The sequence below is a fragment of the Gardnerella sp. DNF00550 genome (assembly GCF_049262685.1).
GTDB lineage: Bacteria > Actinomycetota > Actinomycetes > Actinomycetales > Bifidobacteriaceae > Bifidobacterium > Bifidobacterium leopoldii.
Genome location: NZ_CP058397.1, coordinates 288,358 through 346,028, shown reverse-complemented (window position 1 = coordinate 346,028; position 57,671 = coordinate 288,358). Strand labels below are relative to the sequence as shown.

Annotated in this window: 44 protein-coding genes, 4 tRNA genes and 1 riboswitch (2 of these 49 only partly in view); of the genes, 15 read left to right on the top strand and 33 right to left on the bottom strand. The window is 41.5% G+C overall.

Annotated elements, in window-relative coordinates:
* From tsaD to leuS, 8 genes are all read right to left on the bottom strand, one after another.
* Positions 1 to 893: the 5' portion of a tRNA (adenosine(37)-N6)-threonylcarbamoyltransferase complex transferase subunit TsaD gene (gene tsaD, locus HXT29_RS01175; protein ID WP_004106430.1), read on the bottom strand. 151 nt of this gene lie to the left of the window's left edge; 893 of the gene's 1,044 nt are visible here — the first part of the coding sequence; it begins with the start codon at positions 891 to 893; its stop codon lies beyond the left edge, outside the window.
* An 11-nt stretch (positions 894 to 904) separates the two neighbouring features.
* Entirely contained in the window at positions 905 to 1,435 is a 531-nt protein-coding gene (gene rimI / locus HXT29_RS01170; RefSeq protein WP_004119018.1) for a ribosomal protein S18-alanine N-acetyltransferase, read from the bottom strand.
* Positions 1,436 to 1,460: 25 nt separating this feature from the next.
* The gene (tsaB, locus tag HXT29_RS01165) at positions 1,461 to 2,288 is read right to left on the bottom strand and encodes a tRNA (adenosine(37)-N6)-threonylcarbamoyltransferase complex dimerization subunit type 1 TsaB (protein ID WP_422118399.1); all 828 of its coding nucleotides are present in this window, start codon (positions 2,286 to 2,288) and stop codon (positions 1,461 to 1,463) included.
* Between the two features lie 89 nt (positions 2,289 to 2,377).
* The gene (gene tsaE / locus HXT29_RS01160) at positions 2,378 to 2,950 is read right to left on the bottom strand and encodes a tRNA (adenosine(37)-N6)-threonylcarbamoyltransferase complex ATPase subunit type 1 TsaE (RefSeq protein ID WP_422118398.1); all 573 of its coding nucleotides are present in this window, start codon (positions 2,948 to 2,950) and stop codon (positions 2,378 to 2,380) included.
* A 71-nt stretch (positions 2,951 to 3,021) separates the two neighbouring features.
* Complete coding sequence (gene holA / locus HXT29_RS01155; protein WP_422118397.1) at positions 3,022 to 4,029, bottom strand: DNA polymerase III subunit delta; 1,008 nt, start codon at positions 4,027 to 4,029, stop codon at positions 3,022 to 3,024.
* 66 nt (positions 4,030 to 4,095) lie between these two features.
* Positions 4,096 to 5,787 (bottom strand): ComEC/Rec2 family competence protein, encoded by a 1,692-nt coding sequence (locus HXT29_RS01150; RefSeq protein ID WP_422112051.1) that lies wholly within the window; start codon positions 5,785 to 5,787, stop codon positions 4,096 to 4,098.
* Between the two features lie 7 nt (positions 5,788 to 5,794).
* A complete protein-coding gene (locus HXT29_RS01145) occupies positions 5,795 to 6,634 on the bottom strand; it encodes a helix-hairpin-helix domain-containing protein (protein ID WP_422112050.1) in 840 nt (279 codons plus the stop codon).
* 650 nt (positions 6,635 to 7,284) lie between these two features.
* A complete protein-coding gene (gene leuS / locus HXT29_RS01140) occupies positions 7,285 to 10,269 on the bottom strand; it encodes a leucine--tRNA ligase (RefSeq protein WP_422118396.1) in 2,985 nt (994 codons plus the stop codon).
* A gap of 240 nt (positions 10,270 to 10,509) precedes the next feature.
* On the opposite strand from leuS, the gene HXT29_RS01135 reads away from it, so the two are divergent.
* From HXT29_RS01135 to HXT29_RS01120, 4 genes are all read left to right on the top strand, one after another.
* Positions 10,510 to 10,950, top strand: a complete 441-nt coding sequence (locus HXT29_RS01135; RefSeq protein WP_012914287.1) for a hypothetical protein — start codon at positions 10,510 to 10,512, stop codon at positions 10,948 to 10,950.
* Between the two features lie 74 nt (positions 10,951 to 11,024).
* Positions 11,025 to 11,468 carry a DUF2871 domain-containing protein gene (locus HXT29_RS01130; RefSeq protein WP_004106454.1) on the top strand — a complete coding sequence of 148 codons (444 nt, stop codon included), beginning with the start codon at positions 11,025 to 11,027 and terminating at the stop codon, positions 11,466 to 11,468.
* A 54-nt stretch (positions 11,469 to 11,522) separates the two neighbouring features.
* Entirely contained in the window at positions 11,523 to 12,374 is an 852-nt protein-coding gene (locus HXT29_RS01125; protein WP_325047851.1) for a fructosamine kinase family protein, read from the top strand.
* A 123-nt stretch (positions 12,375 to 12,497) separates the two neighbouring features.
* Positions 12,498 to 14,207 (top strand): hypothetical protein, encoded by a 1,710-nt coding sequence (locus tag HXT29_RS01120; protein ID WP_422118395.1) that lies wholly within the window; start codon positions 12,498 to 12,500, stop codon positions 14,205 to 14,207.
* A 97-nt stretch (positions 14,208 to 14,304) separates the two neighbouring features.
* On the opposite strand, the gene HXT29_RS01115 is transcribed toward HXT29_RS01120, so the two are convergent.
* On the bottom strand, positions 14,305 to 16,116 hold the full coding sequence (locus HXT29_RS01115) for an AMP-dependent synthetase/ligase (RefSeq protein WP_101886076.1): 1,812 nt from the start codon (positions 16,114 to 16,116) through the stop codon (positions 14,305 to 14,307).
* 142 nt (positions 16,117 to 16,258) lie between these two features.
* Positions 16,259 to 16,876 carry a M23 family metallopeptidase gene (locus tag HXT29_RS01110; RefSeq protein ID WP_422118394.1) on the bottom strand — a complete coding sequence of 206 codons (618 nt, stop codon included), beginning with the start codon at positions 16,874 to 16,876 and terminating at the stop codon, positions 16,259 to 16,261.
* 206 nt (positions 16,877 to 17,082) lie between these two features.
* Between HXT29_RS01110 and HXT29_RS01105 the strand changes: the two genes are divergently transcribed.
* Positions 17,083 to 17,158: transfer RNA gene (locus HXT29_RS01105), tRNA-Asn, on the top strand.
* Between the two features lie 181 nt (positions 17,159 to 17,339).
* Positions 17,340 to 18,191, top strand: a complete 852-nt coding sequence (locus HXT29_RS01100; RefSeq protein ID WP_422118393.1) for an ATPase — start codon at positions 17,340 to 17,342, stop codon at positions 18,189 to 18,191.
* A 105-nt stretch (positions 18,192 to 18,296) separates the two neighbouring features.
* On the opposite strand, the gene HXT29_RS01095 is transcribed toward HXT29_RS01100, so the two are convergent.
* The 4 genes from HXT29_RS01095 to HXT29_RS01080 form a co-directional block, all read right to left on the bottom strand.
* Positions 18,297 to 19,697 (bottom strand): amino acid permease, encoded by a 1,401-nt coding sequence (locus HXT29_RS01095; protein WP_422118456.1) that lies wholly within the window; start codon positions 19,695 to 19,697, stop codon positions 18,297 to 18,299.
* Positions 19,698 to 19,846: 149 nt separating this feature from the next.
* A riboswitch (Lysine riboswitch) is annotated at positions 19,847 to 20,033 on the bottom strand.
* 113 nt (positions 20,034 to 20,146) lie between these two features.
* A tRNA-Ala gene (locus HXT29_RS01090) sits at positions 20,147 to 20,219 on the bottom strand.
* A gap of 166 nt (positions 20,220 to 20,385) precedes the next feature.
* The gene (locus HXT29_RS01085) at positions 20,386 to 21,462 is read right to left on the bottom strand and encodes an ATPase (protein WP_116442769.1); all 1,077 of its coding nucleotides are present in this window, start codon (positions 21,460 to 21,462) and stop codon (positions 20,386 to 20,388) included.
* 190 nt (positions 21,463 to 21,652) lie between these two features.
* A complete protein-coding gene (locus HXT29_RS01080; protein WP_410295069.1) occupies positions 21,653 to 22,660 on the bottom strand; it encodes a DMT family transporter in 1,008 nt (335 codons plus the stop codon).
* Positions 22,661 to 23,005: 345 nt separating this feature from the next.
* Here HXT29_RS01080 and HXT29_RS01075 point away from each other — a divergent pair, with 345 nt between their 5' ends.
* On the top strand, positions 23,006 to 23,410 hold the full coding sequence (locus tag HXT29_RS01075; protein WP_004106472.1) for a pyridoxamine 5'-phosphate oxidase family protein: 405 nt from the start codon (positions 23,006 to 23,008) through the stop codon (positions 23,408 to 23,410).
* 318 nt (positions 23,411 to 23,728) lie between these two features.
* Here the strand turns inward: HXT29_RS01075 and HXT29_RS01070 are convergent, their stop codons facing one another.
* The 10 genes from HXT29_RS01070 to HXT29_RS01025 form a co-directional block, all read right to left on the bottom strand.
* A complete protein-coding gene (locus HXT29_RS01070) occupies positions 23,729 to 24,178 on the bottom strand; it encodes a DUF3021 family protein (RefSeq protein ID WP_064340249.1) in 450 nt (149 codons plus the stop codon).
* Positions 24,179 to 24,290: 112 nt separating this feature from the next.
* Complete coding sequence (locus HXT29_RS01065) at positions 24,291 to 24,800, bottom strand: LytTR family DNA-binding domain-containing protein (protein WP_064340409.1); 510 nt, start codon at positions 24,798 to 24,800, stop codon at positions 24,291 to 24,293.
* A gap of 138 nt (positions 24,801 to 24,938) precedes the next feature.
* The gene (locus HXT29_RS01060) at positions 24,939 to 25,757 is read right to left on the bottom strand and encodes a histidine phosphatase family protein (RefSeq protein WP_117008708.1); all 819 of its coding nucleotides are present in this window, start codon (positions 25,755 to 25,757) and stop codon (positions 24,939 to 24,941) included.
* A gap of 24 nt (positions 25,758 to 25,781) precedes the next feature.
* Complete coding sequence (rsfS, locus tag HXT29_RS01055; protein ID WP_004106482.1) at positions 25,782 to 26,186, bottom strand: ribosome silencing factor; 405 nt, start codon at positions 26,184 to 26,186, stop codon at positions 25,782 to 25,784.
* A gap of 36 nt (positions 26,187 to 26,222) precedes the next feature.
* The gene (gene glmU / locus HXT29_RS01050; protein ID WP_422118392.1) at positions 26,223 to 27,632 is read right to left on the bottom strand and encodes a bifunctional UDP-N-acetylglucosamine diphosphorylase/glucosamine-1-phosphate N-acetyltransferase GlmU; all 1,410 of its coding nucleotides are present in this window, start codon (positions 27,630 to 27,632) and stop codon (positions 26,223 to 26,225) included.
* A gap of 114 nt (positions 27,633 to 27,746) precedes the next feature.
* Positions 27,747 to 27,817, bottom strand: a tRNA-Gln gene (locus HXT29_RS01045).
* A 91-nt stretch (positions 27,818 to 27,908) separates the two neighbouring features.
* Positions 27,909 to 28,931: a ribose-phosphate diphosphokinase gene (locus HXT29_RS01040; RefSeq protein ID WP_032835511.1), complete on the bottom strand. Its 1,023-nt coding sequence runs from the start codon at positions 28,929 to 28,931 to the stop codon at positions 27,909 to 27,911.
* 96 nt (positions 28,932 to 29,027) lie between these two features.
* Positions 29,028 to 29,840: a nicotinate-nucleotide adenylyltransferase gene (nadD, locus tag HXT29_RS01035; RefSeq protein ID WP_004106489.1), complete on the bottom strand. Its 813-nt coding sequence runs from the start codon at positions 29,838 to 29,840 to the stop codon at positions 29,028 to 29,030.
* Positions 29,830 to 30,348 carry a phosphoribosylglycinamide synthetase gene (locus tag HXT29_RS01030; protein WP_112928724.1) on the bottom strand — a complete coding sequence of 173 codons (519 nt, stop codon included), beginning with the start codon at positions 30,346 to 30,348 and terminating at the stop codon, positions 29,830 to 29,832. The genes nadD and HXT29_RS01030 overlap by 11 nt, the downstream gene beginning before the upstream one ends.
* Positions 30,349 to 30,739: 391 nt before the next feature.
* Positions 30,740 to 32,017, bottom strand: a complete 1,278-nt coding sequence (locus tag HXT29_RS01025) for a glutamate-5-semialdehyde dehydrogenase (protein ID WP_422118391.1) — start codon at positions 32,015 to 32,017, stop codon at positions 30,740 to 30,742.
* A 199-nt stretch (positions 32,018 to 32,216) separates the two neighbouring features.
* Here HXT29_RS01025 and thrC point away from each other — a divergent pair, with 199 nt between their 5' ends.
* Positions 32,217 to 33,743 (top strand): threonine synthase, encoded by a 1,527-nt coding sequence (gene thrC / locus HXT29_RS01020; protein ID WP_422118390.1) that lies wholly within the window; start codon positions 32,217 to 32,219, stop codon positions 33,741 to 33,743.
* A gap of 59 nt (positions 33,744 to 33,802) precedes the next feature.
* Here thrC and HXT29_RS01015 read toward each other — a convergent pair whose 3' ends face one another.
* The 8 genes from HXT29_RS01015 to HXT29_RS00980 all read right to left on the bottom strand — a co-directional run bounded on the left by HXT29_RS01015 (position 33,803) and on the right by HXT29_RS00980 (position 47,074).
* The gene (locus HXT29_RS01015; RefSeq protein ID WP_004118976.1) at positions 33,803 to 34,471 is read right to left on the bottom strand and encodes a regulatory protein RecX; all 669 of its coding nucleotides are present in this window, start codon (positions 34,469 to 34,471) and stop codon (positions 33,803 to 33,805) included.
* A 31-nt stretch (positions 34,472 to 34,502) separates the two neighbouring features.
* On the bottom strand, positions 34,503 to 35,642 hold the full coding sequence (recA, locus tag HXT29_RS01010; RefSeq protein WP_004118965.1) for a recombinase RecA: 1,140 nt from the start codon (positions 35,640 to 35,642) through the stop codon (positions 34,503 to 34,505).
* Positions 35,643 to 35,846: 204 nt separating this feature from the next.
* Positions 35,847 to 36,536, bottom strand: a complete 690-nt coding sequence (locus HXT29_RS01005; RefSeq protein WP_174143313.1) for a CinA family protein — start codon at positions 36,534 to 36,536, stop codon at positions 35,847 to 35,849.
* Between the two features lie 109 nt (positions 36,537 to 36,645).
* On the bottom strand, positions 36,646 to 37,326 hold the full coding sequence (gene pgsA / locus HXT29_RS01000) for a CDP-diacylglycerol--glycerol-3-phosphate 3-phosphatidyltransferase (protein WP_032835516.1): 681 nt from the start codon (positions 37,324 to 37,326) through the stop codon (positions 36,646 to 36,648).
* A gap of 78 nt (positions 37,327 to 37,404) precedes the next feature.
* The gene (locus tag HXT29_RS00995; protein ID WP_174143312.1) at positions 37,405 to 40,104 is read right to left on the bottom strand and encodes a DNA translocase FtsK 4TM domain-containing protein; all 2,700 of its coding nucleotides are present in this window, start codon (positions 40,102 to 40,104) and stop codon (positions 37,405 to 37,407) included.
* A 216-nt stretch (positions 40,105 to 40,320) separates the two neighbouring features.
* Positions 40,321 to 41,334: a class C sortase gene (locus HXT29_RS00990; RefSeq protein ID WP_410294611.1), complete on the bottom strand. Its 1,014-nt coding sequence runs from the start codon at positions 41,332 to 41,334 to the stop codon at positions 40,321 to 40,323.
* An 89-nt stretch (positions 41,335 to 41,423) separates the two neighbouring features.
* Entirely contained in the window at positions 41,424 to 43,067 is a 1,644-nt protein-coding gene (locus HXT29_RS00985; RefSeq protein WP_288231389.1) for a SpaH/EbpB family LPXTG-anchored major pilin, read from the bottom strand.
* Between the two features lie 233 nt (positions 43,068 to 43,300).
* Complete coding sequence (locus tag HXT29_RS00980) at positions 43,301 to 47,074, bottom strand: Rib/alpha-like domain-containing protein (protein WP_422118389.1); 3,774 nt, start codon at positions 47,072 to 47,074, stop codon at positions 43,301 to 43,303.
* 46 nt (positions 47,075 to 47,120) lie between these two features.
* Here HXT29_RS00980 and HXT29_RS00975 point away from each other — a divergent pair, with 46 nt between their 5' ends.
* Complete coding sequence (locus tag HXT29_RS00975) at positions 47,121 to 47,306, top strand: hypothetical protein (RefSeq protein ID WP_174143309.1); 186 nt, start codon at positions 47,121 to 47,123, stop codon at positions 47,304 to 47,306.
* A 177-nt stretch (positions 47,307 to 47,483) separates the two neighbouring features.
* Here the strand turns inward: HXT29_RS00975 and HXT29_RS00970 are convergent.
* A tRNA-His gene (locus tag HXT29_RS00970) sits at positions 47,484 to 47,559 on the bottom strand.
* 139 nt (positions 47,560 to 47,698) lie between these two features.
* On the opposite strand from HXT29_RS00970, the gene purT reads away from it, so the two are divergent.
* The 6 genes from purT to purD form a co-directional block, all read left to right on the top strand.
* A complete protein-coding gene (purT, locus tag HXT29_RS00965) occupies positions 47,699 to 48,982 on the top strand; it encodes a formate-dependent phosphoribosylglycinamide formyltransferase (protein ID WP_004105966.1) in 1,284 nt (427 codons plus the stop codon).
* Positions 48,983 to 49,157: 175 nt separating this feature from the next.
* A complete protein-coding gene (gene purC, locus HXT29_RS00960) occupies positions 49,158 to 49,940 on the top strand; it encodes a phosphoribosylaminoimidazolesuccinocarboxamide synthase (RefSeq protein WP_004105967.1) in 783 nt (260 codons plus the stop codon).
* Between the two features lie 142 nt (positions 49,941 to 50,082).
* Positions 50,083 to 53,838: a phosphoribosylformylglycinamidine synthase gene (locus tag HXT29_RS00955; protein ID WP_415688387.1), complete on the top strand. Its 3,756-nt coding sequence runs from the start codon at positions 50,083 to 50,085 to the stop codon at positions 53,836 to 53,838.
* Positions 53,839 to 53,919: 81 nt separating this feature from the next.
* A complete protein-coding gene (purF, locus tag HXT29_RS00950; protein ID WP_004105975.1) occupies positions 53,920 to 55,407 on the top strand; it encodes an amidophosphoribosyltransferase in 1,488 nt (495 codons plus the stop codon).
* A gap of 80 nt (positions 55,408 to 55,487) precedes the next feature.
* Positions 55,488 to 56,522, top strand: coding sequence for a phosphoribosylformylglycinamidine cyclo-ligase (gene purM / locus HXT29_RS00945; RefSeq protein ID WP_004105986.1), 1,035 nt, complete (start codon positions 55,488 to 55,490; stop codon positions 56,520 to 56,522).
* Between the two features lie 79 nt (positions 56,523 to 56,601).
* Positions 56,602 to 57,671, top strand: partial view of a phosphoribosylamine--glycine ligase gene (gene purD, locus HXT29_RS00940; protein ID WP_415696150.1) — the 5' portion only. It continues 202 nt past the right edge of the window; only the first 1,070 of its 1,272 coding nucleotides appear in the window; the start codon lies at positions 56,602 to 56,604; the stop codon falls past the right edge of the window.

Here is a 57,671-nt window from a genome sequence, read left to right as displayed (position 1 = left end):
ATTCCATGCTCCTTGCCGCAAGCCAGCAAATGCTCACGAAGCTGCGAATTAGCAGAGAATCCGCCGCCAATCATCAACGTTTTAGAACCGTACTGCTCGCAGCCCATCATAGCTTTGCGTGAAAGCACTTCCGCCACAGAATTAGCCAAAGAAGCACACACGTCGTCAACTGGAATTTCAAGCCCTTGAGCCTCACGCGCTTCAACCCAGCGCGCAACAGCAGTTTTTACGCCCGAGAAGCTGAAATCGTACGGATGCTCTTTGCCGGAACGACCTTGCGTCAAGCCTTGCGGAACTTTCAAAGTATCCGGATTTCCAAGCCTTCCATGCCTATCAATATGAGGGCCACCCGGGTATGGGAACCCAAGCAAACGCGCAACTTTGTCAAAGCACTCGCCTGCAGCATCGTCCAAAGTTGTGCCAACAACGTCAATACTTCTAGCAATATCGTTCACGTGAAGAAGCGAAGTGTGACCGCCGGAAACAATTAAAGCCAGCACATCTTCCGGCACGTCGCCGAATTGCAATTGTGTTACTGCAATATGCCCAATTACGTGATTAATACCATAAATCGGCTTATTTGCAGCCCAAGCTAGTGCTTTAGCTCCCGAAACTCCCACAGCTAAGCAGCCAGCAAGACCAGGACCTGCGCTTACTGCAATCGCGTCAACATCGCTTAAATCCATGTTTGCGTCTGCCAATGCTTTAGAAACAACCGGCACGAAAGCTTCAGCGTGCGCACGAGAAGCAATTTCTGGAATTACGCCACCGTAGCGTGCATGCTCCTGCATTGAAGATGCCACCACATTCGACACCAGAGTACGTCCGCGCACAATAGCTGCGGCAGTTTCGTCACAAGTTGATTCAATCCCCAATACGATTGCTTCGCTCATTTTATTCCTCGTTATTCCTCAGTTCCGTTATTTTTTGCGGTTAGATCAGCGCACATTGTGTACGCATCCACGCCTTCCGGCTGATAGTAACGTTTCCGCAAACCCATTTTCTTAAAACCAAAACGTTCATACAACACGAGCGCAGGAACATTGTCAACTCGCACTTCTAGCAACATGCGCTTAGCACCAATTTTTTCTGCGGTTTTGATCATAGTTGATAAAAGTTCCGACGCTAGGCCTTTTCTTTGATATTGTTTTGCAATGCCAATTGTCATTATTTGCGCGTCATCGCCGTCAAACCAGTAGCCGGCATACCCGCATAACGTATGCGTATTTTCGTCGATTTGAGCGTAATACGCGCGCATAGGAGCTTGCAATTCTTGCGAAATCATGCTCTCATTCCATGAGCCTTTGCCAAACAAGTCGGCTTCAATAGGAGCTATTTTTTGCGCTAACTCATTGCAAGTAAAATCGCACTTTGGAACTATATTGCAATTCTCGACTACTGCTGGAAATTTAGAACGCGTTATATCAACAATCATAATTACTCAAATCGTTAAAACGCTTCTATTTTTCTTTTGCCTTATTCGCTTCGCCAGAGCCAAGCACATGCTTAAGCGGATTTGGCACAGACACGTCCGGACGGCGCAAATAAAGCGGTTCAACAGCTTTTACGCGCTCATCTTTATCGACGCAATTCTCAGCGCACTGCTCGAAAATTTGCAAGCCTTGCACACCCAAGTCAAGCGCAGAAACTTCAGCAATAACGCCAATATTGGCAATATTTCGCCAATCTTCAACGTATTTTTTAGCACCGTGTCCGAGCACATCCACGCAATAATTTTCGTTAGTTTTGCTTGCTAAATACTCATTCACACGAGCAACAACATTTTGCGGATAGTCAATATCCATATCTATTAGCGCATTTCCTTCGTTGTCGTATAAGGACATGTACACTTGGCGACGACGCGCATCATTTAGTGAAAGCACGTAGTGACGAATATTAGAGTCGCAAGAATCCACAGAATTCGGAATATTTAGTAGCAAATCCTTGCAAATAACGCCATTTTTGCGAGCTTCTTCGAACGCGCCGGAACGCATCATCAAACTTTGAGGAAGAAGACTATCACACCCCAAAATTTCAGCATTATTTGCAAATGCAATCGCTTTTGCTGCAACTAATCCTGCGCGAAGTCCTGTAAAAGGAGCAGGACCTACTCCCACAACCACGCGTTTAATATCGGAAGACTTAAGCCCAGCGTCCTCCACAACTTTTGCAATATTTACTTGTAAACGCTCCACGTGAGTGCGAGAGTCGGTTTCAACAATCGGCTCATGGCCCACAATTCCAACAGTAGAACCAAATGATGTGTCAATAATCAGCGTATTACTCATGTTCATTCCTCGAAATCACGTACCAGACTAGCTTACTCGCTTAGCACAACTTGATTTATTTGTTGCGATATTTACTCGCGTATTTCTAATTACAATTTTGCAAGTCGATTAAGCCAATCCTTGCCAACAGCTTTCAAAGTTAAGATTCGCTCGCCATCGCTAGCAAAATCGTCTACTTGCGAAGAGTCAATAGGTCTTGCAATATGAACTTCTAAGCGCTCAGCAGCAAGCACTCCTGCCATTTGCTCACCCCACTCCATAAGCACAACAGTGCCGTCTCCTGGCTCTTCCAAAGCTTCGTCAAGCCCCAAAGATTCAAGCTCGTCAAGCAAACGCGAAACAGTATCTTGCCCCGGAGCAAAATCTTCGCCACCCAAACGATAAGCATCAACGTGAATTAGCGTCGCCGGCTTACCATCCGCAAAAGTGCCATGCAATTCGCGCGCAATCGTAAAAGTTGGAGACACAATCGGCTCACTAATTGAAAGCCCTGCACCAAAACCTTGAGCGAACGTTGTTTTACCAGCTCCAAGAGGACCAGAAAGCAGCAAAACGTCGCCTTCTTTAACTAGTTTTGCCACAGCTTTACCAAGCTCGCGCATATCAGTATCCGTAGGCACAGTACACACTTTTTGCTGTTCTGACACCGTTTCTTCTTTCATACTTAACACAATCTTTCTAATTTGCAGTTCTTAATTTACGTTTCTTATTTACGATTCTTAATTTACGCTTTCTAATTTCCTCGAGACGCAATGAGCATAATACATTTTTCAAGCGCATAATTCGCATCACTAGATCCGCCTTTGCACTGCTCATCCGCCCAAGCTAAAGATTGCAAACATTTAGAAACACCTGCACTATTCCATCCAGCAAGCTGACGCATTGCCATTTTAAGAGCCCACGGGTTTACTTTCGCTTCAGCACTAGAAATCGTGCCGTTGCGAATTGCCATTGCGAGCGCAATTACGCGTACTTTTGCAGCCAAAGCACCTATTAATGCTATGGCGTCAACTCCTTGAGCAATTGCAGTTCTTGCTGCAAGCACAGCAGAACCTGCATGACCTGCAACAGCTTTATCTGCAACAAAAAAGCCGGTAACTTGCGGATCTGCAATCAAGTATCGGTCGACAATATCAAGCGTTATTGGATTATCGTCATAGTCGAAGCATAATTGCGAGCATAATGCTGCAAGCTCCCCTGTTTTACTTCCCAAAACTGACACAAGACGTTGTGCTGCTTGAGGCTCAACGCTTCGATTGTGACGCTCAAATATGCTCATAACGAAGTTGAGCTTGGCATCGTCTTTTTTAAGATCCGGCACTGTAATTGTGTTTGCGCCAGCTTTCGTAAGGCGCGTAATAATAGACTTTCCTTTAAGCCCACCTTCGTGACGCGCAATAACCCAAGTTGCAGAAGAGTCTACAAAATTATTTTCGCTATTTTCACTATTTTGCGTTTGTTTGCAGAAATTTTCGATTGCGTCCACTAAAGACTCGTCTGCTTGTTGCAAATTATTTATTATTACAATCGTTCCGTCACCGAAAAGCGAAGGACCTACAGCTTCGTCAAATGCGTACTGATCCGCAGTTGACGCATCAAGTTCAATAATTTCAGCATCCGGAGCACTTTTTTGAACTTTTTCACGCACATTTCGAACATTGAGCTCGTTTAAGTAAGCGTCACCTCCAACTACCAGCGTAACTGGCATAACGCGTTGCGCGCGCTTATTATTTGCTGCCATAATGCTCCTTAAACCAACCAACTCTTAACCATCATAATATTGCATTCGAATATGCGTGCGTGTTTGCTACTCTTCGAAAATTTTCTCTGCTTCTCGTAACGTTCGCTTTGCCGAAGCAGACCACAGTTGACCAATTATGCTAGCTCTTTGAACATAATACTTATTGCGAAAAGCTCGCAAAGCTAGCATAAACAAAGCCAATATCACAAATTCTGCACACAACATTGCCCACGCTCCTGCAGCACCTTTTATCCATGGAAACACGCCAAAAGATACTTCATCGCACCAACACGCGCACTTTTGCATAAAGCTTGTTCCAATTGATGAAGCTCTCGCAAAAATAAGCGATAATCCACCGTTAAAGCTCGCACAAACTAGTGAAATTAAGCCGCACACTGTTGCCCAATCCATAAGAGGCGCAACTATTAGATTAGCTGGCACAGACATAAATGACACTTCCGGTTGCATAAGAATTTGCACTGGCATAGTCCAAAATTGTGCAGAAAGCGTTATAGCTAGCGCAGAAGCAACACAAGATGGCATATATTTTGCAAGCGTTTTAGAAATCGGCACTCCCATAACAACAATTCCCAAAGTTGCTGCAGAAGAAAGAGCAAAAGCATAATCCCAAGCATACGAAGGGTTTACTAGTAACACTCCAATAACAGTCCAACTTAAAGCACTAACTGACTGGTATGGACGTTTGCAACACCACGCAACAGCGGATATTATTCCCATAATTAACGCTCGAAGCACAGATGCAGAAGGGTAAACTATCGCAGCCAAAGCAATTTGCAACGTAATTTGTATTAAAGATGTAGCCCAACGAGCCAACAGTAATCGTGCGCAAAACTTGCGAATAATCATACTAAGTAGCAAAAAGTGTCCGCCTGAAACTGCCATAACGTGCATGATTCCAGCATGTTGAAAATGTTGACGTGTCATATTCGCATAAGTTTCGTCGACAGGCTCAAGTGAACTTGCATCCTCTACTGGCACATATTCTTGCCCAAGCATGCCAACAGTTACTCCAGGAACCAACATTCTGCCTTGCATATCGAGCTTATTTGTTACGTCATAAAACGATTTCCACAAATTACTAACGGCTTTGTGCCAAAAGTCTGAGTCTTGTACAACATGCAAATTTCGTTGAGTTTTTTCTACATGCAATTCAGGCTTACTACTATCAAATCTCGAAGCTTTCACGCTAACAGGAACGCTTAGGCTAGAACCATAGCTAAGTTGCTTGCATATTGGCGAATACGCATACAGTCGCGCTTGAACGTAACTTTTTTGCGCATCAAACTTATGCACTTGAACATTAGCTTGGCAATCTCCTTTAAAACTTCTAGACGAGCGCACAGGAGTAACTACTGTAAATTCTGCAAAATGTGCGCGCCCGGCATTATTTCCTCGAGAATACAGTGCTTTAATAGGATTATTGCCGCGTATTTCTCGCATAATAACGTCACCAGATATCACATATTGAGTTATGTACGAAAGCATGAACGCAGCTACAAAAGCGTTTATTATCACTAAAACTGTTCTACGCCATATAAAAAACTTAAATTTTTTGCAAAATATAAAAATCGAAACTATAGTTGCATTGAATAAAACTATTGAAATGCAATAAATTATAGTAAAATCGCATAAGAATTTTCCAATTAAGCATCCAGCCCAGCACGCTGCAGCAACAGGAATCATACGAAAGTCACGACTTCCAGAAACGTTTTCTACTTTTTCTACGTTTTCTCGCATAATTCACCTATTTGACGTCAACATTCCCACGGAATTTATTCAAGGTTTTAGGCCCAATTCCTTTAATTTGCATCAAATCTTCTAAACTGCGAAAATAACCAACTCTTTTACGCTGAGCGATAATGCGCGCAGCAGTTTTGGGACCGATTCCTTTTAAGGTTTCTAGTTGATCAAGCGTCGCAGTGTTTATATTGATTCTGCCAGTGTTACTTTGATTAGAAGCAGTATTTTTGTCGCTTCTGTCACTTTTATTACTTCTGTCACTTTTATTACTTCTGTCGCTTTTGTTGCTCACGTCGCTTTTGTTGCTCACGTCGCTTTTGTTGCTCACGTCGCTTTTGTCGTTACTATCACCTTTACTTCCTCTGTTGCCTTTACTTCCGTCACCTCCGCTGTTTTCGTCGAGTTCATTACTTACACTTTTTTCTTCATCATCATTTTTATTGTTACCTTTTAAATCGCTAAAAGAATGCTTTTCGCGACTAGTATCGTCGTTTTCTATTGCAAACGCGCCTGCTTTTTCGTTCTGAACTCGTTGATATGTTAAGGATTGAGAAATAAGCATTGTCAAGCTTGCACAAAGAGCCGCAACTAGTATCAGCATTAAAGCAAGCGTATGTACAGGCTTCATGTGAAATCTAGGATGAGTTTTTCTACTTATAATTTCTTCATCAAAAGAATTACAAGCTTTTTCGCAATAGTCGTCACTAAAATTTTTATCAACATTGCTGTTAGAAAATTCTTCTAAAGACGTTGCAATTCGTCTCCTAGGCAAATCAGACGCAGGCTTATTAAGCCTAAAATTATGCTCATGATTCTGCCCAAAATTCTGCTCAAAGTCTTCCATAAATCCCCCAACTCTTAAAGTTCTTAACTTAACTATTGGGCAACTTATAACACTTCGCAACAAAAATATGCGCCTGTGGTTAAAACCTTTAACATTCTCTACTGTTCAAAGAACACTAAAATTAAAGCTCTGCTGACACCACACCAAACACACTCACCCACAAACTACCCCGCAGCTTAATTAAGCGACTTTAGTGTACGAATACCAACGTGGTGAGATTTGAGATTTTTCGCACTGAGCGAGGCGAACGTCAGAGCCGCAGGCTGCTGATTCGCCAAGCGAAGAAGAAAAATCGAAAAATCTCTGCGATGAGCACGGTTATTAACGATTATCACGCAGAGTTTGGGGGATTTCTCTACGAGCACTAAAAGAGGACTGATGGAGCAACATTCTTTAAAGAAAGGCAAACACAATAAACGCCTTTAACAGCCAAAGCGACTGAAGGACGGGACGTGCGAGGAGAGAAATCCCCCAAAACTCGCGCCACATAAAGCAAGTATTTGCGCAAACACAAATTTTCTAGCCTCGTCAAAACCAAAAAACTAAATCAGTTACAAAACTCATAGACGAAACCCAAGAATAACAAAAAATGCTGTAAAGCACGAAAAATCGCGCAATACAGCATTAATTAAGCAGATTTTAGCTTCGACTCAGCTCTCGTCAGGCACAATAGACACAATCTTAGGAGCCTTCACAATCACCTTGCGCGGAGCCTTACCGCCCAAGCGATCAGCTACAGCTTCTAGCGCGAGCTTTTCAAGCTCAGAAGCGTCAATATTTGGGTCAACTTCAAGCTTTGCTCGAACCTTGCCCTTTATTTGCACAACGGCAGTAACAGTATCCTCACCAACGTAGCGAGAATCCGCAACAGGCCAATCTGCGTGAGCAATCGACTTTGCGTGTCCAAGCTTGCTCCACATTTCTTCGCAAATATGCGGCGCAATTGGAGCCAGCATAAGAACCAGCGGCTCGACAGCTGCTCGCGGCACGTGAGGAAGCGAAGTCAAGTGGTTGTTAAGCACAATCAGCTTAGCAATTGCAGTATTTGGACGCATTGCTTCCATTTCCACAGTCACTTCTGCAATTGTGTTGTTAAGAACCTTCAACGTCTTCTCGTCGAGTGCGTCGTCGGTTACCACGCAAGCTCCGGTTTCTTCGTTCACAACGTTACGCCACAAGCGCTGCAAGAATCGCATGCCACCAACAACGTTACGCGTATTCCACGGGCGAGATTCAGAAAGCGGACCCATGCTCATTTCGTACAAGCGGAACGTATCTGCACCGTAGTTCTCGTACATGTAGTCTGGAGTCACAATATTCTTTAAGCTCTTGCCCATTTTGCCGAACTCGCGGTTCACGGTTTCGCCGTGCCATGTAAAGGTTGGCTCACCAGCGCTGTTTGAAGCACCTTCTTCAACCTCGTCAGCAGGAACGTACTGTCCGCGCTCATCCGTGTAAGCGTAAGCCTGAATCATACCCTGGTTAAACAAGCGGTGGAATGGTTCAGCAGAATCCACGTAACCCAAGTCGTAAAGCGCCTTATGCCAGAAGCGCGAGTAAAGCAAGTGCAAAACTGCATGCTCTACACCACCAACGTAAAGGTCAACGCCTCCAGATACGTGCTCTTTGCCTGGACGGTTTGTGCCCATCCAGTAGTCGTATTCATCGCTGTCAACCATATGCTCAGCATCGTTTGGATCCAAGTAGCGCATGTAATACCAGCAAGAACCAGCCCAGTTCGGCATAGTGTTGGTGTCACGATAGTAGGTTTTTACGCCATCGCCAAGGTCGAGCTGAACTTTTACCCAATCTTCGTTTCGGCTCAAAGGTGCTTCAGGCTCCGAATTTGCATCGTCTGGAGCGTAAGTTTTTGGCTGATAGTCAGGAACGTCCGGCAATGCAATTGGAAGCTCGCTATCTGGCACTAAGTGAGCAACACCATCTTCGTCATAAACGATTGGGAATGGCTCACCCCAGTAGCGCTGGCGAGAGAACAGCCAGTCGCGAAGTCGGTAAGAAACCCTACCTTTTCCTACGCCTGCAGCTTCAAGCCAAGTAGTCACCTTTTTAATAGCTTCGTCTACGCGCAAACCGTTAATAGACAAAGCGTCACCAAGCTTGTGCGTATGTTCTACTGCTGAATTAATAACAATTCCGTCGTGAGAAACAAACGGAGCTTTACCTTCGTAATCTGCCAACTTTTCTTCGGAATCAGGCAAAGGCTCAACAGTGTAAATTACTGGCAAACCGAATGCTTTTGCGAAATCATAATCGCGCTGGTCGCCGCCAGGAACCGCCATAATTGCGCCTGTACCGTAACCCATAAGCACGTAGTCAGCAGCAAACAGCGGAAGTTTTGCTCCAGTTACAGGATTAATTGCGTAAAGACCAGTAAACAAGCCGGTTTTTGCTCCTGCATCTTCCGTGCGATCTTTAGCAGTCTTCGCGCGAGCTTGAGCTTGATACTCTGCCAAGCTTTCTTTAAGACTTGCGTAACCGCCCTTCCAGCTTTCTGGAACGTCCGCACCCCAAGCTTCTGGAACATGCTCAAGAATTGGGTGATCTACGGAAACAACCGCAAACGTTGTACCAAAAAGCGTGTCTGGACGAGTAGTGTACACTTCCAAATCGCGCGTTTCGCCGTCCGCACATGGCACTTCAAAGTGCACAGATGCACCGTGAGATTCGCCGATCCAGTTTCGCTGCATAAGCTTAACTTTTTCTGGCCAATCAATAGTGTTCAAATCTTCCACCAAGCGGTGTCCATAAGCGGTAATTCGCATGGACCACTGGCGAAGGTTGCGCTGGAATACTGGGAAGTTTCCGCGTTCAGACTTACCTTCTGCAGTAACTTCCTCGTTTGCAAGCACAGTTCCCAAGCCTGGGCACCAATTTACAGGAGATTTAGAAATATAAGCAATGCGGAAATTGTTTAATACATCCGCTTGCTCTACTTTATTAAGCTCTTCCCACTTTTTGCCTGCAAAACCAGGAATTTCGCGCTTGCCGCTCTTAAACTCATCAACGAGTTCAGCAATCGGACGAGCAGAACCCTTTCCGCCGTCTTTGCGCACAAAATCAGTGTCATACCAAGCGTCATAAAGCTTCGAGAAAATCCATTGCGTCCAACGCACATAATTTGTGTCAATCGTTGCAAAAGACCTACGATCGTCAAAACTCAAGCCCATACGATGCAACTGCCTGCGCATATTAGCAATATTTGCCTCAGTGGTGATGCGCGGATGCTGACCAGTTTGAACAGCATACTGTTCTGCTGGCAAACCAAAAGCGTCGTAACCCATTGCATGAAGAACATTCTCACCCTTCATGCGATGGTAACGGCTTACAACATCCGTTGCCAAATATCCAAGAGGATGTCCAACGTGTAAGCCTTTGCCGGAAGGATACGGGAACATGTCCATTGCAAAGAAAGAAGGACGACCGTCAGCAAGCTTGCCTTCGCCATCCTTCAAATCGCCTTTAACATTAGCAGCCCAGAACGTGCCTTGTTCATCCCAGGTTTTTTGCCAGCGCTGCTCAATATCTTGTGCGAGCTGCGCGTTGTAACGAAAAGCTGGCTCAGCAATAGTAGCTTTATTGTCAGCTGTTGCATACTGTTGATCGTTGTCGTTCATACCCTAGGACTATAGCGTCTAATATCGTCATTACGCAACACTTTTTACAAGTTTTATTGATATTTTATTAAGAAAATATGTAGTTTTAACGTAAGTTTTCCTAATATGCGCACAAGATTAAGATTTTATGATTATTTCGCAAAATAAATCATTACAATAGTAAATAAACTTTTTGAGCAAATAAAGATTAGAAAATTAGGTAAAATTCAATAAAACTATAAATATTAAAGAGGTTGTGAATTGAAAGTACAAAAAAATACGTTGCTTCTTATTGCTTGCTTAGTTTGGGGAGCTGCTGGTTTTAATATTCTTAAGATTGGCTTATTGGCATACCCAAATTATTTGCAGCCACTAAATTACGCTTTATCGTTATTAGTTTTTGCAATATTCCAATTCCTTATTTTTGGAAAACTCGTTAAAAAACATACTCAAAGAATTAACGGCTATGTGGAAGAAAAGCAGTTTTTCCTTAAATTCTTTGACGTTAAATCTTTTATAATCATGGCTTTTATGATGACTTTTGGAATTGTTCTTCGTGCAACAAATATCGCTCCAGAACGCTTTATTGCCGTGTTTTATACGGGATTAGGCTCCGCATTAGCCTTAGCAGGATTACTTTTTGGATATCAATTTGTTAAAACTGTATGTCCGCATTACAAAAACACTCATACTATGCAATAGTGCTTACAAACACTTGTAACACCAGCAACATTACTAAGGAATATTTGACTATCACTCTACGTAAGGAAGTTACTATGAATCATGTTATGAAACGTTATATTAATACGTCTTTGTTGTATGCTGTCCTCGCCATGATTGGCGGCGTCTTTTATCGCGAATTTACAAAATTTAATGCTTTCCATGCAAAAAGTATGCTTGCTGTAGTTCACACACACTACTTTATGCTTGGCATGGTTGTTTTTCTGTTACTTATACTAGTTGAGAAAAACTTCAGTTTTAGTAACGAAAAAACTACGAGAATCTTAATAACTTATCATATTGGACTCAACCTAACAGCAGTAATGATGATTACTCGTGGAATTGCACAAGTACTACGTCTACATCTCAGTCCATCTATAGATTTTGCCATAACTGGTTTAGCAGGAATCGGACACATCCTACTTGGCGTAAGTATTGTACTCATCTTATTGCAAATTAAACGCAGCATCGCTCATTGTGCTAATACTTCAGTAAAATAGTGAGCTTGGGAATAATTTAATTTATTAATAAATATTTTATTAAGTATGTAGCGCATGTTTCGTATGCGCTACTACGTTAAGAAGGCTTCTATGAACAACGCTGTATATAAGAAAAGTAGATTATACGCGCCTGAGCGTTTCTTTGAATGCGAAGGTAAAGGCTTAAAATGGCTTTCTGAAGCTCACAAATACGGCGGCCCTAGAGTGGCTGAAGTATTTGATTGGGGAAACGGTTACCTTAATATTGAGCGCATTGACACTCACTCAGCAACACCACTTGCTGCATTTGAGTTTGGTGCAGCGCTCGCTCATATGCACGATTACGGTGCAAAATATTTTGGTGAAGCACCAGCAGATTACGATGGCACATGCTATTTTGGACCTTTAAGTGATCCAGTTGAAATGCCAACTGGCACTTGGAGTAATGTTATTGACTACCTTGCGGACGGACGATTGCGCCCTATGGTTGAGCTTGGGATTGCTCGCGGAGAGCTTACTAAAAGCGACTTAGATCTTACAAACGAAGTTATTGATGCGCTGCCTGATTTATTAGGAAAAGCTGCAGAAGATAAGCCTGCTCGAGTTCACGGAGACTTGTGGAGCGGAAACGTGTTATGGACTAAAAGTTCAGACGGCGAACACACTGAAGCTGTTCTAATCGACCCTGCAGCACATGGTGGGCACCGCGAAGAAGATTTAGCGATGCTTCATTTATTTGGAATCAGCTATTTTAAGCAGATTTTAGACGGCTATCAGTCTGTTCATCCACTTAAAGCAGGTTTTGAGCAGCGCATGATTATTTGGCAGCTCTACCCTATTGCAGGACATTGCGTGTTCTTTGGTGGAGGCTACGTGAGCGAATACCGTAATATGTGCGAAAGTCTTATAAAAAGTTCTATAAGATAATTTTGCTCACTAAAACAGCAACGTAAGTATTTAGCACACAGCTATATACAATGTTAGAAGATAGTTACAAGTAGAACACATATAGACAGCAACAGATAGACCACGAAACGAGAGGTCACTACTATGATTCGTTTGTGCAACAGAACTATGCATCGTTCTTTAGTTATGCTGACAGCATTAGTTACGATGCTTTTTGTTGTTAGCTCGTGCGCAAGTTCAACAAAAACTTCTTTAAAATCTGAAAGTAAAGAACAAGCGAATCACGGTAACGTTATTGTTTTTACTCCATCAGACGGATTGGCAATAACACGCAATAAGCCTCTAAGCACGTGGGATGTACTGGTTCCAGAATTAATAAAATCGTTAAAAGATAAGGGATTTGACGATAATTCTATTACTACTAAAACTTCTTCTAGCCTTTCAGAACAAAGCCGCGATGTGCAAGATTATGTAGTAAATTTGCTAAGCTCATTGAACAATGCAAAACAGAATAATTCAGAAAAGCACAATTCTGTTTCCGAAAATTCAAAAGTCAAAAAACAATTAAGCAAAACGACAATTGTTATAGCTCCATGGACTAACAAAAACGGCAATAATAACTATGGAGATTATGCAACATTACCTGCGTCTAATTCTGAAAATACGCAAAAATCAAATACTCAGGACTTAAATTTACAAAATGCCGATAACTCTCAATCATCCAAAGATGAGCTTAATGCAGAAAAACGATTGGCATCATCACTTAGCCTAGCAAAAAAGGCAGGAATACACGTTGTTATGCTCTCACGACGTGTTAGCGGTTTCAAACCTGATGTGATGTTCCATTTATCTGACGCAAGAACCATTGGCGAAATTCAAGCAACAACTCTGGTACAAAAAATCGCTCTAGATCGTGCAACTAAAGAAAATCCACGCTACATTGAAGTTCTTTTGCCATGTCACAATCAAAAAAATATTAATGCAAACAATAATAATCAACAAAATAACAGCGACGAAGCAAACGAGGATGATGATTCTAACAACAATACGCATGCAAATAGCGAAACAGCATTCCATGATGATTTTGCTGAAGAAGCATTCGCTGGCATTTGGAAAGTTTTGAGACCATATTTTGCTTCGGGGACATTAATAAGCACTTCTGGAAGACTGAATGTGAATAGTAGCGAAAAAGACTGGACCAATGTTGCTTTCGACGCAGATGTAGCTGACTCTGTGAAAAATGAGTTAACAAAACGAATTACGAGAAGTACAAGTCTTTTTTCACACTCAAGGCATCGCGTTGATGGAATTATTGCACTCGATGATCAAATTGCTTTACAAGCCGTACAAGCACTAAACGATCTCGGTTATGAAGGAAGCGCAGCAGATATAAACCCATCTTTCAATTTGCCGGACGTTATCGGAAACTTCATAGGGAAACGAGATCTTAATAAAAGACCAGTTCCTGCTCCAAAAGATTCTGCGAAGAAAACCGAAAAAGAGTTACAACAACAGCAGAAAAAAGATGAGGAAGAAGAATCAGAAGCAAAGAAATGGCCAGTAATAACTGGTTATGGCGCGTACAAAAATATTATGCCAAACATTGTGAGCGGAAAGCAATGGATGACAACTATAGAAAATCATAAGCAGATTGTTCAAGATCTTACTGCTACTTGTTATTCTTTGAACAGAAACGGTAAACTTGACAAAAAAATCGCTACAGTGCAAACAAAAATTGAACACGGGGAAACTGTCCCTACTGTTAACGAGCGACTAGTGGCAGTAAGCGCAACAAATCTAAAGTCACGTTTAATTGACCCAGGCTACGTATCATTAGCAGACGCAGGCTTGTAAATACAATTTTTGGATGCAAGTTGTGAAATATAATTTGTGGAACGCAATCTGTAGCTTCAGGCTAACTTCAAGTTATATTCCACGAATTTACACGCAGCTAACGTTTGCGTGGAGCATAAATAACATGTTCGATAAGGTCGTTATAACGCTCTACAACAACTTGACGACGCGCCTTTAAACTTGGCGTAATCAAACCGTTTGCCTGAGTAAACTCATCTGGAACTATTTCGAACTTGCGAATAGACTCAGCTCTAGAAACTAGCTCATTTGCTTTGCTAACAGCACGCTCAACTTCTGCTCGCACAATACCGTTACGTGAAGCCTCTTTTAAAGACCGTACAGGGCATGCGCCACGCGAAGAAAGCCAAGTATTTACTTCTGATAAATCGAGCGCAATAATTGCTGAAACAAACGGCTTCCTGTCTCCAATAACAACAGCTTGAGAAATAATAGGTGAAGACATTAATGAAGCTTCTAACGCATTTGGAGATAAGTTCTTACCGCCAGCAGTAATAATAAGATCTTTCTTTCTGCCTGTAATACGCACAAAACCGTCATCGTCTAAAGACCCAAAATCTCCCGTATGCAACCAGCCATTTACAATCTGCTGTTTGGTAAGCTCAGGATTATTATGGTAGCCTTTGCATACTGCAGGACTCTTAATGCACAATTCACCATCGTCAGCAATAGCAACAGATACACCCTTTACAGGCAAACCAACGGTACCAATGCGATAACCTGTCGTAGGATTCACCATAGAAGGAGCACAAGTTTCTGTCATTCCATAGCCTTCTAGAAGAGGTAAACCAATGCCATTAAAGAAATGCGCAATCGACAAATCTAAAGGAGCGCCGCCCGAAATAGCGTATGAAACAGAGCCTCCAAAGACGTGCAACAGTGGAGCATACACCAATTTTTTACATATTGAATGGCTAAGAGCAAGCATTGGAGGAACCATTGAACTAGACTGCTGAGCGCGAGACCATTCGCGAGCAATCTTAGACGCATAAGCAAAAATAAAACCTTTTACTCCCCTGCCTGCTTTTTGAGAAGCAGCATTGTAAATCTTCTCAAAAATGCGTGGAACACCAAGAATAAATGTTGGTTTAAAAGTTTGAAAATCAGACAATACAGTTTTCAAATTACTCGTCAAACCAAGAGTTATATTTCCAGCAAAGCAGAACAATTGCATAAACCTAGCAAAAACGTGCGCAAGAGGCAAGAACAGCAAAAGACGCGGGCTGTCTTTTAACGCAATATCTGGCATAGAAATAACACCTGATTTAGCAATAAAAACAAAATTGCTATGAGTAAGCTCAATTCCTTTTGGCTCACCAGTTGAACCTGAAGTGTATACAATTGTTGCTATGTCACTTCCATTAACAGCGTGCACTCGCTCATAAAATTCAGCATCAGTTACTGCTTTACCGTATTCAATGCACGCGTCGATAGCACCACGATTCATTACATATACGTCGTGAAGAGTAGGACATTCTTCCTGAACAGCCTCTACTTTTGGCAACATTTCAGGAGACTCCACAAATATTGAACATACTTGAGAATCTTGAACAATATGTTGTATTTGCAGCGAAGAGCTTGTTTCATAAATTGGCACTGTCAATGCGCCTATAGACATAATAGCCATATCAAGAACTGTCCATTGCCATGAAGTGTGAGCAATAATTGACACAGCGTCACCAGGCATTACTCCTCTAGCAATAAAGCCTTTAGCAACAGCTATTACCTTATCTCTAAATTCTTCAGCAGTATATGACTTCCAAACGCCGTCAGCTCCAACGTATTCAACCAAAGAACCATTAGGATTGCGCTCTGCTCGCTCTTCTAGCAGTGAGAAAACATTAACATCTGTATTAATAGACTCATCAAGTGGACGAGAATATTCTTGCATATTAGCTCCTCTATCTGCTGAATTGACGTACATCTTTACTATACGCGATTTGCAAGCCTTCGCATATGCGAATATCTACAAGATTGTAATCAATTTTGTTCATTTATCTACAAATATCTACGATATAAATATATTATTTTGCTCATTCCACAGGCTTAAGCACAATGCGACGCTTAACAGTCATTCTTTCAGGATTAACATATGTGCGATTTTTACGCTTTAAACCCCACTGCACACAAGTTGTGCCGCAATGGTCCGAATCTCCTTCGACATGTGCAAAATTCTGGCCTCTTTTCACAAAAACCCCAACGCTAAACTTTGTTACAGCAGGCTCAAAAGTGGATGTCAGTTCACCATGCCTAATAGTCACAACTGATTTACCAGCGACTTTACCAGCAAAACTAATAACGCCATCTGCAGGCGCAAATAAAGGAGTCCCTGTGCTTGCAGCTAAATCTACGCCACGATGCCCAGCCATCCAAGGTTTAGGCGGAGGATTAAAAGCTTTTACTATTTGTGCAGGTTTCACAGGCCATTGCATAGCTGACTTGCATGTTTTTTCACTATAATCACCTTTAGAAAGAGCACACTTGTGGCAATATGTCACAGCAGATTCTACAACATAATATTTAAGATGATGATTATTTTGCGAAATTTCGGGTTGTAAAAACAGCGCATCTAATAAAATAACTGAGATTATAAAAATCCCCAAACAGGCAGATATTTTGTAATATAATCCATAATTTTTGCGAATACACATATATTCCCCATCCATATTTTTATAAAACGACTTTTATAAAAGTTTTGCAGCTAATTTGCGAAAATCATAAGCTTTTAAAGCATTGTGGATAAAACATATGCTTATAATCACTATTTCGACACGCCAAAACACGCCATATTTGCATCTTTGAAAATTCCGTGTAATATAAATGTCTTGTGCACAGCGCTTAGTTGAGCACAAGATATTCCTGCGTAGCTCAGTTGGCAGAGCGTTCGACTGTTAATCGAATGGTCGCTGGTTCAAGCCCAGCCGCAGGAGCCATAAAGCCACTGGTTTTCCAGTGGCTTTTTGCGTTAAATATTACGACTTGCATCCACAAGCAAAATCTTAATTGTTTAGCGCTCATGAGCGTGGCTAACATAAACATTTTGGCGTATTATATAAACAAGTTGCGTATTCAAATGCGCTAATGTTGAGCAGCAATAGATAACAGAGGACAAATATGAATCAACATAGCTCCGATAATGTTGAAACGAACCAAAAGAAAAAGCTCATTATTCTCATAGCAGGAATTGTTGTGCTAGCTTTAGCTCTTGGCACAGTTGGCACACTTTGGTACATGAAGCAAACTGAACGCACTAAAGCAGCTCGCAGACAGTGCGAAATAAAAGTTGCGCAAGTTTCTAAAGCCAATGCCGTATGGAAAAGTTTAGTACACAACAGCGTAATAACAGATCTCACAAAAGGTGACTCTGATAACGCAAAAGAACTTGCTAAAATCATGAGCGAAAAGGTTCCTGATGCAGTATCTTGCACAGCAAACTCTCCTGAAGAACTTGGTTCCCAAAGCGCAGAAGCTTTAGCTGCTTCTGAATGGTATGCAGTCAAAGCAAAAAAAGTGCGCGAGTTGGCTGTTACATTAATCGATGAAAATAACAAAAAAGATAAAGATAAAGACAAAGACAAAGACAAACAAGACGAAGAAACAAAGAAGCAAGAGATAAATGAATCGACTGGAATTGTAATTCAGCGTTCAAATGTTGTCCCACCAAAGCCAAAGCCAACACCAGCGCCGACGACAAATACTCAAGACACTAAGAAACAGAAGACTGAGGAAAAGAAAGACAACAAAGAAAAGAAGGAAAACAAAGAAAACAAAGAAAACAAAGAAAAAGAACAAGAAAAAGATAAGAACAAAAAAGGCAGCGGAGACGGAGCTGGTGCTGAAAAACCTAAAGGAAATGATGGTCAAAAAGATCCGGATGGTAAAGCAAAAAAGGGCAACCAAGATTCCTCTGTTAAAGTGGACCTAACAGGACCTCCACCATCTTCAGAATCTCCCCAAAAACCATAAAACATATTGCTCTGTTATCTGATTCAATGTAAAAGCTCCCAGTGATATACGCTGGGAGCTTTTACATTATCTAAATCTACATCGTAAACGACGGTGAACTTTATACTATTCGTTCACTTTGCTTACTCGAACATGAGTTAAATCGACTTCTTCAAGAGGAATTACTCGAGTATGATTTTTAATCTTGTAGCCAATGTATAGAACGATGAATAGCGGCACAGACATGTACGTGATTCCAATAGCCTGCCAGTTAAGCGTTGCAAATGAATGCAAATCCTGACCAACAATAACAAGAATGCATAAGAAGAACGCAACAATAGAACCAAACGGATACCACTTTGCTCGGTAAACTAATTCATCTAAGGAATGACCTTGAGCCAAGTATGCCTTACGGAAGCGATAATGAGCTGCAGCAATACCAGCCCAAGCAATAAAACCAGTCAAACCACTTGCAGCAACCAGGAACATGTATATTTGATCGCCAAAAATACTCATAAAGAAAGTAAATAAAGCAACTACAAATGTAGCAATCAACGCAGGAACAGGAATACCACGAAGACTTACCTTGCCAAATACTTTTGGAGCATTATCTTCTTTTGCGAGCGAATAAAGCATTCTTGTTGAAGCATACATGCCGGAATTTGCTGCAGAAATAACAGAAGTCAAAATAACAGCATTCATAACTGCTGCAGCAGCTGCAAGACCTGCACGCTGGAACACGAGCGTGAATGGGCTAATAGCAATATCAGTTACATCAGAACCAAGTAAGTTCTTGTCAGTATAAGGAATAATGCAAGCAATAACGAAAATAGCAAGAATGTAGAAGAGAAGAATACGCCAGAACACTTGCTTTACAGCCTTTGGAATACTCTTTTCAGGAGTTGCAGACTCGCCTGCAGTAATACCAATAAGCTCAGTTCCTTGGAAAGAGAAGCCTGCAATAGCGAAAGCACACAACACTGCAGGAACACCGCCTGCAAATGGAGCGTCCTTATGAGTGAAGTTTTGCAAGAATGGCGCTTTGCCGCCAACAATGCCAACAATCGTAAGCGAACCGATAACAAGGAATACGATTACTGCCAACACTTTAATAATAGAAAGCCAGTATTCGGTTTCTCCAAAGCACTTAACTGTAAGCACATTGATAACCAAAATAAGCATAAGAACCGACAGCGAGAAAATCCATATTGGCACTGTTGGGAACCAGTATTGCAGAACTATTGCTGCAGTACTAACGTCCACTGCAACCGTAATAGCCCAATTAAACCAATAGTTCCAGCCCATTGCGAAACCGAGTGCAGGATCAATAAAACGTCCAGAATACGATGCAAACGATCCACTAATAGGCATAAAAGTGGCCATTTCACCAAGGGAAGTCATAAGGAAGTAGACCATAATGCCAATCGCACCATAAGCGAGCAAAGCGCCGCCAGGACCAGCCATATGGATTGTTGCACCACTAGCAACAAATAAGCCGGTGCCAATGCTGCCGCCTAAAGCAATCATGGAAATATGGCGGGTTTTTAATCCTCGATGAACATCGTTATTTTGCTGAGTATTTTGCTGAGTATTCTGTACAGCAGTAGATGATAATGAGCTACTCATTTTTCCTCCTTTCATGACAATCAGAGGCAAAACAAGCAAGCAAAAGCAAGCGTGTCGATAGCTCTCCGCAGCGAATGCCGACTCGCTGCGACAGTCCTTGGTATATTAAGCCAAGTCCCAGCTCACTACTTTTGGGATTAAGCAGTAAACTTCGGCGCTCTCCCCTTTTGTAAGCAATTAACGCTTTCCCTAGCTCATGCTTATTACTCTTGTCGAGCGCGACCTCTGGTCGATGGTGTTCATTATTAGTACGACTTGCAGACAAACAGTAAAAAATACGGCGTGGCGCATAAAAATCGAAAAATAATAACAAAAAACGCCACTTCATGAGAAGTGACGTTTAAAATTTGTGGAGCTAGGGGGATTCGAACCCCCGACCCCCTCCATGCCATGGAGATGCGCTACCAGCTGCGCCATAGCCCCGTTTTTACTTATGCCGTTCAAACGAACCTTTGATAGAATACAACAAATAGCCGCTCTATCCAAATGCGGCGTGTCGAATTCAACTTACAAATTCCAAAAATCCTGCGAATTCTACTAACAATTTAATCGCCAATTCGGCAAACCAATTCAAGAACCAATTCGAAAATTAGTTACCATTGGCACTTCCAGATTGATCACCATTACCAGGAGAAGTTACATTGTTTGAAGAACCAGTAGATCCCGAAGATCCAGCAGATCCAGCACCTGCATCAGAACTATCAGCACCCGATCCACTATTCCCACTAGCAGCATCACCTGAATTCGTTCCTGAATCATTGTTAGTATCACTACCTAAATCATTATCAGAATGACCACCTGTTGAGCCAGTTGCGTTTTCATTGCCATGCTCATCATTTTCGTCTTCATTAGCATCTTTACTATCAGAATCATCATGAGACTTCTTATGGTCTTGATTAGTATTAGTGTTAAGACGTTGCTTAGGTTGCGGCTGATTTTGCTGCTGCTCATGACTAATTTCTTCAGGCTTATCAATATTGTCTGTGCCTTTTCCTTGTGTAAACAAAAGAACAGCACCTGCAGTAACAATAACAGCTATAAGAGCACTTATAACAGCAACAACAATTGTTGTACGATGATCGTTTCTATTTTGGTAAGATCTAGAAGAGTAACCGTAGTTTTCACTAACAACCTTAGATAACGGCACCGGCTCTGGAATTGTGCCCTCCGACAGTTCCATGTCTTCTTCATGCTGTTCACGTAATTTCGACAATTCCAAAATACGCGTATTTTCTAATTCTGGATTACGGACTTGCGAACTAACAGTGCGTCCAGATCTTGCATCTTGAACAGTCATATTTTTGTCATCTGAAGGATCAGTATTACATTGCAACGAATTTGATGAATATTGCATATGAATATCATCTCCAATTCTTTTAGAATCAACATTCTCTAAACCATTTGAACGCACGCTAGAATCTGACACATTACTAAAATTAGACTGTTCTGTAGAAGTATTCGGATTCACTTCCGAAAGTTTACGCGATGAAGCGTGAATAACATTCTGATACAACTGTGATGCTACTGCTGAGACAATAGAACCAATAGCTACGCCAATAACTGAACCAGCAATACCAATTTTAGAAGCAAGTAAAAACGAAGTCACTGCAGCGAGCGATCCAGCTAATACTTGCGTAAACGATATGCCTTTGAAGAAATTCTTCACTTATGCACCTTAACTATTTATGCGAATATAATGCCAAAATGCATGGCAAATATGCAAATTCCACTACCAACATCATTACAACAATGATGGTATCACTCTACGCAAAAATTGCACAGTATCGCCAGAGCATTCTTACAACAAAATCACAAGTCTTATATACATAAAACTTAGCTACACAAAACTGAAATGCCTAAGACTTAGCAACCTCAAAATCTCTATCTTTATAAGAAAGCTCACAATTCGCTCTTTTATCACAATAATGCTCACCTAAGCTTGCAGTAATAATTGCAGCAAATATTAAAGCAAATCCCACAAAAGCCATGTTAGAAACATGCTCATGAAAAAGAATAGTAGAGAATAAAAGCGTGAACAAACTTTCAGTGCACATAATCACAGAAGCGTTTGCAGTAGAAAGATTCACCAAACTATAGTTTTGCATAATTTGTGCAACTACTGTTACTACCACTGTAAGGTAGAACATATTAGCAAAAATAGAGAAATGATCAGCAGCGTTAAAGTTTGGCAAAGGCTCACAAATAAGCGCACCAGCTACAAAAAGTACGCCTGAAACAACAAATTGCCCAAAAGTTAACGTAACTGGATTATATTTACGAGAATAATACGCAAGGAACGTAAGATTAAAAGCAAAAACTGCAGCACATAATAAAGTAAGGAAATCTCCATAAGACAATGTGAGAACAAGCATTCCAGGCTTTAATGCCACAAAACCTACTCCAGCAACGCACATAACTGCAGCTACTAATCCTAAAAGAGTTGGCTTTTTCTTGACAATTAACCAAGCAGAAAATGGCGTAATTACGCAATATGCTGCTGTCAAAAACGCGCTACGGCCTGGATCGATTGAACGTAATCCTTCAGTTTGCAAAATTAAAGTAGCATAATACGTAATTCCAGTTAGTAAAGAAGGAACAATAAGCTTTTTTGTAAAAGTTTTACGAAGTGTACCGAAAAAAATAACAGCCATAATTGTGCAAGCTCCAACCATACGAACGCCCATAAGCCATTGCACAGGAAACACTTCAAGAGCATATTTTGAAGAAACATAGCTGCCACCCCAAATAGCAGCACAAATCAACAACATAATCTGAGCAGTATGAACACTTTTGCCTTGAGGCATGCCCGATTTATCCGAAAGCGGTTCAGCTATAGATTTAGCTGTTTCATATTTCACCTTCATAATGTTTCCCCTTCAACTATAAAAGTTGATTCTTTAAAATTTTTCTTTTATAAAGCGTTTTAGCTTATAAAATAGACAGAATAGCCGTAAAATCGTGAAAAGTACAACTTTCTGGCGTTCTTTCGTAAAATTTCCGATATACGCTTCAGAAAACAGTGGCAATCAAGTATTTTGCTGTATAAATTTCACCCACGAAACTATTGAAGAATTGGGTGATTTATATCACAACTTACAATTTTTTTACGCTACACGCTCGTATACACTTTTAAATCAGCGTAATGTAGCAATGTAGGCTTATAAATTGCGTACGAAGAAAGTGCGCAATTTTGTTAGGAAAGGAATATTATGGCAACTCTTAGCGCAGATATGAAAGAATTTATTGCGAATAATTTGGCTTGGATTGCAACAGTAAGCAAAGATGGCGAGCTTGATTTGGGACCAAAAATGTCTATGTTCGTACTCGACGACAACCACCTTGCCTACCACGAGCGCACTGCAGGTCAGCATTATAAGAACTTGCAAGACGGCAGCCAGCTGGTTGTAGCAGTTGCTAATTTGGCAGAAAAGAAAGGTTATCGCTTCCGCGGAACCGTCACCCTTCACACCGATGACGCGATTTACGAAGAACAGGTACGTGTGGCCGAAGAAAAAGGTACGAAGAAGCCAGCTGCAGTTCCAGTTATGGAAATCACTGAGATTCAGGACTTGACTTCTGGAGCTACTGCCGGCAAAACTATTGCAAAAGATTAATGCGTCGTCATTCAGTCGTGTGGATATTAGTGCGGTAGAGATTTGAGATTTTTCGCACTGAGCGCGGACGCTCGCGCGGGTAACGCGCTCACTACGAAACTCGCTTAAGTTGGAAGTCCACTGGACTTCCAACTTAAGCGAGTTTCCGCTCCGAGTTGCCTTCGCGCGCTACGCTTTAAACGCTCAGGCAGGTCGTCGCGCAAAACGCCGAATTAGTACGTCTATAGTAGGCGTCATACAATATCGAGTGGCGTTCGTCCTCAACGGCGAAGATGAACACCACTCAATTCTTTACTTGATTATTTAGTTGTCACTAATTTACTTGCTTTCTTTACGCAATGCTTGCAGTCTAGCGTTCATTTCTTTCGCTTTCTTCTTCTCGAAGTAATAAATTATTGCAGCAATAGGAATCGGTAAAATAACAGTGAACGCAATCCATCCGCAAATCACCGCTGGCTCATCTTTGAACGAAATCCATCCAACAATCACCGATACAATAAACTGAATAGCAATTGGCGGAACTAGCGCAAAAACGAACTTTGCAAAATTTGACATGCGTTCATTCGACCAAAAAATAGCGAACACTCCATATCCTATGCCTATAACAAACGATGCTACAGCATAAGATGCAATTCTATTCCCAACCTCACTATGCGCTAACAGACTTGATATAAAAGACATTACTGTAAAAATAATGCATCCTATGCTAATGCCTGTAACAATGTTTTTTACCATTGTTTTACCTAATGTTGCAACTTGCTTTTCCATAATAATCGCTTCCTTTTAAGTATTAAAATCTAGTATTAAAAAAAAATCAGTATTAAAATTTTTGATAGTTTTATATTTGACTACATTCTAGCTACATTCGTTATTACTATAACTACATCCCTAAGCGCTTTTTGAACCCAGCTAAGCATCTGCGACTAATCCACTCAACACTTCCATCGTCCATTTTTACGCTCATACTTCCACCAAATCCTGGATCGACTCGAACAATGCGATTCAAGTTCACGATTGCGGATTTAGATATGCGCACAAACGACGCGAATTGCGGATTGTCAAAATCCATTAGGCGCTTGTAAGACACGCACTCGCCTTTATCACCGTGAATGATTACGCGCGAATTTTCAACGCAAATCATAATCACATCTGGCTCGTGCATAACAATAATCGAATCGTTAATATAACCGTATATGAATGGATTATTGTTGCTCAACTTATCTGAAGTATTAATTTCAGTATTATTTTCAGCACTTCTTACATTTGCATCATTGGAGTCAATGCTTTGTAACTGAGCGATAATGTGCTTAAGCTCATCGTCAATATTGTGAATTGACAACTGAACTGACTGCTCTTCCTCAGGCGGAACGATAGCAATAGTTACTTTCATCAAGCCTCCTTTCCGTACACTACTGTTAGCGTTTGTTAGCTTTTTGTTTTGTAATTTTGACTATACGGCACTGTAAATAGTCCGTCTTTACAAAATCGCTAAACGGTAGCTTTCGGTAATTAAGCGGTAAAGGAGAGATTACGCAGCACCCCAAATGCGAATAAGACGCTGGCTTGTAGGATCAGCTGCAGGGCCTTGATCATAAGCATCCAAACGCCAATGAATCGAACCATCCGCATTAAGACTTGGAATTAAGCGCGCCCAGCGACCATTTCCCATGCCGCCAATCGTCTTGTAAGAAGGATCTACTTTATCTAATCCAAGCAGCTTATGAACAGTTTGCGAAAGACAGGAACCATGCGAAAATACTAGCAAATCACGGTCTGCGCCAGTTTTGCGAGTCCAATCTTCTACTGCAGCAGCAGCGCGCTCTCCTACTTCCTGCTTAGCTTCAGCACCATGACGAAGCTCTCCGCCTTTACCTTCAACCCAAGCTTTGAAATCTTCCGGCCACTGCTCGCTAATCTGCTGACGATTCAAACCTTCCCACTCGCCAAAGAAACGCTCGCGCACACCATTTTCAACATGCACATGAAGCCCAATCTTATCTGCAAAAGCATGAGCAGTCTGTTGAGCGCGAATAAGTGGAGAAACAATCGCCACAAAACTCGCGTCCGCTTCTTCTGACGTAATGCGCACGTGTTCAGTGCTGTTCGGGTCCTTTGGATCTTCTAAATCAGAAGCACCAAAAAGCACGCGCAAAGCTTTTCCAGAGCGAGTCACCTGATCCATTCCAGACTCATCCAAAGCAATATCAATCATGCCTTGCAAACGGAACTGTGCATTATACGGAGTTTGACCGTGGCGAATAAGCATAACAGAACGAGCAATTCCTTCATGCGCACTATTAATGGAATTATTTACGTTACTCGCAACATTTTCTACGAAATCAACCATGGTTTGTACCGTACTTTCTTCTTATTATTCAGTTTCGCTAGAATCTTCAGTTTCGCTAGCATGCTCTGGCAGTTGCAAATCGATTGCCGGGCAATCATTCCACAGGCGTTCCAAGCGGTAGAATGCTCGTGCTTCCTCATGCATTACATGAACCACAAAATCGCCAAAATCAAGCAAAATCCACTGTGCTAATTCCAAGCCTTCACGAGATAAAGCCTTGCGTTTGTTGTCTTTCAAGTACAAGTCTTTTTCGATTTCTTCTGCAACAGCTAATACTTGACGCTCATTTGAAGCAGAAACAACTAACATAGCATCCGTAATACCAAGCAAATCGCTTACATCAAAAGCCTGCTCGTTCGTTGCTTTCAAACGGTCTGCAGCAGCGGCAGCAATACGAATTGCACTAATTGAGCTTTCTAAAGCTGTCATAATGTTACTACTCCTTAATTTCTCCAACAAACGCTTTTAGCGTTCCCAAGCTGGCTTCCAGCCCTCTACAACGTGCTGAGTATTTTCCGAGTACACCATAGAATCAGCCGGAACATCGTGACGTACCACCGATCCAGCGCCGGTAGTAACATCATCTCCCACAGTAACCGGTGCTACAAACAGGTTTCCTGCGCCAACGTGAGCACCAGAACCAATCGTAGTATGATTCTTATGCACTCCGTCATAATTTGCAGTAATCGTACCGCCGCCAATATTCGTATGCTCACCCAAATCAGCATCGCCAATATAGCTTAAATGAGGTACTTTAGTGCCATTTCCAATATGAGCTTTCTTCATTTCTACGAAAGCTCCTGCCTTACTTTCCTCACCAAGTACGTTTCCTGCACGCAAATACGTCCAAGGACCAATGTTTGCAGCCCTACAAATATGCGATTCCTGTACGCGCGAACGTTCAACCACAGCATCCTCATCAATTTGCGCATCAATAAGAGTCGTGTAAGGGCCAACTACAGCACCACTTGCAACCGTAGTACGAGCTTGAAGGAAGCACCCAGGAAGCACAGTAACATCTTGTGCGAGCGTAACACTATCTTCAATCCAAGTAGTATCAGGGTCAAGAATAGTTACACCTTCAAGCATCCATTTTTCGCACACACGCTTATTATGTGCTTTTGCGAGCGCAGCTAATTGCACACGATTATTTACGCCTTCTACAGTAAGCGGATCTGGAGCAGACATTGCACCAACATGACCAAACTTTCGAGCATGTTCCAAGGCATCAGTCAAATAGAACTCACCTTGAGCATTTTGAGAGTTAAGATCTGCAATCGCGTCACATAATACAGTCGCATCGAATACATATACAGAAGTGTTCACTTCATGAATAGCAAGCTCTCCAGCATTTGCATCTTTATGCTCAACAATACGCAAAACGTCACCGTTTGCTTCGCGCACAATACGGCCGTAGCCAGTTGCATCGTCTAATACTGCTGTAAGAACTGTTGCCACATTGTTATTATTATTGTGAAAATCAACTAAAGACTGCAAAGTTTGCGTATCAAGTAGCGGCATATCGCTTGCGGCAATCAGCACAGCTCCTTTTAATGCTTCACCAGTTTCGTTTTTAGCAATTTCGTTAAGATCTTTAATAGCACATTGCACTGCTCTGCCGGTTCCAGGAGTTTCGTCCTGATTTACAATATGCACATTTTCGTTATAGCTAACAGCAGCAGCAGCTACGCGTTCAGCCTGAGCATGCACAACTACAGCTAGTTTTTTAGGATTTACGCCATTCATGGCATCCATAACACGATTGAGAAATGTTTTACCAGCAAATGGATGTAGTACTTTTGGAGTTTCTGAACGCATACGCGTCCCATCGCCTGCTGCCAAAATTATTGCCGCAGTTACATCATGCTTTTCCACGCATACGCTCCTTATACTATTTCAATAAATTTCGCTGTATGTAATTCTATTACTTATTAGCAGCGTTCAAAACAAAAAACGCCACCCGATTCAACGAGTAGCGCTTCAAGTAAGCTCCCTCACCTGGATTCGAACCAAGACAAAGGGTTCCAAAGACCCGTGTGCTGCCATTACACCATGAGGGAACGGCGGAAAAACCGCCAAGTCACTATTATGCCATAATATCGAAAAACGTCAAATTGGCGTGCCGAAAAGCAAACCGCACGAAATCAATACTTAAGCAAATAAGAATCCTTGTCCGTGATGCTCAGGATAAGTGTCGAAAAGCTTAGCAACCGAACCATCCTCAAACACTGCTTTAATAGCGCTTGCAAGAAGCGGAGCAATTGAAAGAACAGTCAAACCATCCCAACGCTTCTCTTCTGGAATAGGCACAGTATCAGTCAAAACAACTTCCCTAGCACCACAAGACTTCAAACGTTCGACTGCAGGACCAGAAAGCACGCCGTGAGTTGCAACAACTGTAACAGACTTAGCTCCAGCTTCCTTCAACACATTGCAAGCTCCTGCAATAGTTCCTGCAGTATCGATCAAGTCGTCAACCATAACGCAATCGCGTCCAGCAACATCACCAACGACGCGATTTGCAACCGTCTTATTAGGGCAAGTGATATCGCGAGTTTTGTGCACGAAAGCCAAAGGACCGCCGCCTAAGCGCTGAGCCCACTGTTCTGCTACGCGAATACGACCAGCATCAGGAGACACAACAGTCACATTAGCAAGATCATCGCGGAAACGATCACGTACGTAATCAACCAAAACTGGCATAGCAATCAAGTGATCAACAGGACCGTCGAAGAATCCTTGAGACTGAGCTGCATGCAAATCGACGCTCATAATGCGATCAGCACCAGCAGTCTTTAGCAAGTCAAACATCAAGCGGCAAGAAATAGGTTCACGACCGCGATGCTTCTTATCTTGTCGAGAATAACCAAGCAACGGGCATACTGCAGTAATTGAACGAGCAGAAGCCCTCTTCAAAGCGTCAATCATAATTAACTGTTCCATAATGGACTTGTTAACAGGATCACTGTGGCTTTGAATAACGAATACATCTGTACCACGCACAGATTGCGTATAGCGAACATACATTTCACCATTAGCAAAATCGTATGCCGTAGTTTCAAGTACATCAATTCCAAGCTGATCAGCTACATCACGAGCAAGCTTCGGATGTGCGCGACCGGTAACGAGAACAAGGTTTTTATCTGGCTTTCCTTCAAGGACGATGCTCACCATATCTCCAAACATTAGTTCGCTTTAATTCGCGAAATGAACATAATCAATACTAACTTTTTGCACAGACGATAAACGACAAGCCTACAAAATCAATAATTACGCACGATATAAACCATGCTTAACTATGTACTGAACTACTCCATCTGGAACTAAATACCACACCGGCTCACCATGCTCAGCTCGACGACGAACATCAGTAGAAGAAATAGACAATGCTGGAATCTCTAAAATATCAACCGGCAAATGCGTAGAATCACAATGAACCATATCATCACGATTCGCCGCAATACCAGTATCATTCGTATGCATTTGGCGAGGCATTAACGGAGAATTAGAATCTGCTAACTTTTCTGGCCTCGAATAGCCAGGACGAGTAACAGCCACGAATCGAGCCAAATTCCACATTTCGCGCGCATTTTTCCATTGCATTATTTCAGCAATAGCGTCAGCTCCAGTAATAAAGAAAAGTTCCGCATCAGGATGTTGAGCGCGTATATCTCGTAAAGTATCTATAGTATAAGTAACTCCAGGGCGATCAATATCAACCCTAGAAACAGTGAACTTTGGATTGGAGGCTGTTGCAATAACAGTCATTAAATAACGATCTTCTGCATTCGTAACTTTTTTATCAAGCTTAAAAACAGGCCTACCGGTAGGAACGAAAATAACTTCGTCAAGATCATAAACCCAAGCAACTTCTGAAGCAGCGACCAAGTGACCATTGTGTATTGGATCGAATGTGCCGCCCATAATTCCAATGCGCTGACGCTCGTGCACATTGCCACGAGTAGAAGTACGTTTATGAACTGAATTCACAACCGCAGGAGGAGCCGCTTCTTTACCAGTAAACGCGCCATGAAATAGGTCAGACATGCGACGTTCTGCATCTTCGTGAATTTCAGGACTCATTCGCTTCAGATTCCTTGTCTTCCACTTGAGTTTCATTCACTAACCCAGATGCAACATTTGCGCTATCCGGATTAATATTGCCCATTTCTTCATCCCACTCATCTTTTACGACACGCTGGATTTCGGCAAAAGTTGGAAGAGGGAAATCTGGTTGATATGCACCACGAATTTTCGCTACAGATTCCGAAATTTTAGCAAGCATGGATGTCATGCCATCAATATCATGATCACGTTCTAATTCGCTAAACTTAATAATATTCTTTTCCATATTGCGAACATTTTTAAGAACATTATTAAACGAAGTTTCATCAGGAATAGTCACATCATTCGAATCAGAATCTGGCCAGCCCATTAACACTGCGTCAGCATACTCAAGCGATGAACGTTGCGATGCAGAAGCAATACCATCTTCAATTTGCACCAAAAAAACATATCGCACAATGGACAAACGTTCAGCAGCAATATCAAGCGCTTCAGCTGTACTCAAATTCACGTCATTATTAGGCATACTCTTACCTTACCGCCACGTAACTATTAAAACCAGGACATATACTTTAATTTGTTTGGTGTTGCGCGAGTTTTGGGGGATTTCTTTCCTCGCACGTCCCGTCCTTCGGGCGCTCTGGCTGCTAAAAGAGTTTAGCGTGTTCGCCTTTCTTAAAGAATGTAGCTTCTCAGTCCTCTTTTAGTGCTCGTAAAGAAATCCCCCAAACTCTGCATGCTAATTCGTTAATAACCTTGCTCATCGCAGAGATTTTTCGATTTTTCTTCTTCACTCGGCGAATCAGCAGCCTTCGGCTCTGACGTTCGCCTCGCTCAGTGCGAAAAATCTCAAATCTCACCACACGAATATCTATACGACTGAATAGTAGTGTGCGCATTGAGATGTAAAAAATAAACTATAAACGTATTTGCCCATCTCCGTAGCCGATCCATTTGGTTGTTGTCATTTCAAGCAAACCCATAGGGCCTCTCGCATGCAATTTTTGCGTAGAAATACCAAGTTCTGCACCGAAACCAAACTCGCCACCATCCGTAAAGCGCGTTGAAGCATTTACCATAACTATAGCGGAATCAACACTTGCAATAAAACTTTGAATAGTTGAGTAATCTTCAGCAATAATGGTTTCAGTATGGCCAGTAGAATATTTCGCAATATGAGAAGCTGCATCAGTATAATCATCTACAACTTTTACACCCATATTCAGCGACAAATATTCTCGCTTCCAATCTTCCTCAGTGGCACGCTCAAGCTGCAATCCTTGAATATTAGCGGATTGCAAAATATCGTAAGATTTATCGTCTGCATGCAAAATTACATTATGCTCAGCTAAAGCAGCAGCGATTTTTGGCAAAAATTCTTGCGCAACAGCTTTATGCACTAATAATTTTTCAGCAGCGTTGCACACGCCCACTCGTTGCGTTTTTGCATTAATAATAATAGGTACAGCTTTTTTAATATCAGCGCTTTTATCTACATAAATATGTACGTTTCCAGCTCCAGTCTCAATAACAGGAACCGTAGATTCTTGAACAACTGCTGCAATAAGATTTGCACTACCTCTAGGCACAAGCACATCAATATGACCGTGAGCATGCATCATTGACGTAGCTCCGTCTCTTCCTAAATCGTCAACAGACTGAATCAAATCAGCACTAAAGTTAGAATTTTTAAGAACCGATTGTATAACTTCAATACTCGCCTGATTCGTATGAAGAGCCGCGCTTCCGCCTCGCAAAATCGCAGCATTTCCAGATTTAATACACAAAGCAGCTACGTCAATAGTTACGTTTGGACGAGCTTCGTAAATCATTCCCATAACGCCCATTGGAACTCGAATTTGCGAAAGTTTAATTCCATTAGGAAGAGTGTATCCGCGAACTACTTGACCTACAGGATCCTGCAATTGCGCAATTTTTCGCACGCTTTTTGCAGAAGCTTGGATTCGCTCTTCATTAAATTTAAGCCGATCGAGCTTTCCAGCATCCATTCCCTTAGCTTCAGCTTCTTTAAGATCTTTTTTGTTAGCCTCAGCAATATTTGAAGCTGCATACTCTAAGGCATCTGCCATTTTTTCGAGAAGCGCATTTTTTGCGCGAGTGTCTGCATGAGCAAAATTACGCCACGCTTTGCGCGCACAATCAGCACGAGCATTCACTAAATCATCAACAGACAACGTTTCCCCCTATAGATTATTTGCCTAATCGCCAATTAATTAATAGTAAAACAAAAGCATTTATACTATGAGATTAGCACACGCCCATTCGCCCAGCGCTTCAGGTACCATAATTTGATATAAGTTGTGTAAATAATTTACGTAAATAATCTACGTAAGTAAAAAATATTCTCTATAAACAGACGGTTACGGAGTTATTATGGCATCAGATACAACTATTTTCCATAGCACTCGTTCGCTTAAGCCAACATGCACATCAAAAGAGGCAATACGTAAAGGAATTGCTGAAGATGGCGGATTATTTGTAGCCGATAGCCTTGGTAGCGAGCGTTACGATATTTCTAAATTGCAAGGCAAATCGTATCAAGAAATTGCGCAGGATATTTTGCAACTGTTGCTGCCTGATTATACTTCAGAAGAGCTTTCTTCTTGCATTAAACTGGCATACGGCAATCAATGGGCTAATAACGCTATTACTCCACTCCAGCAGCTTGGGAACACTAGCGATTTTGTGATGGAACTTTTCCATGGTCCTACTTGTGCGTTTAAAGACGTTGCTTTGCAAATGTTGCCACAATTAATGTCTCGCACTAAAACTCAACACGAGAATGAATCTGATATTGAAAAAAGCGTTATGATTCTAACTGCAACTTCTGGAGATACAGGTAAAGCTGCTTTGGCTGGTTTTGCTGATGTTCCAGGCACTTCTATGATTACTTTTTATCCAGAAGGAAAAGTTAGCCGCGTCCAAGAATTGCAAATGACTACTCAGGTAGGCGAAAATGTGAAAGTTTGCGCAGTCCGCGGTAATTTTGACGATGCTCAAACAGGCGTTAAACAGATTTTCACAAATAATGAGCTCAACAAAAATATTGAAGAAGATGCGAATACAGTATTGTCTTCAGCTAACTCAATTAACGTTGGTCGTCTTGTGCCACAAGTTGTTTACTATTTTGCAGCATACAAGCAGCTTATTGAACGCGAAGTTATAAAACTTGGAGACGAAGTAGAATTTTGTGTTCCTACAGGTAATTTTGGCGATATTCTAGCAGGATATTATGCGAAAATGCTTGGTCTTCCAGTGAAGCATCTCATTGTTGCTAGCAATAGTAACAATGTGCTTTTTGATTTTTTGGTAAGCGGCACTTACAACCGTCAACGCACATTCCATCACACTGTTGCTCCTTCTATGGATATTTTGGTTTCTTCTAATTTGGAGCGAATGCTTTATTACATGTGCGATAAAGACACGCGTTTAATACAAATGCTTATGAATGACTTGACTCAATGGGGCGCTTTTGAGATTCCAGAAAATGTGCTTGCAAAGATTCGCTCACTGTTTGGCTGCGGTTGGGCGAATGAGGATCAAATTCGCGAAGCTATTTATGACTGTTGGAACAAGTACAAGTATGTGATCGATCCACATACTGCTTGCGGATTCTTCGTTATGCAAAATATTCCACATGACGAAAGCACACCTAGAGTATTGCTAAGCACTGCAAGCCCATACAAATTCCCTCGCGTTGTTGCTGAAGCTTTGAATATTGAGCATGTGCAAGATATGGATGATTTCAAATGCATGGACGCTCTTAGTAAAGCTACAGGAACTAAAGCTCCAAGCATGCTTAGAAATCTTGAAAATAAAACTCCACGCTTTAATGATGTTATTAATGTTGAAGATATGCCTGAGTATGTTGTAGCTCAAGCGCATAATTTCGCAAAATAATCATAAAGTTTTAAGCGAAAGAGGCTGGTTTACTTGTATAATCCAGCCTCTTTTACTATTCATTCGTTATTACTTTCGAATAAAGCTGCATACACTTCGTTAATAACGTTTAAATCATGACCTTTTCTTGCAGCTGCTGCGAAAAATCTTCGTCTTCTGACTAAAGGCTCAAGATTTCTCGTGCGCGAAGCCGTTTTGCGACCGAGTTCCCACGCTGCTTCAGTGAATACTCCAGAGTTTTGAGCAGAAGCTACGTTTTGTGAAATAGCAGCAGGATCAACATTTTTACGCTGCAATTCCATTCGAGTAGCTCTAGCACCAAGAAGCCTCACAGCGCAAGAGCGAATCACCATTTGAGCATATTGATTGTCATCAAGAAGATGCAATTCAAGCAAACGATGAATAACCGCGTCAATAGCAACTTCCGTGTAGCCTTTTTCTTTAAGCCTTTTGCGCATGTCCATCACAGAGCGAGGAGCATAATCTAAAAGCCTTAAAGCAGCTTCCCTGCAATCATCTTCACTACTATTGCAAAGTTCGTCGCTTAAATCACTTACTTTAGTGTTTTTTACATACGGCATGTTTTTTGTATTATTTTTTGCGCTTAAAAGTACTGATTTATGCGATATTTTTTTGCGAGTATGTGGCTTTACGCTATTACTTTCGTCATCTTCTTCAGTCCGCTCTACTGGATGATCGCGAAGAAAACTCTCTACACTAATAGGCATATTGCATTCGCTTTACACTGTAATCTTATTATTACTTCGATTCGGATGACTTTTGTGCAGAATTTTTAGCTACAGAATCATCAGCGAATTGATCTAGTTCAGAATCTTCAGCGAATTGATCTTCAGGATGCATTAAACCTAACGAAGCTTTGACTTTTTCGCTAATTTCTTCAGTAATAGCTGGATTATCTTTCAAGAACTTACGGACGTTTTCACGACCTTGTCCAAGCTGCTCACCGTCATAAGTAAACCAAGAACCAGATTTCTTAATAACTTCAGCTTGCAGCCCCATATCGATAACAGAACCTTCAGTAGAGATACCTTCTCCGTAAAGAACATCAAACTCAGCAGTTTTGAAAGGCGGAGCCATTTTATTCTTGACAATCTTAACTTTCGTTCGGTTGCCAACAGCTTCTTCACCCTCTTTAATAGTAGAAACTCTGCGAATATCCATACGCACAGACGCATAGAACTTCAAAGCTTTACCACCAGTGGTAGTTTCAGGGTTACCAAAGAATACGCCAATTTTTTCACGAAGCTGATTAATAAAAATAGCAGTAGTGCCAGCTTGTGAAAGAGCACCAGTCATCTTACGCAACGCCTGACTCATTAAGCGAGCTTGTAAACCCACATGACTATCTCCCATATCGCCATCGATTTCAGCTTTAGGAACTAATGCCGCTACAGAATCAACAACAATAACATCTAACGCACCAGAACGAATAAGCATATCAGCAATTTCCAATGCCTGCTCACCGTTATCTGGCTGAGAAACAATAAGAGCATCCGTGTCTACTCCAAGCTTTCGCGCATAGACAGGATCCAACGCATGCTCAGCATCAATAAATGCCGCTACCCCACCATTTTTTTGAGCATTTGCAACGATATGCAAAGCAAGAGTTGTTTTACCAGAAGACTCAGGACCGTAGACTTCAACTATTCGCCCTCTAGGAACACCGCCAATCCCCAAAGCAGTGTCCAACGCTAATGAACCAGTAGGAATAACTTCTACATCTTGCATAGGTCTATCACCTAAGCGCATTGCAGAACCTTTTCCATATTGTCGTTCAACATTGGCTAAAGCAGTTTCTAACGCTGCTTGGCGACGTGGATCTGTTTTATCCGCATCAATAAGGCGATTAATACTGCCTTTACTTTTCGTTTGCGCCATGTATGCTACTCCTTTCGCATGCCGTTATGTATCGAACGACCTTAGTTCCATACTAGATTCAAGTACAAGCATTTTTGTGCAATGTGGATAAAACATTTAATCCAAGCACTTAAACGCTAACTCAGCTTAAATCATTTCGACAAACACAAGTATACTATATATGCGAACATTTGTTCGATAGCGCGTGTCTTGATTACAACCCAACTACTTACAATCTTCGACATAAGCAATCAACTCATTAGTAATTCTCAACAACTGAAATACAGTAGATTCGCGAACTTCCTGACGACTGCCAGATAATCTCAATTCAAAAACAAAAGCAGCACTTGATGGCGCAATTTTAGTTACGCTTTGACTCTCGATCTGAGCAAAATCATAATCATAGACGTTACTCACGCATCCATCTTCAAGTTCTTTATGAGCCGCATCTTTAACAGAATCCACAGCATCATTAACTTTAGGCAAAAATATTCCAACATAAACTAAACCTGCTGGTTTATTGCCATCGGGACCAGGACCTGCAACACCAGTTGTAGACAAGCCAATAATAGGAAAATTTGCACAACACTCATAATCTTCCCCATACACCCATCCACTGCCACGATATATTTGAGCAGCTCCAATCGCCATTTGAAAAGCAACATCCTGGTAAACCGCGCCTTCAGATTGTAAAAGATTAGAATTTACACCAAGAATTTTGGATTTAGCATGAATATCATAAGTGACAGCAGAACCACAAAAAACTCGTGATGCACCAGGAACAGAAACAAAAGCATCAGCCAAAAGCCCGCCAGTTAACGACTCTGCTGAAGCAATATGCATTCCTTTAATAAAACTTTTTTCCAATAGATCCGCGGCTAAAGAAACTGTATTAAAATCTGAAGAATTATTCATAATACGCTCGATATGATTGTAGCTTACGATTTTCCACAACATAAACCCTTTAGGGATAATCTATGAAAAACCGTAAGCTACAAACAAGAAGTTTACTTATTGATTTTATTTACTTCACAGGAGGCAAAGGAACTGCATTTTTTGCATCATCAACTTGAGATTCGCTATCTGAAGAACCTTCAAAGAAAGCACTATAGACATACAAAACTGCAGAATAGAAAGCAAAGCCCAAAGAAATACCAAGCAAGCCAAAAGCCACTGCATAGTAAGAAACCATCCAAGAAGGCAATGGATTAGCATGAAGAGTTGCAACAAGCGGTGCAATAATCATTGCAATACCAATCGATTGCGTAAGAGTCTTATACTTTCCTGCAGAAGATGCAGCAATTACTCTTCCACGAACATTAACAACATAAATTCGCACAAGAGTAATAGCAATTTCGCGAATCATGAACAAGATGGTTATCCACCAATAAATTTCGCCGAAAACAGAAGCAATAATAAGCGCAGCTAGAATAAGAATTTTATCCGCAATCGGATCAAGTAACTTACCTAATTCTGTAACCTTATGATATTTACGAGCCATCCACCCGTCGAGCTTATCCGTAGAAGCAGCTACGACAAACAGCACAAACGCAGCCCAACGCAACGAAACTGAATCAAAACCCCACGTACCTGCTTTCAAATATAAAACAATAAAAACAAGCGAAAGCACGATACGGATATAAGTCACAATATTTGGAGCATAATTCCAGCCAGCAAAAAATGATGACTTAGCTTTTTTCTTCATACGCATAACCTTCATTCTACTGCAAAGTAAAAACTTCTAGCACACACAACTTGGTGTTGTACACAACAATACAATATCTTATAACGAATCTGACTCGCCACGAATAAAAGCCAAAACTTTTGGCAAATCTTCAGGCTGAACCAAAACTTCGCGAGCTTTAGAACCTTCAGAAGGTCCCACAACACCTCGAGATTCAAGCAAATCCATCAATCGACCTGCCTTTGCAAAGCCAACGCGCAACTTACGCTGAAGCATTGAAGTAGAGCCAAATTGCGAGCTGACAACAAGCTCAGCAGCCTGAAGCAACTCATCCATATCGTCGCCAATATCGCTAGTTTTAAGCTTGCTTTGAGCTTGAGCATCCGCTTTTTGAGCCATTTGCTCAATATCTTCACGATACTTTGGTTTACGCTGCGTGCGAACATACTCCACAGCCTTGCGAATTTCAGATTCACTCACCCACGATCCCTGTACACGCTGAGGCTTAGCAGCACCCATTGGAAGGAACAAAGCATCTCCTTGACCAATCAAAGTCTCTGCACCAACAGTATCGAGAATAACCCTTGAATCAGTTGCAGACGAAGTAGCAAAAGCCAATCGAGAAGGAATATTCGCCTTAATTAAACCTGTTACAACGTCAACAGACGGACGCTGAGTAGCGAGAACCAAATGCACACCTGCAGCTCGAGCAAGCTGAGTAATACGCTGAATAGAACTTTCAACATCGTTCTTAGCAACCATCATCAAATCAGCCATCTCGTCCACAACCACAAGCAAATACGGGTATGGAGCAACTTTTCGCTCAGATCCAGCCGGTGCGTGAACCTTTCCTTCACGGACAGCCTTGTTGAAATCTTTAACATGACGGAAACCAAAGAATTGCAAGTCATCGTAGCGAGCATCCATCTCTTTAACAACCCACTCAAGAGCCTGCGCAGCCTTCTTAGGATCCGTAATAATCGGAGTAAGCAAATGCGGAATACCAGCATAAGCAGAAAGCTCCACGCGCTTAGGATCGACCATAATCATGCGAACTTGTTCAGGAGTTGCCCTCATAATAATCGAAGTAAGCATTGAATTAATAAAACTCGACTTACCGGAGCCGGTAGCACCAGCAACAAGCAAATGCGGCATTTTATCGAGAGCTGCAGTTACGAAATGACCTTCAACATCTTTTCCAACGCCTGTAAGCATAGGATTAGGGTCATTCATAGCTTTTTGCGAGCGCAGAACATCTCCCAAATGCACAATTTCACGGTCGACGTTTGGAATTTCAATACCAATAGCAGACTTTCCTGGGATTGGCGACAAAATACGCACATCCGTGCTAGCTACAGCGTATGCAATATTTTTTTGCAAATTCGTAACTTTTTCAACTTTTACACCAGGACCAAGCTCAACCTCGTACTGCGTAACAGATGGTCCTCTAAGGAATCCAATAACGTGAGCGTCGACGTCAAATTGCTCAAAAGTAGAAGTTAGCGCACGAATAACGTTATCGTTTGCTGGAGTTCTCGCAGCATGAGGCTTGCCATGAGCTAAAAGATTCAAATCAGGGAGCTTGTAAGGTTCAGAGAAAGAATCAAAAGAAGGCTCATTATTATTGCCAGCACCATTTTCGCCGTCTGCAGCATTTTCATTATCTGAATCTTCCTGATCCCTGCGATATTGATCCATACGTTCAGCTGGAATACTTGACCATGGATCGCTTGCAGATAAAGAGGAATCACTCATAGGAGCTTTTGGCAATATTTCTTCAGGAACAGGCTTTGATGAAGATGAAACACTTCTAGGTGTAAGTTGACTCGAATTATTATCAGCATTTTCAAATTGGGAATTATTTGCAGCATTATTATCGGAAGAGCTGCTCACAGTTCTTGCTTTACGAGGTTCAACTCTTTCAAGATTATCTACACTATTACCGTGAGAAGCAGCATGCGAAAATGCATCATCGCCGGCGTATTCGTCAAGCAATTCCCCATTATTATTACTGTTTTTACGCTTAAAGAATGATTTAAACAGTTTCAACACAGAAGACATTTGAGAAGATCCGCTATTATTTTTCGGCGACTCTTCATTGTGAGTTGGCACGCCATCTGCAAATTCCAAAGAATTGGTTTTGCTGTCAGAATTATCTTCTTCAGAGTTTCCTAAATCTTCAGAAGACTTTTTACTGTTATATTTAGCAAAAATAGTAGCAACACCTTGAGCTATATCAGTTACATGAAGGCGAGTAATCATTAATATCGAAAAAATAGCAGCTACTACAAAAATAATAATTGCAAAAATACGAGAAAGACCCCACGATAGCGGAGATCCGAGCACAAAACCTAATAACCCACCTGACTTTTGCACAGTTCCTAAATTAAATGCTTTTCCGCGAGGCGCAGAAGAAATATCAAGAATTGAGCAAACAGATAACAATAGAATAATAAATCCGCTAATAACACGAGGATTACCAGAGCCAGCTCCACTGTTACGCATCAACCTAAAAGCGACAACGCTTAACCATACAGGCAGAACAACGCTCATAATTCCAAGCAAACTAGAAGACACAAAATGGAGACCTACTCCAATAAATCCACTAACTCTAAACCATTCTGATGCGCAGAATAAAATCGCAAGAACAAGCATAACGAAGCACAAACCGTCTCTGCGATATGCCTCATCGTATTCTCCAACACCAAAAAGCGAGCGCACTAACTTTCCTAAAGTTCTAGGCACAAACAGGAGAATTGTCTCCCATAATGGTTCACTAGGTGAAGCCTTACCAGCCATAAATACTCCTTCTGCACCATGTGCTATTTAGTACGCCATGTCATCATCAACATACATATGCGTAACCATACCAGTCTACTCCATAGACTGAGGTTATTTAAATGAAGCGATTGCCGCTTACTCTAATGCTAATATGATGCACATTCCTCAAGTATTTCATCAACTGATAAATCGTTGATATATCACTTCTTTCTTTCACAATAAGCAATCATGTATTTATTTTTCACAAATATGCATTCCTTGCGGCGCAATATTATTATTACGACGTTTTCGAACTATAGCAATAATCATTGTGGCAAGAACCACCGCGCAACTTATCAATGCTATAAGGAACATAGTCATCCAGAATGGCCACTGAAGATGATCTTCTGGAGCATGCGCTGGGTCCGGCAGCACGCGATACCCCGTCACTAGCAATCTATGCGAGTTAACACCATACGGCGTACATGTAAGCAACGTCGCTAAATCGCGACCCTTTTCACGCTGCAACAAACTAATATCATGCGGATCAACCACGCTAATGCGAAACACCTTATAGCGCATTGTATAGCCCTGTACATCAATGTAGAAGTAGTCTCCACGCTTCATATCGATTAAACCGTCAAACATGGTTGCTGTAGGCAAACCAGTATGAGCTGTGATAACAGTATGCCTGTTTTTACCGCCCACTGGCAAATCTGTGCCATACAAGTGCCCTGCTCCGCGAGCTAGAACATCGCGCGAAGCACCATGATAAATCGGTAGTTTTACGCCTATTTTTGGGATTTTTATGATTCCCATAATTCCCATTGGTTCGTCTAGTTGTTCGATATATGACTTATAGTCTGCTGTTTTTTTGTAATTGTCACTACCGTCATACGGATCGGCTGTAAAAATTTTTTTTCTGCGCGCATTGTATTTTCGCGCACTTTTTAGAATAGATTGTCGCACGCTAGCGGCTTGATTATAAGTTACTTTGTCGTAATCTATGGAAATTTGTTTAGACACGTGATTATTCCACAGTGTTGATGCCACTGGGTAGGTGAAGCATAGAATTGCAGCTAGCGCCAGAATGATTGGTTCAATAACGCATTTAAAAACAGATTTTTTGGGATTTGCAGAATCTGAGTCTGCAGACGATTCATTTGCAGAAGATTTGTTTTTAGTGGATTTAAGGATATGTAAGCCTGCGAATCGAACTAGCCTCTCTAAGCTATCGCGGCAAGCTTTTGCAAATTTAGTCAAACTCATAAATCCACTTCCAAAAAGTAAAACAGGGGGCTAAGCAAATACCGCCCAACCCCCTGAGTTTTTTATAATATATTTACGTTAGAAGAATACTAAGCGCGCTGCTTATCTTCTTCTTTGCGATTGTTACGAGTGTAAATAAACACGCTTGCAGCAATCAAAACAATGCCAGCAATAGCGAAAATAAACACGCCATAAGCACCGGTCTTTGGAAGCTTGAACCAGTGGTCGATGTTATTGTTGCTCGTTGGAACATCCTTGAACGAGTAAATAAACGTTTGCGTATTATTATCATAGCCAGCAGCAGAGGTATAAGTCGTAGGAATAGTAACTTCTTCAACCTTTGGAGCCAAAACATAGTTGTCTGGAGCTTTAGTTTCCACAACGTAGAACTTTTGTCCAACCTTTGCTTTGAATCCAGCTGCTGTCAAACCAGTCTTATCAGCAGTTTCAGTATCAGCAAAGCCCTTAGAAGACTTGTTCTTGCACTTAGCATCAGTACGAGAAGCGTCAGCCGCGCATGCGTTTGCATCATCTGGCTTTGCAAACACAGCAAACTTAGCGCCCTTAATAGCTTTTCCGTCAGTACTGCTTATCTTCTTGATCTGGAATTTGACAAGAGTTACCTTAGAATCTGGATTTGGAGTTGGATTAACAGGCTTTGGCTTATCCTGGTCAGGAGTACCTTTCTTATATCCTGGCTGATAACCATACTTGTTAACGAGGTCGCCAGCAGCAACTCCTTCTTTAAGAGTGAATTTAAGTTCAACAGTTAACTTTGCATTTGGCGAAGTCTTAAGAGCATTAGCAATTTCGCCAAGACCTGCATCTGTAAACGATACGGTAATACGCTGACGAGTATTATCACCAGGCGTTGCAGCAACCGCTACCTTATACTTATCTTCTTTACCATTGCTGTTAGTAATAGGAGTATCCCCAATCTTAACGCTTTTAACTACAGCTGCACTAGAATCATAAGCAGTCTTCAACGCGTCATCCCACACAGCAAAGCCCTGATAATCATCAGCCTTACGATCTTTAACAGGCGTACCACTAGTTGTAACTACAGAAGTTGAAATGGTATATGGCAAATCATCCTTTGTACCAACCATTCCTGTAGTGTCAACAGTCTTCTTAATAGCATCCTTAGTATATGCATTCTTAGGATCGACAGTTGGATTGTAATCATATTCTGTGCCTTTTTTACCACTGGTGATTTGTGGAATAGTCATAAAGAATGGCTGCGGAAGCTTTTCGTATCCATCTGGAACACTTGTTTCTTCAACTTTGTATAAGCCGATACCCAATTGATCAAACTTTGCAACACCACTATCATTTGTAGGTTTTTCAGTTCCATTATCAAAGCTTAAACCAGCAGAAGAATCATTTGGATTAGCATTAAGAGTTGGAACCTTAGCAGCAACATCAAGCCACTGATCGTATTTTGTTAAATCAAAGGTGGTTACTTTGTAAACCTTGAACTTTGCACCCTTAACAGGAGTTGCCTTCTTCTGATTACCTTTCTCATCGGTTTCATCCTTGTACTTTGTAATCTTGATGGAACCCTTTCTATCTTTATTGGCAGCATTCCAAGGTGCATCAGCATCAGTAGCTGTTTGAGTCGTACCAGTAGCAAATGCTACGTTGTTTGCCACCACAGCACCGGCAACGCACAGCGTGCCAGCCATTGCGAGCGAGGCGAATGCCGCCACGCATTGTTTAGTGAATTTGTTCATATTCATTCCTTTCATAAATGCTGTTTCCAGCAATTAAAAGTTTTGAAATTTTGATGTAAGTATGTAATTGTTTATCGGTTTTAACCGAATTTCGAATTATTCACGCAATTTGCTCATAAATGAGTAAATTTTTTAAGTTTAGGAATATTATGTTGCAATATCACGCTCCAAAATTCCATGAGATTTTGCATCAAAAACACGCACATTAAAAACATGCACCCAGTAGAAAAGCTTCATACGAGTCGCCACCTTCCAAGCAACTCGTGACCGCGCTTAGTTTGATCCATTACAAACACAGCAGCAATCAAACTAGACAACATCGCAGAAACAACGCACAAAGACGCATTCCAGCCGCATCCGCCGGTCTTTGGCAGCGCGAATGGTTTCACAACGTGAATCATGAAAGTCTTAAACTCGTAATCTTTACCCCTGGTGTACTGATCACCGTAAACTTCATTCAACAAATCATATTTAGCACCATGATGATTACTCATGCCATCAAAAGATTTCTTAGCTTCTGGTTTCAAAGCCCAAGCAACGCACTGATAGTCACCAGTTTTTTCTGGAATACCATCGAGCGTAGCAGTAGTACGTTGAGCAGCATCGAACGGATTATTCGGATTATCCTTAGCGTTATAGCTATACAATTTATGCTGCGCGTTGCAATTAGAACCATTCTTACATTTCTCACGCTCGGAGTACGTATCAATATGACTCCATGTAATTGGATTACTTGCTTTCATACCCGCAAGTTTTGAAACAAAATCACGGTCATCATTTTCGCATAAAACTTCCAAGCCTATTTTCTTCTCAGTTTTATTACCACTATTCCACACGTCTTTTGTAGACCAAGCGTCAATAAACGGTCTATACATAAGACTCATGCCACTCATAATGGTAAGACCGCTACCACTTCCAAACTGACCATCAGTATCACTAATATCAGGCGCGTCAGGAGAATCTGACCTTAGCACTCGAAGCTTTATATCATCGCCTTCCATAGGATCCACTGTCACTTGCGCGTACACTGGATTTGGTTTACTTATGCCATCCCCATTACCAGCATCTTTATCCGTAGACTTTGAACCGTCCGGATAATGTACGATCACAGGAATTTTATACACGCCAGGCTTCTGCCACTTAAGCGGCTTAAAAGACATCACTCCATAGTGAGAACCATCACCCGTACCATGGTTTTTACCAGTCTTCCCACCATCGCTAGGCTTATTATCTTGACCATTATCGTAGAAAGACATTCCATAAGGATGATCCTTATCCTTCTTATACCAACCAGGATTATCTTTCTTATACTGGTTTTCATCAAACTCAAACCAAGTGCCGTCTGGAAGCGCGCCTTCTTCTATATCATCCTGATGAGTAGCATTATTAGCACCTTTCTTACTCTTAGGCACATCAGTAACATTCTTATAACCGTTAGTAAGGCTTGCATGATATTCACCAGCCTTCACTTTCAATGGCACGTAACTAGGATTATTCCTATGCGCGTAAGAAGCTTTAACACTAAACTTTAAAGTTTGATCATTCCAATCTTTACCCTTTGAATCCTTAGTCTCGCCCTTAGTACCATAATTAGCAAAGAGCATTTTCTTATAAACAACACTTCCGCCAGTATCATTGACAATTATGTCATCGAAATTCTTAAGACTAACAGCATTGTTAAAAGCAAACACGCGACACTCGTACTTACCGCTTTTCCTAGGCGTTCCAGTAATAATCGCGCGAGAACGAGCCATAGTATTCGTGTTGTACTCATCTTTAGTTAAATACGAGTACTTAAAATCATTAAGATTACAGTTTTTATTATTCCTGCACTTGTTTTCTTCGTCTTCCGTAGCGATTTTCCATTGATGAAAAGCTGTAAACTTTAATCCGTTAACCTCACCGACAGACCTGTTTTTCGCTTCATCCCATTTAAGAAGCGTATAATTATCCTTATTTTCTTCGTGGCAAATAGCACGGAATGTAATCGGAGACTTATTGTTAGCAGACCACGCGTCAGGTATAAGAAGCTTACTACCATCTATCTGCTTATCTTTATCAAGATTCGTGTAATGATCCGTATGATACGAACCATAAGTAATACGGTCGGAATAGTTACTACCGAAATCGTGCATACCTGCACCCTCAGCAATAGAAAAACCTAAATCGTTATTGCCTACAGTAAGTGGCGTTACTTTAACGTGAGCATAAACCTGCCCATTATCCGTACTACTTGAGCCATCAGGATAGTGAGCAATTACAGGAGTATCGTAATTATTAGGATCTTGAGGTTTGCTCGGAGTAAAAGTTACTTCACCAGTACTAGTATTAGTCATTTTTGACCAAGAAAGCACTGGTTTAGAATATTTATTACTCTTACCAAGCTCAAACCTAGTACCTTTCGGAAAATCGCCTTTAGTAATCCCCTTATTTTCTGGAACCGACGTAATTGATTTTCCAGCTTGCACCTGTTTTTTATCATAATCTGGATACACAGGCTTATAAAAATGAGACATAGGCCAAACTTTGAATTTAGCGACAACCGTCTCTGAAAAAGGCTGAGGATGATTACAGTTGTAGTTACTTGGATTAGGATAAGTTACCTTAATCGGTATATAAACTGTATGATTCTTATGCGAGTCTGCTGGGTTAAAATACACTTTACCTGTAGACTTGTCAATCCACGCATGACCTTGTTGTAAAGGCTCTGGCTTCGGACTATTAGGATCATCAAAAGTAACTTGAGCATTGGATCCCTTATTGTTATCAAAATAAGCGTTACCATCAATAGAATAAGTAAGATTCTTAGGAATATGATTGTACAGCTTACCTCTTTTACCGTCACTGCCATAATCAGGAACAAAACTACCCTTATTATCGAAGTAATCACCATCATTCTCATGCCAATGACCATCATCAGTATAAGCTCTTACGGAAGAAGCTTGACGAGGCTGTGAATCCTCCGACTCCTCAAAATGTAATCCACCAGGCTTAGTTGGATCGGTACTATTATCCCACTCCACGTTATCTGGTATGCCATCACCATCGTGATCATACGGACCATAAGTTGCATAATCACGCTCATGAGATTCAGCATTAGTAGACTGATATCCAGCAATAATAGGCATGTAACGAATATCAGTACCATCTGGCACATCTGCAGTAATAACCCAACGGTAGCAAGTCGTAGAATTAGCACTTTCAAACGAACGCAGCATTATACCAAAGTCGCCATTGTCATGCCACTTCTTTATTTCGCATAAACTGTAATTCTTAAATTTAGACGAAGGATCAGTATTATATCCACAGCCAAAATTACCATTGCCAACAGTATCTTCCCACTGACCATTAAAATCGTTATTACCATACGTATAATGCCAACGAGAAATTGTTCTAGACCAGCCCCAATACTTATCCCAATTTTTCATTGTTTCTGGGATGCCTTTATCATTCTGACTTGTCCAGTCATTCCACTTTTTCTCGTAAACATTTCGCCTATCTCTTTTCACTCTAATAGTGTCTGTAATAAGCTGTTTCGGAAGATCTACGTAAAAAGTGACTCGTGCTGGAATACGCTGTCTAGGCTGAGGATTTAACTTCTCCTTAAAAGCATAGTTAAAATATATTTCATACTGCACATGAGTACCATTAGAATCCTTAGTAAGTGTTGGTGCAATATGCATATTTTCAATAGCATTACCAATACCATTACCATTAGCAGTAAAATATCCATAGCCACCATACGACCACATAACCTGCGCAGCGCTTGCAGGCTTAGCTGGCACAACGAGAACAGCAAGAATAGTCGCCACGGCAACAATCAACGCAAGAGCCGCGCGACGAATGTAATACAACTTAGAAGCGCTAGCAATAGAGCACCCTTTAGTGCACCTTTTAGATTTTTGTAAAGTTACAGAACCGTTAACATCATCAAGCGCATGACGGCGATTCATAAAACTACAAGTTATACGTATAAGGTTAGAGAAACAGCCGTGAAGCCGTGACATTCTAACGCCTCGATTTCTTAAAAATCTAAAAGCTGCTCGAATACTCATGCCTGTTGGTTTTATGAATCAACAAGCATTGCCCGGGGTGCAGAACACTGCATTATCAGCAGCAAATGAGCGCGAAATATCACAAACCACCAAAGCAAACGTCGATACGAACGCAAGCAAGCATAATCATGCCCAAAATCAGCAGGCTAATTCACGCCAAAAACTTAAACGCAAGATAATGTAGTGCACTACTGCTAAGCACATACGTTGTTATACCCCCCCCCATGAAAAATTTCAAGTAAAATTTGCAAATTTCTTAATATTCGTAAAAATTCCTAAATTCGGGGTTATATACGGGTTATAGGCAAAAATATTGCAATCCAAAAAACAAAAAACGGCAGATATTTACCTGCCGTTCAAGTGGGGTGGCTAACGCGGCTTGAACGCGCGACCTTCTGAACCACAATCAGATGCTCTACCGACTGAGCTATAGCCACCATGTGCGCGAAACGAATTGAATCACACAACAAAGGGATACTATACACGATTTCCTCGATTTATGCTAGCGCAACACACTTCGGCGCGTCGTAGTAACAACATCAATTATTCGACAATGGCAAATGCAACAATGGATGTATGAGTTTTTCTGAGCAAAATCAGCGCATATTTGGCGTAACTGAAAACAGTAACAACACAACCGCGCTTCTTCTTGGATCTGGCGAGCTTGGCAAGGAAATTGCGATTGAGCTTATGCGACTAGGCGTGCGAGTATGCGCTGCCGATAGCTACAAAAACGCTCCAGCAATGCAAATAGCTCACGAATACCACGTGCTAGATATGTCGAATCCACAAGAATTGCAAGAACTTATTTCAAATGTGAATCCTGACATTATTATTCCAGAAGTTGAAGCTATTGCTACTGAAGTTTTGAAAGATGCTGCTAAAAAGAATATTCAAGTCGTTCCTAGCTCAGATATTGCCGCGATTGCAATGGATCGCGAGCGCTTGCGTAGAATTGCGCACGAAGATTTAGGACTGCCTACTACACCGTATTGTTTCGCTTCATCTTATGAAGAGTTAGAGGATGGAGCTAAAAAAGTTGGATATCCTTGTGTAGTTAAGCCTGTTATGAGCTCTTCTGGTCACGGTCAGTCAATAGTTCGTAGTTCTGAAAATTTGCTTGCAGCTTGGAATGAAGCTCAGCATGGCAGGCGTGCAGCAGCTGGTCATGAGAATGAGTGTTCACGCGTTATTGTTGAAGCTTTAGCTCCGCTTGATTATGAGCTTACAGTACTTACAATAAGCTCTTGCGCAGGAATTACTACTTGTGAGCCGATCGCTCAGCGTCAGCAAGACGGAGACTATAGAGAATCTTGGCAGCCTGCAAATATTCCTGAATCGATCCGCACTAATGCGAAAGATATTGCAAAGCGCGCTGTAGAAGGTTTGACTGATATTGCGCAAGAAGCTGGCGAAGCAGGTTGGGGCGTTTATGGAGTCGAATTATTCGTGCTTACTGATGGCTCTTTGCTTTTTAATGAATTGTCACCTCGCCCACACGATACTGGCATGGTAACTATGATTTCGCAGCATTACAGTGAATTTGCATTGCATGCATTGGCTATTTTGGGAGTTCCAGTTACAGCTAACTATACTGAGCTTTCTTTGAAAAATAATGAAGTTGCAGCAAGTCACGCCATTGTTATTAAGGCGGAAGGATCTGTTGGTTTTACGAATATTGCTCAAGCTTTGCAATCTGGCGAAAATTATCGATGCAACTTGCGTATTTTTGCTAAGCCTTCTGTACATGGTCACAGACGCATGGCAGTTTCTTTAGCTACTGGATTAACGCAAGAAGAAGCTAGAGAAAATGCGACACGCGTCGCCATTTCGCTAAAAACTACACAAACAAATGCTTAGATACATTGAAAATTAAGGCATAGGAGTTAAAAAAGATAATAATTTACAGTATGCACGAAGGGAAATTTTGTAGGTAACAATTGTTACGCTAATCGTGCTGGCAAAGGTCAGGTAAACCTACAAATATTGTTGGTTTGCGCCTACAACTGTGAATGCACATAAGAGAGGGCATATCATGGAAAAACTTGAGAAGTTGTACGAAGGCAAAGCCAAAAAACTGTATGCTACCGATGACACCAATGTGCTATGGGTTGAATACATGAACCAGGCAACAGCTGGTAACGGTCTGAAGAAAGCTCAGATTGCAGGTAAAGGCAGTTTAAATAACCGGATTACTTCGTTACTATTCCATTTACTTGAGGCGCGCGGCGTAAAAAGCCACTTCCTCGGACGAATTTCCGATACTGAACAACTTGTAAAGCGTATGCGCATGTTCCCACTGGAAATTATTATGCGAAATACTGCTGCAGGTTCTTTTGCAAAACGTTATAACGTTAAAGAAGGAACACCTTTAAAGAAGCCATTGTTGGAGTTCTGCGTAAAGTCCGACGAGCTTGGTGATCCATTTATTAATCCTGAAGGCGTTGTGGCTCTTGGATTAGCAACAGATGAAGAAATAGCAGAAGTCACTCGTCAAGCTCATGCTGTTAACAATGCTTTGTTGGATATTTTCTCAAAGATTGATGTTCAGCTTGTCGACTTCAAGATTGAAGAGGGCGTGGACGCCGAAGGAAATATTCTTCTCGCTGATGAAATAACTCCTGATACTTGCAGACTTTGGGATAAGCGCAATGCTGGTACGAACGGAGTAAGTCATTTGGACAAGGACTTGTTCAGGCGCGATTTAGGCGACATCATTCCTGCTTATGAAGAAATTCACGATAGGCTTGCATCTTTAGCTCAAAGCGAAGGTTTGGATGTTTCTGTGCGCAAACCTGACGATTGCGTAGAACGATAATGATTGTTGTGGCTCGTACCTTTAAGGGTGCGAGCCACATGCATTCTTAATGTGATTTTGAATAATTTAATATTTATAATTTAAAACCAATACAACAATAAACACTGCATTCATACCGCACATTCAACAAGGTAGGTTTCTCGTGGTATTTCGCGTATATGTGGAAAAACGCACTGGTTTTGACGTTCAAGCGCAACAGCTTTTACATGAGCTTAGGGAGATTCTTGGCATAAGCGCGATTACTTCCGCAAGAATTATTAACCGTTATGACGTTGAAGGTATCAGCAAAGATTTATTCGACAATGCTGTGCAAACAGTATTGAGCGAACCTCCAGTTGATAATACTTACGATTACTTGCCTATTGAAACCGACGAGCACGTATTTGCTGTAGAATTTTTGCCTGGTCAATTCGATCAGCGTGCGCAATCTGCTAGCGAATGCATTCAACTTATTAGTCAAGGCGAACGTCCAACAGTGCGCACTGCTAGAGTAATCGCTTTAAAAGGTGATCTTGACGAAAAAGCACTAAACGATATTAAACACTACGTTATTAATCCTGTTGAAGCGCGAGAAGCTTCACTTGATGAGGTAAAAAGTTTACAGCGAGAAGCAGTTGTACCATCTGATGTAGAAGTAATTAGCTCATTTAACGATTTAGACGAAGCTGGATTACAAGACTTTATTAATACTCGCGGTTTGGCAATGGATTTGGCTGACGCAAAGTTCTGCCAGAAGTATTTCTGTGAAGAACATAGAAATCCTACTATTACAGAAATTCGCGTTATTGATACGTACTGGTCCGACCACTGCCGTCACACGACTTTTGGCACCGAGCTTACAGATATTTCTATTGACGATAACACTGTTCAAGAAGCATTTAGCCGTTATCTTGATTTGCGAAAAGAACTAAATCGCGAAAATAAGCCTGTTTGCCTTATGGATATGGCAACTATTGGCGCAAAATACTTAAAGCATACTGGCGAGCTTAAAAATTTGGACGAGTCAGAAGAAATCAACGCTTGCACAGTAAAAGTTAAAGTGGACGTAAACGGTCACGACGAAGATTGGCTATTCCTGTTTAAAAACGAAACACATAATCATCCTACAGAGATTGAGCCTTTCGGTGGAGCTGCAACGTGCATTGGTGGCTGCATCCGCGATCCTCTTTCTGGACGCTCTTACGTGTATCAAGCAATGCGCGTAACTGGTGCTGCAGATCCACGCACGCCTATTAGCGAGACTTTAAACGGTAAGCTTCCACAGCGAAAAATCGTAACTTCTGCCGCCGCAGGATACTCTTCTTACGGAAATCAAATTGGTTTAGCTACTGGCGAAGTGCATGAACTTTATCATCCGGGTTATGTTGCAAAACGTATGGAGGTTGGTGCGGTTGTTGCCGCTACCCCAGCCGACCATGTGCGCAGAGAAACTCCAGCTCCTGGCGATGTGATTATTCTTCTTGGTGGACGCACTGGCAGAGATGGCATTGGTGGTGCTACCGGCGCTTCTAAAGCTCAAGATGTTGAAAGTATTGAAGAGTGCGGAGCTGAAGTTCAAAAAGGTAATGCTCCTATTGAGCGAAAACTCCAACGACTTTTCCGACGCAAGGATGCTTGCCAACTTATTAAGCGTTGCAACGATTTTGGCGCTGGCGGCGTTTCTGTCGCAACTGGCGAAATTGCCGACGGCTTAACTATTAATCTCGACAAAGTTTCTAAAAAGTATGAAGGTCTCGATGGCACTGAGCTTGCTATTTCTGAATCTCAAGAGCGCATGGCTGTCGACGTTGCGTCAAGTGATGCTGAAGAATTTTTGAAGTATGCTCGTGAAGAAAATCTTGAAGCAGAAATAATAGCGACTGTTACTGAAGAAGCGCGAATGCGAATGACTTGGCGTGGAAAAACCATTGTTGACTTAAGCAGAGCATTCTTAGCTTCTAATGGCGCTCCAAAACAGCAGATACTGCATATTGAAAGTGGAGAATCTTACGAAACTCCATGGCAGAATCAGTCAAATTTGCCGTTAGAAAAGCGCATGCATAACTTAGTTTCGGATATTAATATTGCTTCAAATAAAGGCTTATCTGAACGATTTGATTCTACTATTGGCGCTGCTACTGTGCTTATGCCTTTTGGCGGTCGCCGTCAGCTTACTCCTGCTCAAGCTATGGTTGCTAAATTCCCAGTATTTGGCGAAACAAACACAGCTTCCGCAATGGCTTGGGGCTTTAATCCGTATTTAATGGAAAAAAACCAATTCACTGGTGCCTATGTTGCTGTTGTTGAATCATTGGCAAAGCTAGCAGCTAGCGGTTTCACGCGCGAACGTGCTTACTTGAGTTTGCAAGAATATTTTGGCAAGCCTCACGATATTCCAGAGCGTTGGGGAAAGCCAGCTGCAGCAGTTCTTGGTGCTTTAAGTGCACAGCTTGATTTTGGAGTTGGTGCTATTGGCGGCAAAGATTCTATGAGCGGCAGTTTTGAGAATCTGGATGTGCCACCAACTTTGATTTCGTTTGCTGTTTCTACCGGAGACGCACGTTTAACTGTTTCACCTGAATTTAAGGGTGTAAATCATAAAGTTATACGTATTGCTCCAAAGTATAAATCCGACGGAATCACTCCAGAAAAAGAAAGCTTCCTGAAAGCACTAGAAATTGTAGAAAATATTACGAAAAACAAGCAAGCTCTTGCTATATCTACTCCTGGCTACGGTGCTAGCGCAGAAAGCTTATTCAAAATGACGCTTGGAAATCATATTGGTCTTAAATTATTCAACAATTTAAGCGACGATGATTTATTTAAGCCAGCGTATGGAAGCTTCTACGTTGAACTCAAGGAAGACGCTGAAGTTCCATCTTTAGCTAATACAAGCTTGGTTGACGTTGAGATTGTTGGCGAAACAACTGAAAATTACGCAATTACTTCATCAAATAGCGAAGAAATTGATTTAAGTGATTTGCAAAAGGTTTGGGAAAGCGAACTTTCCTCAATCTTCCCGTATAAAAAGCCTGGCGAGATTGTAGAAACTATTAATAACAAAACTAATGTTTCTACTACAAATCACATGCACATAGGAAAACTAAAGCCGCTTTCGCATCCTCGCGTTATTATCCCAGTTTTCCCTGGAAATAATTGCGAATACGATACTCAAGCTGCTTTTGAAAAAACTGGAGCAGACGCTCATACGCTTATTATTAATAATTTAAGTGCAAAAGATATTGCACAATCAGCTGAGAAATTGGTTGAAGAGATTAAAAAGAGTCAAATTGTAATGATTCCAGGAGGCTTCTCCGGAGGCGATGAGCCGGACGGTTCTGCGAAATTCATTACAGCATTCTTTAGGAATCCAGCAGTAACAGACGCAGTTCGTGACTTGCTTAATAATCGTGACGGTTTAATGCTTGGAATTTGCAATGGCTTCCAAGCGCTTATTAAGCTGGGCTTGGTTCCTTTTGGAGATATTGTTCCTATGGATTCTAACTGCCCAACTCTTACCTACAACACTATTGGCAGACACCAAAGTAGGATTGTTCGCACTAGAGTTGCTTCAAATCTTTCACCATGGTTAGCAAATACGCAAGTTGGAGACATGCATACTGTTGCAATTTCTCACGGAGAAGGTCGCTTTATTGCTACTAACGAAGTTATGGAAAAGCTTATTAAAAATGGTCAAATAGCTACACAATATGTTGACAGCAATGGCGTACCAAGTATGAGCTTAAACGTAAATCCTAATGGCTCAATGATGTCAGTAGAAGGTATTACAAGCCCAGACGGTCGAGTTTTTGGAAAAATGGGACATTGCGAGCGCGCAGGTCGTGACTTGTATGTCAATATTCCTGATTTCCATGAGCAACCATTGTTTGAAGCTGGCGTTGAATATTTCACTGCATAAGCTTTAGTTTACAGTTGCAAAACTTGTATCAAAATAACTACAAATTCGACGATTACAATCATCGATTATTAGGGGGTATGAATGTCTGCAGAACTTGAAGATATTCACGAAGAATGCGGCGTATTTGGTGTGTGGGGTCATCAAGATGCAGCTAGGCTGACATATTTTGGACTTCATGCGCTACAGCATCGAGGACAAGAAGGTGCCGGCATTGTATCTAACGACAATGGCAAACTGCATGGGTATCGCGGATTGGGATTGCTAACTCAAGTATTTAGCAATGAACAAGTTATGGATCGTCTTACTGGAAACCGGGCTATCGGTCACGTGCGATATGCTACTGCAGGTTCTGGAAGCGTTGATAACATTCAGCCTTTCCTATTCCGTTTCCACGATGGAGACGTAGCTCTTGCTCATAACGGAAATTTGACAAATTGCACTAGCCTACGTAATTCCTTAGAAGATAAAGGCTCAATATTCCACTCAAATTCTGATACTGAAATATTGATGCATTTGATTCGCCACTCTAGTAAAGCAACTTTTATGGATCGCCTGAAAGAAGCTTTACAAACTGTTCATGGCGGTTTCGCTTACTTATTGCTTACTCAAGACGCATTAATTGGAGCAACTGATCCAAATGGTTTCCGCCCTCTTTCGCTTGGTCGTATGAAGAACGGCGCATACGTGCTCGCTTCTGAAACTTGTGCGCTTGATATTGTGCGAGCAGAGTTTATTCGCGATATTGAGCCTGGCGAAATCATTGTTATTAATGACGATGGCTACACTATTGAGCAATATACGAAGCATGTACAGCATGCAGTATGCTCAATGGAATTTATTTATTTCGCTCGCCCAGATTCTAATATTTACGGTATTAATGTTCATTCTGTGCGAAAGCGTATGGGTGCGCGTTTGGCTAAAGAATCTCCTGTTGAAGCAGATATGGTTATTGGAGTACCTAATTCTTCACTTTCTGCTGCTGCAGGATACGCTGAAACAAGCGGAATTCCAAACGAAATGGGATTGATTAAAAACCAATATGTTGCACGCACTTTTATTCAACCGACGCAAGAATTACGCGAACAAGGCGTTCGTATGAAACTTTCTGCTGTTCGTGGTGTGGTTGCAGGAAAACGCGTTATTGTTATTGACGATTCGATTGTTCGCGGAACTACTTCTAAGCGCATTGTGCAATTGCTTCGAGAAGCTGGCGCTAAAGAAGTGCATATGCGTATTTCTTCCCCTCCGCTTAAATATCCTTGCTTCTACGGTATCGATATTCAAACTACGAAGGAACTTATTGCAGCAAAGCATTCAGTTGAAGAAATTCGCGAATATATCGATGCTGATTCCTTAGCATTTTTGTCTTTAGATGGATTAGTCGAGTCGATTGGATTAAAAAAGCCTGCTCCTTATGGCGGTTTGTGCGTTGCTTACTTTAATGGCGACTACCCTACTGCACTAGACGATTACGGCGAAGAATTCTTGGCTTCACTTACTCCTGAAGAACGCGAACATTTGCAAGAAGTAAGGAAACATAGTAAATATTCGCACGAAAATCTTATATAACTTAATAATTTAATTGTTCATTGCAATTTATAAATAAAACTTAAGAAAATACTTATAACAGTGTTACGAAAGGAACCGATATGCCACATGCATATGAAGAAGCTGGCGTAAGCGTAGAAGCAGGATACGAAGTAGTACGTCGTATTAAATCTCATGTAAATCGCACAAAGCGCCCAGGCGTTGTAGGTGGCATTGGCGGATTTGGCGGCTTATTTGATTTGGCGTCTCTTGGTTACAAAGAGCCAGTGCTGATTTCTGGCACGGATGGCGTTGGAACCAAGCTTGTGATTGCAAAAATGATGAATAAGCATAACACTATTGGCATTGATTGCGTTGCAATGTGCGTAAACGATATTGCAGCTCAAGGTGCCGAGCCGCTTTTCTTCCTCGATTACATTGCGTGCGGAAAAAACAATCCTGAAATACTTGAGCAGGTAGTTTCAGGCGTTGCAGATGGTTGCGTGCAATCAGAAGCAGGTTTAATTGGCGGCGAAACTGCTGAAATGCCTGGAATGTATGACGAAGACGAGTATGATCTTGCAGGTTTTGCAGTAGGCGTTGCAGAACGTTCAAATATTGTTGACGGCTCCACTATTACTGCCGGCGACGTGCTTATAGGACTTCCTTCTTCAGGAGTTCATTCAAACGGATTCTCTCTTGTTCGCAAAGCTTTGTTTGAAGAAGCAGGTTTTAGCGTCGACACCAAGCTAGATGAGCTTAATGGCAAAACACTTGGAGAAGTTCTTCTTGAACCTACTCGAATCTACGTAAAAGCTTTAAAGCCACTTTTTGCTGAGCATCTTATTAAGGGAGTTGCTCATATTACAGGCGGCGGATTTATTGAAAATGTTCCGCGCATGTACGCAGATGATTTAGCTGCAAAAATTGACACTACTAGCTGGAGCGTTCCACCTATTTTTGGCGTTCTTGAAAAAGCTGGAAAAGTTGCTCACGCTGAAATGTTCAACGTTTTTAATATGGGTATTGGCATGATTTTGGCAGTTGACGAAAACAAAGCAAACGAGGCAATGCGAATACTAAAAGAGCATAACGAAACCGCTTATATTATTGGCAAAATGGCTAAGCGCGAAAACGCTGCAGTTGAGTTGTTGTAAACCGCAAAAACGCAAAACCGCAAAATATAAAGCTGCAAAACAGTAGACAGCGAAATCTTAAAGCAATAAAGGATTAAAAATGAAAGTTTTAGTAGTTGGTTCTGGCGCTCGCGAACACGCTATTGCACACGCGCTACTTAAAGGAGAAAGCGTTGAAGAAGTAACTGTTGCTCCTGGAAATCCTGGTATTGCAGCAGATGGCATTCAAACTGCAAACATAAGTCAATCAGATCATGACGCTCTTATTAAGTTCGTTAAAGACAATAACTACGATTTTGCGTTCATTGGTCCTGAAGTTCCGCTTATGAATGGCATTGTTGACGATTTTGAAGCGCATGGAATTGCCGCTTTTGGTCCAAACAAAGCCGCAGCTCAAATTGAAGGCTCTAAAGATTTCGCAAAAAAGCTTATGGCTCGTCACAACGTTCCAACCGCCTCCTACAAAACATTTGACGCTTTGGAGACAGCACGCGCATACGTTCTTGAGCATGGTGCTCCAATTGTTATTAAAGCGGACGGTTTGGCTGCTGGAAAAGGCGTTACTGTTGCTATGGATGAGCAAACAGCAGTTGATGCTTTGGAGGATATTTTCGTCGATCATCGTTTTGGTCAAGCTGGAGCAAAAGTCGTTATTGAAGAATTTTTGCAAGGCCAAGAGTTTTCACTTATGAGTTTTGTAAGCGGAACTGATTTTTGGGTTATGCCTATTTCTCAAGATCACAAGCGCGCTTACGACGGAGACAAAGGACCAAATACTGGCGGCATGGGAGCTTATAGCCCTGTGCCACAAATTAGCAACGAAACAGTTCAGCGTGCTATCGACGAAATTGTGCGCCCAACTGTTGAAGGACTAGCTAAAGAGGGTACGCCTTTTACCGGCGTGCTTTATGCTGGCTTAATTGATACAGCAACAGGTCCTAAAGTTATTGAGTTTAATGCTCGTTTTGGAGACCCAGAAACAGAAGTTGTACTTCCTCGCCTTACTTCAGATTTTGGTGCAGCTATATGGAATATTTTGCAGCATAAAAATCCGACTTTTACTTGGAAAAATAGCGGTGTTACGCTCGGCGTGATCATTGCTAGCGAAGGCTACCCTGGCACTTTAGTTACTGGAACTCAACTTCCTCAAATTCCTGTTGACGAAAACCA

Coding starts and splice junctions, on each gene's coding strand:
- rimI (WP_004119018.1), bottom strand. CDS start 1,435: ATGATTGTTGATATAACGCGTTCTAAATTTCCAGCAGTAGTCGAGAAT.
- tsaB (WP_422118399.1), bottom strand. CDS start 2,288: ATGAGTAATACGCTGATTATTGACACATCATTTGGTTCTACTGTTGGA.
- tsaE (WP_422118398.1), bottom strand. CDS start 2,950: ATGAAAGAAGAAACGGTGTCAGAACAGCAAAAAGTGTGTACTGTGCCT.
- holA (WP_422118397.1), bottom strand. CDS start 4,029: ATGGCAGCAAATAATAAGCGCGCGCAACGCGTTATGCCAGTTACGCTG.
- HXT29_RS01150 (WP_422112051.1), bottom strand. CDS start 5,787: ATGCGAGAAAACGTAGAAAAAGTAGAAAACGTTTCTGGAAGTCGTGAC.
- HXT29_RS01145 (WP_422112050.1), bottom strand. CDS start 6,634: ATGGAAGACTTTGAGCAGAATTTTGGGCAGAATCATGAGCATAATTTT.
- leuS (WP_422118396.1), bottom strand. CDS start 10,269: ATGAACGACAACGATCAACAGTATGCAACAGCTGACAATAAAGCTACT.
- HXT29_RS01130 (WP_004106454.1), top strand. CDS start 11,025: ATGAATCATGTTATGAAACGTTATATTAATACGTCTTTGTTGTATGCT.
- HXT29_RS01125 (WP_325047851.1), top strand. CDS start 11,523: ATGTTTCGTATGCGCTACTACGTTAAGAAGGCTTCTATGAACAACGCT.
- HXT29_RS01120 (WP_422118395.1), top strand. CDS start 12,498: ATGATTCGTTTGTGCAACAGAACTATGCATCGTTCTTTAGTTATGCTG.
- HXT29_RS01115 (WP_101886076.1), bottom strand. CDS start 16,116: ATGCAAGAATATTCTCGTCCACTTGATGAGTCTATTAATACAGATGTT.
- HXT29_RS01110 (WP_422118394.1), bottom strand. CDS start 16,876: ATGTGTATTCGCAAAAATTATGGATTATATTACAAAATATCTGCCTGT.
- HXT29_RS01100 (WP_422118393.1), top strand. CDS start 17,340: ATGAATCAACATAGCTCCGATAATGTTGAAACGAACCAAAAGAAAAAG.
- HXT29_RS01095 (WP_422118456.1), bottom strand. CDS start 19,697: ATGATTGCTTTAGGCGGCAGCATTGGCACCGGCTTATTTGTTGCTAGT.
- HXT29_RS01080 (WP_410295069.1), bottom strand. CDS start 22,660: ATGAAGGTGAAATATGAAACAGCTAAATCTATAGCTGAACCGCTTTCG.
- HXT29_RS01075 (WP_004106472.1), top strand. CDS start 23,006: ATGGCAACTCTTAGCGCAGATATGAAAGAATTTATTGCGAATAATTTG.
- HXT29_RS01070 (WP_064340249.1), bottom strand. CDS start 24,178: ATGGAAAAGCAAGTTGCAACATTAGGTAAAACAATGGTAAAAAACATT.
- HXT29_RS01065 (WP_064340409.1), bottom strand. CDS start 24,800: ATGAAAGTAACTATTGCTATCGTTCCGCCTGAGGAAGAGCAGTCAGTT.
- HXT29_RS01060 (WP_117008708.1), bottom strand. CDS start 25,757: ATGGTTGATTTCGTAGAAAATGTTGCGAGTAACGTAAATAATTCCATT.
- rsfS (WP_004106482.1), bottom strand. CDS start 26,186: ATGACAGCTTTAGAAAGCTCAATTAGTGCAATTCGTATTGCTGCCGCT.
- HXT29_RS01040 (WP_032835511.1), bottom strand. CDS start 28,931: ATGGTGAGCATCGTCCTTGAAGGAAAGCCAGATAAAAACCTTGTTCTC.
- nadD (WP_004106489.1), bottom strand. CDS start 29,840: ATGAGTCCTGAAATTCACGAAGATGCAGAACGTCGCATGTCTGACCTA.
- HXT29_RS01030 (WP_112928724.1), bottom strand. CDS start 30,348: ATGCCTAATAATGACGTGAATTTGAGTACAGCTGAAGCGCTTGATATT.
- thrC (WP_422118390.1), top strand. CDS start 32,217: ATGGCATCAGATACAACTATTTTCCATAGCACTCGTTCGCTTAAGCCA.
- HXT29_RS01015 (WP_004118976.1), bottom strand. CDS start 34,471: ATGCCTATTAGTGTAGAGAGTTTTCTTCGCGATCATCCAGTAGAGCGG.
- recA (WP_004118965.1), bottom strand. CDS start 35,642: ATGGCGCAAACGAAAAGTAAAGGCAGTATTAATCGCCTTATTGATGCG.
- HXT29_RS01005 (WP_174143313.1), bottom strand. CDS start 36,536: ATGAATAATTCTTCAGATTTTAATACAGTTTCTTTAGCCGCGGATCTA.
- pgsA (WP_032835516.1), bottom strand. CDS start 37,326: ATGAAGAAAAAAGCTAAGTCATCATTTTTTGCTGGCTGGAATTATGCT.
- HXT29_RS00995 (WP_174143312.1), bottom strand. CDS start 40,104: ATGGCTGGTAAGGCTTCACCTAGTGAACCATTATGGGAGACAATTCTC.
- HXT29_RS00990 (WP_410294611.1), bottom strand. CDS start 41,334: ATGAGTTTGACTAAATTTGCAAAAGCTTGCCGCGATAGCTTAGAGAGG.
- HXT29_RS00985 (WP_288231389.1), bottom strand. CDS start 43,067: ATGAACAAATTCACTAAACAATGCGTGGCGGCATTCGCCTCGCTCGCA.
- HXT29_RS00980 (WP_422118389.1), bottom strand. CDS start 47,074: ATGTCACGGCTTCACGGCTGTTTCTCTAACCTTATACGTATAACTTGT.
- HXT29_RS00975 (WP_174143309.1), top strand. CDS start 47,121: ATGCCTGTTGGTTTTATGAATCAACAAGCATTGCCCGGGGTGCAGAAC.
- purT (WP_004105966.1), top strand. CDS start 47,699: ATGAGTTTTTCTGAGCAAAATCAGCGCATATTTGGCGTAACTGAAAAC.
- purC (WP_004105967.1), top strand. CDS start 49,158: ATGGAAAAACTTGAGAAGTTGTACGAAGGCAAAGCCAAAAAACTGTAT.
- purF (WP_004105975.1), top strand. CDS start 53,920: ATGTCTGCAGAACTTGAAGATATTCACGAAGAATGCGGCGTATTTGGT.
- purM (WP_004105986.1), top strand. CDS start 55,488: ATGCCACATGCATATGAAGAAGCTGGCGTAAGCGTAGAAGCAGGATAC.